Origin of the sequence: Hyphomonas sp. (genome assembly GCF_016125515.1) — a bacterium.
GTDB lineage: Bacteria > Pseudomonadota > Alphaproteobacteria > Caulobacterales > Hyphomonadaceae > Hyphomonas.
Genome location: NZ_WGLO01000006.1, coordinates 1 through 55763, shown reverse-complemented (window position 1 = coordinate 55763; position 55763 = coordinate 1). Strand labels below are relative to the sequence as shown.

Genomic DNA, 55763 nt, shown 5'->3' with positions numbered 1-55763 from the left:
ACAGTGTTGGCTTCGTACAGGCCGTGAACGAGCAGTTTGTCGCCGTCAATCTCAACCGTCACCGTGCCGGGCGTCAGGGTGATCGAGTTGGCAAAGGTGACTTTTGCGAGGTCCGTCTTGCAGGTGGTCTTCACCTTCACGAGCGCGGGATTGATATCGAGATCGGCGCGCAGGCAGGCCTTGATGACCACCACGTTCGATTTGACGATCTCCCAGAACAGCCAGGGATAATAAGTGGCAAAACCTACAAAGCGCACATAGGGCGCGCCTTCGCGGTCGATGATCTTGAGGCGCGCACTCAGCAGCAGCGTCAGCCCCACCGACAGCGCCGCAAAGCCGAGCATCAACGGCTTGTAATGGCCGGAGTTACCCATCCAGAAAGCGACGATCGCCACGAATATACCGAGTAAATACGCCACTGCGCCCCTCTGTTCAGGAACCGACCCCGATGGTGAACGCCCCACCTAAAGGGCTGTGCTGGGAATGTGAAGCCAGTTTTGGCGTGGCACGCCTAATTTCCAAAGACCAGCCGCGCTGTGCGTTGCGAGGTGGAGTATTCGGCCTCTTCATTGGCCGGAACGCCGATTTCCTGCGTCCGCCGCATGGCGCCCGGCGAGTAGGCCGAGGACAGGGACCAGTTCCAGTAGCGCAAGGTGGTCTGGGCCTTGGCCACCGAGAGGACTTCATAAGTCTCGGCGACGTGCTGGAAGGCGGCGGCGGGCTCTCCGGCTGGCCCCTCCAGCGGGCGGCGCAGGGCCGTCCAGAGCAGTCTCAGGTACTCACGCTTGAGGCCCGTAGACTTGCACAGCACGGCCAGTCCCTCCCCGCCCAGGTCCGACAGGATCTTGGCGGCGGTGACCGGTTTGACGCCGGCCAGATACCCGATTTCCTGCACCAGTTCGGCGTCGATACCGCGCGAGGCAGCCGCCGCAATGGCGCCTTCCAGGCTGTCATAAGGGCTGCGTTCTATCGCCGCACGGTTGCGCTGGCGGCGTTCGATCAATTGTAAAGCCTTGCGCGTGACATCGTCCTGCCAGCCCTCGGCCGCAGCCATTTCGAACACATCGCGGCAAAGCGAAATCATTTCGGACCGGTCGGCGGCCTGACGGGTCAGGATCTTGCGCCGGGTCGAGGCATCCGACCACCAGAACATCGCCATGGCGTGCGAGGCGCGCAGCTCGACCCGCTCGGCCAGGATGGAACAATAGGACGGCTCGTCCCGCGACAGGGCAATCAGCCGGTCCATTGTCGCTTCGGCGAAGGGGGCGTTCCGGTTGGACAGGAGTTCGCGCACCACCTGAGGCTCACCCACCTTGGCGAGGCAGTCGGTCACCGTAACGCAAAGATTGCGACGCCGGGCGATCAGCAGCCGGTGTTCGACCGAGGAATTCTGTATAATTTCAACGAGATCGCAGGCGTCGAACGCGTCGCTCTCCTCCAGCAGCGGCTTGGCCACCGCGAACGAGCATTGCGCGAGATAACGCAGGACCCGCCGCGGGGCATCGCGGCAGACAGCCAGACGCGACGCACACAGGGCCCGTTCCCGGTCCGTGGAGTGCAGCAGCATGTCGAGCAGGATGTCGCCCGCCATCGAGCGGTCCTGCGGAGGAACGCGCGAGCCCGGCAGGGCTACAACGTCAATCAGCCGCCGGACCAGCGCATCGCGCGCGGCGCCGGGCGGCTTGAACGAAGGTGCCTCGGACGTGTCAGTCATTCAGTAACGGCCTGCCATGAACCCCGGAATCTGGCAGCGGAACGTTAACGAGACGTGGATCAGCCTTAATTTTTGGAGACTTTCGCCGGGCGGGCGAGCCGCTCAATACCGGCTGCGCTCGGTCGGGTGCACAACCAGCAGCAGCAGGGCCAGCGCCAGGAAAATGACGTAGATCAGAAAGTGCGTGCCGCCATCCGTTCCGCCTTCCGGCAGGGCGATCTCGCGGCCGAGCCAAGACGACAGGTGCAGCGCAACGCCGGCGCCAAGGCAAAGGACGGAAATGGCCGCTCCGATCCGGCGGCTGATCGGCAACAGCAACAGGAGCGCCGCGATCAGTTCGATGATGCCGGACACGAACCGGCCGGCCGGCTCGAACAGGCTGATGCCGGAGCGTTCGGCCAGCGCCGAGAACAAGAGATTCTCGCCCGGCGCATCGTAGAACTTGATATAGCCCGCCACCGGGTTCGGCCACGGATGCAGCGTCACATGAAGGAAGAAGGCGATCAGCGCGAGGGCCAGCAACCAGCTGGCCAATAGGCGGAATGCGCTCATGGGAGGGGCCTCCGGGACGCCTGATCTGGAAAGGGCAGATTAGCGGCGCGTCCAACCCAAGGCAACCGACGAGGCTCAGCGCAGTCACTGCGCGTCACCGGGCCACGGCCCTTCCCTTGGCCGGACCGTCTACCTATTGTCCGGGCGCAATGGGTTGGAGCACCACCGAATGGACGGCGACATCGAGAAGATCGTCGACGAAATGGCCGAGGAAGCCGCTGACACCGTGGTCTCCCCGGTCAGCGGCATCGACGGTGCATTCGGCGCCGGCGCCAGCCTTCTGGTCAGCGCCACGCATTGGCGGGCCCAGCGCCTGCGGCGCGGCGTGAAGATCGAGCTGCCCGCCTACCTTGCCGTCCAGTGCAGCTGGTTTGTCGCCTTCGGCCTGCAACTGGTTCTGTTTCCTTACCTGATCACGGGCCGCGATCACCTCCACCTCGACGGGCTGGCCCTCGGTCTGGCCAACATGGCGCTGTCCCTGCCCTCGGTGATCTTCCTGCTGCTGGGCGGTGTGGTGGCCGAGCGCGCCGACGGTCGGCGCCTGCTGATCCTGCTGCACCTTCTGGCTGCCGTGCCGGCCCTGTTCCTCGGCCTGACACTGGCGCGCGATGCGCTGAGCTATCCGGCAATGATCGTTTACGCGTTCACCATCGGCACCATCGGCGCCTTCATGATGCCGGCGCGGGATTCGATCGTGAATGAGGTCGTCGACCGCCGGATGCGGGTCGGCTCCGGCGTGACATTGCAGCTCGGCGTGACACTGGCGACCATGGCGCAGTTCCTGGCGCAGATCGTCGGCCTGATCCTTGCCGGATATGCCGACAAAGCGACCAGGATGCCACCCTGGCTGGGCGGGTTCAGCATCGGACCGATCTCGGCCGAGGCGCTGCTGATCACACAGGCCATCGCGCTCGCCAGCGGCGCCGGATTTGCCCTGTTCCTTGCGCGTGGACGCCAGGTCCGTACCGGCCGCAGCGGCCTCGGCTCAACCCTCGGCGATATCATGGACGGCGTGCATGCGGTGCGCGCCGACCCCAAGCTCTGGGCCATGACCAGCCTGATGTTCGGCGTCGGAGTGTTCGTCATCGGCTCCTTCCTCGTGGTGCTGCCGATCATCAACCGCGACGTGTACCATTTCGGCTCGTCCGGCATCCGGGACATGTTCGTGACCTTCTGGATGGGGGCCTTTGTCTCCTCGGCCGTGCTGGCAGTGTTCAGGCGGATCAAGCGGCAGGGCCGCCTTCTGCTTATTGCGCAGCTGATCGCGTCGGTCTCGATTCTTGCCATGATGGGCACGATCCCGCACTGGATGTTCCTGGGCATCGTGTTCGTCTGGGGCCTTGCCGCCGGCATCTCGATCGCCATGAGCCGTTCGATCGTCCAGGATTCCGCGCCCAAGGCGAAGCTCGCCCGGGTCCTGTCCATCTACCAGCTGGGTTTCATGGCGGGCGCACCGTTCGGCGCCGCCCTGATGGGCGCCCTGGTGGACGTGTTCGGCCCGCAGAAGATCGCCGTCGTGCCGGCCGGCGGCATGATCCTGTTGATCGCCTGGATGGTGTTCTTCACGCCCGTCTGGAATCTGAAAGGCACCGCCTGGCTCGCCCATCACGGACAGCAGAAATAGCCGGGATGACATCCGCCGGAATCTCGCTTAGCGCTTGATCGCATGAGCCTCCTGCCCCGCGCGACCGTGCTGACGTCCAACATTGTGGACAACTGGCGCACCCTGGATGCCCTGCATCCGGGCGCGACCACGGCGGCCGTGGTGAAGGCCGACGCCTACGGCCTCGGCGCCACCAAGATCGGCCGCGCGCTGAAAGTGGCAGGCTGTTCCACCTTTTTCGTCGCCTATCTCGATGAAGGCCTGACCCTGCGAAAGGCGGTGGGTCGGGGCCCGCGAATCTTCGTGCTGAACGGGCCGATGCGGGGCGAGCTCGCCGCCTATCGCGATGCGGAGCTGACCGCCGTGTTGTCGAGCGAGCTGCACCTGAAGCTCTGGTCGACGGCCGCGCGCGGCACCTGCGCAATCCATGTTGATACCGGCATGAACCGGCTTGGCCTGCCGATAGCCCTGGTGGACACCGAAACGACGGCCCTGCGGCGCCTCGCGCCGGTTCTTGTGATGAGCCACCTGGCGTGCGCGGACGAGCCGAAGCACCCGATGAACCTGCGCCAGCGCCGGGCCTTCGAGGAGGTTGCCGACGCCTTCCCGGACACACCGGCCAGCCTGGCGAACTCCGCCGGCTGCTTCCTCGGCAAAGGCTTCGGCTTTGACCTCACCCGTCCGGGTCTCGCGCTATATGGGGGGTCAACGCCGCCCGCCGGGGTGGAATTGAAGCCCGGCGTCGTGCTGGAAGCGACCGTGCTGAGCCTGTTCACGGGCCAGAAAGGCACCAGCGTGGGCTACGGCGCGACCCATGCGCTGACCGAGGATCGGCTGCTGGCCACCTGCGCCATTGGCTATGCCGACGGCCTGCCGCGCGCCGGCTCCGGCAAGCTGAAGGGCTGGATCGACGGCGTCGCTTGCCCGGTTGCCGGGCGGATTTCCATGGATCTGGTCACTCTGGATGTCACCGACGGGCCCAAATCCGTCAAACCGGGCTCGCGCGTTGAATTTCTGGGTGAGCACGCCAAGTTGGAGGCGCAGGCGGCAGCATGCGGCACACTCGGCTATGAGCTGCTGACCGGGCTTGGCCCTCGCGTGCAACGCAACTATCGCTGAGGCCGCATGACCAACCCTCTCCAAATCATCGGCCGCGTGACGCTGGGTCTGTTCTCCGAAATCGGCCGGCTCGCGGTCTTCGCGGGCCGCGTGAAGATGGCAGCGTTCACACCGCGCTGGTATGGCGGCGAGATCCTGCGCCAGATGGTGCGCATCGGTTTCTACTCCCTGCCCGTGGTCGGCCTGTCGGCCGTGTTCATCGGCGCGGCGCTCGCGCTCAACATCTATGAAGGTGGCAGCCGCTACGGCGCGGAACAGTTCGTGCCGAACATCGTGGTGCTGGGTATCTCGCGCGAGCTGGGCGCGGTGATCACCGGCCTGATGCTGGCGGGCCGGGTGTCGGCCGGTATTGCCGCCGAGATCGGCGCCATGCGCGTGACCGAACAGATCGACGCGCTCGAAACCCTGTCGGCTTCGCCCTACCGCTACCTCTATGCGCCGCGCTTCATCGCGGCTCTCCTGACCCTGCCTGCATTGGTCATCGTCGCCGACATCATCGGCGTCATGGGTGGCTGGCTGGTCAGCGTGCACGGCCTCGGTTTCGACTCAACGGTCTACCTGCGCAACACAGTCGATTTCATCACCCGCAACGACATCATCGTCGGCGTGATCAAGGCGGTCGTGTTCGGCGGCGTGATCGCGGTGATGGGGTGCTACCAGGGCGACCGCAGCCAGGCCGGCGCGACCGGCGTCGGCCGCGCGGCGACACTGTCTATGGTCGGCGCGGCCGTTCTGGTGCTGGCAACCAACTACGTCATGTCGACCCTGTTCGTGGAGATTGGCCTGTGAGCGGATCGCTGCTGAAACTTGAAGGGGTGACGAAGTCCTTCGGCAACAAAGAGGTTCTGCGCGGCGTCGATATCGATGTGGCGCCGGGCCAGAGCCTCGTCGTCATCGGCGGGTCAGGCTCCGGCAAATCGGTGATGCTGAAAAATGCCCTCGGCCTGATGACGCCGGACAAGGGCAAGATCTTTTTCGACGGCGAAGACGTGACCAACGCGACCGGCAAGACGCGCGAGAAGATGCGCGCCCGCGTGGGCATGCTGTTCCAATCCGGCGCGCTGTTCGACTCGCTGACGGTCTGGGAAAACGTCGCCTTCCGCCTGATCAATACCGAGGGCACCAAGCGCAAAGATGCGAAAGAGCGCGCCATCGAGACCCTGAAGAAGGTTCGTCTGGGGGCGGACGTTGCAGGGCTTTACCCGGCCGAGATTTCCGGCGGCATGCAGAAGCGCGTCTCACTCGCCCGCTCGATCATTTCCGAGCCGGACCTGATCTTCTTCGACGAACCGACGACCGGGCTTGATCCGATCACGGCGGATGCGATCAACGACCTGATCCTCGAAATGGTGCGCGGCCTCGGCGCCGCTGCCGTCACGATCACGCACGACATGGCCAGCGCCCGCAAAGTCGCCGACGAGATCGCCATGCTCTTCGAAGGCCGGATCATCTGGCGCGGTCCGGCGGGCGACGTTTACCAGAGCGAAAATGACTACGTCGACCAGTTCGTCAACGGACGCGCCGAAGGCCCGATCCAGCCGGCGATTTAGAACTGTCCGGTTGCACGCTTAGTGGTTCCCATCCTCGCTCATCGGGGTTACCCTCCCGGCCTGTGTGAGGGGACACGCCATGCTGGAATTCATCAAATACGCTTCCGTAGCCTTCACGGCCGTCTCGGTCGCCTTCACGGGGTGGCTGCAATACGAGAAGTTTCGGCTCGACGGCGAATGGCAGATCGACACCTGCACCGAAGCCGCCGACCTCACGCGCTATGAAGGCCTGCACCTCGCCTGGCGGGTGTTCCTGTCGGATGATCCGCTCTCGGCGCCGGTCGTCGGCGATGGCGAGAAGACCGAGGAAGCCTTCGCGGCCATTCCGCCCTCGGCGCGCTTCCCGGTGCGCCTGGTCGGCACGAAGGAGATCAATTCCGTCAGTCTCACCGGCCGTTTCGAAGGCGCAAAGCGCGCCTCCACCGGCCGGTTTGAATTCAAGCCGACGATCTCCAAACGGCTCTTCTCGGGCTACATCCCGTTCTACCAGCGCAATGTGGATGTGCTGCAGGGCACCTTCGCCTTCACTGCGGGCAATGCGCGCGGCACGGCCCGCGCGGTGCGTCTCACCAATGGTCAGATGCCGGACGGTGTGGCGCCCTTCGCATGCAAGGGCCTGACAGCAGCCGACGTGCTCGCCGCCGCCGAAGCGGTCGAAGCCGCCACGCCGATTGTCGAAGAATTGGAAGCCGAATTTGCGGCGGAAACACCAGACTAGCGCGCTGCCGCCCGTCCCGCGACGCGCCCGGTCGCAAGGCTCGCAGTCAGAAGGTAGCCGCCGGTGGGCGCGTCCCAAGCGATCATCTCGCCGGCGCACCAGACGCCCGGCAAGGCCTTCAGCTGAAGGCCGTCATCCAGCGCCGACCAGGGCACGCCTCCGGCGGTGGAGATGGCGGTATCCATCGGCGCGGTGCCAGCCAGAACCAAAGGCAGCGCCTTGATGAGGCGCGCCAAGGCCTCGGGTTCTTTCGGCAGCTGGCCCCGGGTTACTTCATTAAGGAGGCCGATCTTCGCCGCGTCCAGCCGCGCGGCCTTGCGCAGGCGGTTTGAAATCGAGTCCTTGGGATGGGCTGCGGCAAGGCGCACAATGAGCGCTGCTTCGTCCGTTCCCGGAAGAAGGTCGATCGTCAGCACGGCCCGGCCATCCGCCGCGATGTCACGCCGCAAGGCGGCGGCCAGCGGGTAGACCGCGCCGTTCTCGATGCCGGACCGTGTGATCACAAAATCGCCGCGCACAGTTTGTCCGTGAGCGGACAAAGAAATATTTTTCACCGGCGCGCCCGCCAGCGGCGGCATTTTGGCAGACCAGTCTGCCGTGAAGCCGCAATTGGATGGCGAGAATTCTTCCAGCGCCACGCCCTTCGAGGCGAGGATCTTCGCCCATTCCCCATCCGAGCCCAGCCGGCGCCAGCTCGCCCCGCCCAGCGCAAGGACAACGCCATCGGTCTGGACGCTCACCTGTCCCGTCATCGTTTCAAAGACCAGCGCGCCCTCGCTGTCCCAGCCGGTCCAGCGATGACGGGTGCGCAGCGTTGCCCCCGCCGCACCCAGCCGCGCCAGCCAGCGGCGCAGCAGCGGCGAGGCTTTCATGCCCACCGGAAATACCCGGCCCGACGAGCCGACATGCGCCTCGATGCCGAGGCCCGCCATCCATTTCACGATGTCCGACGGCCCGAACGCCTCCACCATTTTTGCCAGCCGTGCGTCCGGCGCGTCGTAGCGGGTGCGGAACACCGCCTCGTCTTCGGAGTGCGTGATGTTGAGGCCGCTCTTGCCGGCCATCAGGAACTTGCGGCCCGCGCTGGGCATCGCGTCATAGATATCGACCCGCGCGCCGGCTTCCAGCGCCACCTCGGCCGCCATGAGCCCGGCCGGTCCTGCGCCGATGATCGCGATGTGTTTCATGGGCACGGTCTAACCGGAACGCCGGTCAGTGGCCAGCGTTCCGGCTTTTCCGCGCGGCAAAAGCGCTCTACCAGACGCCATGGACCCTGCTGGCGCCTTGACCCTTGCTGATGTTCTGATCCGGTATCCCGCGATCGGCATGCTGGTATTGATCGGCCTCCTGGGTCTGCGCGACGGGCGCGGCTCCCGCACCGTGCTGCTGGCTTCGGTCACCTGTCTCAGTTGCGCCGCTGTCCTGCTCAGCAGCGCGCCGGCCGGTCTCCTCCTGCCCTTTCCCGTGCATGTGGTGCTGCGCCTGATCGACACGACCGCGATCCCGCTGGCCTGGTGGCTGGGCCTCGCCTTGTTCGACGACGATTTCCGGCCCGGCCCGATCGAATGGGGCGGCATGGTCCTGCTCGTCCTCCTGCTGGCTGTGTGGCGGCTGGCAACCCTCGGCTTGACGACCTTCGCGCCTGCCGCGCTGGACCCCGTGATCGATCTGATCAGTCTTTCCATGATTGTTCATGTCGTCTGGAAAGCCTTTGCCGGCCGGGCGGAAGACCTGGTCGAACGCCGGCGCAAGGTGCGCTTCTGGTTTGCGCTTTCCATCGCCTGCGGCACGCTGATGACTGTGCTGGCGGACAACCTGTTCCGGGGGCCGGATTCGGAGATCGCGAATTTCGTGCTCGCCATCGTCGTGGGCGGCCTCGCGCTGTGGGGCGGCATGTGGCTGCTGCGGCTGGAGCCTCTGCACCTGCGGTTCGAACAACCCGCCGAACGGGCGCCTACGGAGCCAGCGGTCGATCCGCGCGACGCCGCCACGTACAAACGGCTGTTGCACCTGATGGAAACCGAGCGCGCTTATCTCGAACCCGGTCTCACGATCGGCGCCCTTTCCGCCCGCGTCGGTGTGCCGGAACACCAATTGCGGGCCCTGATCAATGGGGCGCTGGGGCATCGCAACTTCTCCGGCTTCCTCAATGGCTACCGCCTTGCCCACGCCAAAGCCGTGCTTTCAGACCCCGAACAGGCCCGCTTGCCCATCCTGACCATCGCGCTCGATTCGGGCTACGCGTCCCTGGCGCCGTTCAACCGCGCCTTTCGCGCGGCTGAGGGTGTCACGCCCAGCGAATTCAGGGCCGCGCGCCTCACCGAAACCTGATCACTTCCAGAAAAACAGCTTCAGTTTCGAAATCGCGGCGTCTTTTCCGACTGCGATGAGACCGCAGCGCCGCATTCTGGAATGCCTGGCGTCCAGCCCCGGAGCGTCCCGCCCGGCGCATGAACGGAGAGACAGATGGACCCCTTCCTGGAATTTCTTGCACACCTGCCGGCCCGCTTCCTGAACGGTATCAGCTTTGAGGCCATGCGATACGCCATGGGCACGCTATCCGTGTTCGGGCTGGTCTGGGTTCTGTTTGCCCCCATGCTGAAGTCCCGGAAGATCCGCACCACCCCGCACCGGATGAAACAGGTCCGCGACGAGCTCCGCAACTCCTTCATCACCATCCTCGTGTTCGTCACTCTGGATGTGGTGATCTTCGATCTGGGCGCGCGCGGTGTTTTCCGCCTGTATGAGGATATCGGCCTTTACGGATGGGTCTGGTTCTTGGTGTCGATCCCCGTTGCGATCGTTCTGCATGATGCCTGGTTCTACTGGACCCACCGGCTGATGCACCTGCGCCGGCTGTACCGCACCTTCCACATGACGCATCACCGCTCGCACAACCCAACGCCCTTCACGGCCTATTCCTTTGCGCCCGGCGAAGCGGTCGTGAACTACATGTTCATACCGGTGCTGCTGCTGATCCTGCCGATCCATAGCCTGGCGCTCTATACGGTGATGACGGTCATGATCTTCAAGAACGCCACCGCGCATTGCGGCTACGAACTATTTCCCCGCACCTGGGTCTTCCACCCGGTGCTCGGCTGCCTGACTACGGTCACGCACCACGACATGCACCACGCGCGTGCCGACGGAAATTACGGTTTCTATTTCACCTGGTGCGACCGCTGGATGGGCACCGAGCACGCGGACTATCTCGACCGGATCGGCCTGCAGCTTGCGGCCGACATTGAACGGCGCGCAGCCAGGACGGCCGGCAAACCGGTCGCGGCTGACCCTCAAGATGTGCCGGCCTGATCCCGGCGAACGCGGCAGCAACCGCGTGCCATGGAGGGGTTCCCATCGATCAATGGAAGGTATTCAGCCTTGAATCATCTACTGAATTTGAGACTGTATCGGCGCTGCAAACACGGGTATCGCATCCCCCATGGCCAAAGCTCCGACCTCTGCCTTCGTCTGCCAGTCCTGCGGCGCTGTACATGCCAAATGGGCCGGGCGCTGTGAGGCCTGCGGCGAGTGGAACACGCTGGTGGAAGAAGCCGTCAGCGCGCCTCCCGGCGCGCTGAAAGCCGAAAAGACTCCAACGGCGAAGCGCGGGCCCAAGACCGAATTCATCGCCCTGAATGCCGAAACCGACACACCGCCGCGCGTGGTCATCGGTGTGGACGAGCTCGACCGCGTGTTCGGCGGGGGCCTTGTGCCCTCCTCGGCCACGCTGATCGGGGGCGACCCCGGCATCGGCAAGTCGACCCTGCTGCTGCAGGCTGCGGCGCGGCTGGCGCGCAACGGCGTGAAGACCGTCTACGTCTCCGGCGAGGAAGCCGCAGCGCAGATCCAGGAACGCGCAAAGCGGCTCAAGGTCGCCAATTCGCCGGTGCAGCTGGCGACCGAAACGGACCTGCGCCGCATCCTTACGGCCCTCAAGGACGCCAATCCCGGCTTCGTGGTGATCGACTCGATCCAGACGCTCTGGTCCGACGCGCTGGAGGCCGCGCCCGGTTCAGTGGCGCAGGTCCGCGCCTGCGCACAGGAACTCGTGCGCTGGGCCAAGAAGTCCGGCGCCGCGCTGGTGCTCGTCGGCCACGTCACCAAGGAAGGCACGATAGCCGGCCCCCGCGTGGTCGAGCACATGGTGGACGCCGTGTTCTACTTCGAGGGCGAGCGGGGCCACCAGTTCCGCATCCTGCGGGCGGTGAAGAACCGGTTCGGACCAACCGACGAGATTGGCATTTTCGAGATGCACGCCCTTGGCCTGACGCCCGCCAAGGAGCCCTCCGCGCTGTTCCTTTCCGCCGAGGCCGAGCCCGGCGGCGGCACGGCAGTTTTCGCGGCGATGGAAGGTTCGCGTCCGGTGCTGGCCGAAGTGCAGGCCCTGGTCGCCAAAAGCCCGTTCGGAACGCCCCGGCGCAGCGTGATCGGCTTCGATGCCGGGCGCCTCGCGATGATCATGGCGGTGCTGGAAGCGCGCTGCGGCCTGAATTTCGCGGGCATGGACGTCTATCTCTCGGTCGCCGGCGGCTACCGGATCTCCGAACCTGCGGGCGATCTGGCAGCGGCAGCGGCCCTGCTCTCGTCCCTGGCCGGCAATGCGGTGCCCTCGCGCAGCGTGTTCTTCGGCGAAATCGCGCTCTCCGGTGCCGTACGCGCCGCGCCCCGGATGGACCAGCGCCTGAAGGAAGCCGCCCGCCTCGGGTTCCAGCGCGCCTATGGCCCGGATAGCAGCCCTGCGGCAGAGGGCGCCTTGACGGTCACGCCGATTGCACGGCTAATCGCGCTCGTCGACCTCCTCGCCCCGGACGCAGCAAATGCTTGAAAACATTTCCGCTTTTGACGGCATCGCGCTGGGTGTCATCATCGTTTCGGCGATCATGGCCTTTGCGCGCGGCTTCCTGCGCGAACTGGCGACACTGGGCGCGTTCATCGGGGCCCTGGCCGCAGCCTATTATGCGCGGAAATTCCTGCATGGCACCGTCGCCGAGCTGCTGCCCCCCGGCAGCCACCCGCTGGCGCCGGACATCATCCTCGTCGTGAGCGCGTTCCTGATCGTCTACGTGATCGTGGCCGCGCTGGGGCAGAGCCTGTCGAAATCGATCATGTCGAACGGCGAGATCGGCCTGTTCGACCATATCGCCGGTCTCGTCTTCGGAATCATCCGCGGCGGCGTGGCGCTTGTGTTCTTCGCGGTGCTGCTCACCGTCGGCTTCGAAGATGAGCGCGTGCCACCCTTCATCCATGACAGTTTTAGCTATCCGATCCTCGCCTCGGCCGCCAAGGCGGTCACCGGCGAGGCGCGAGAGGCCAGCGAGAGCGCGAGGGCGCATACACCCGCGTCAGGCGACTGAACTTGAAGCCTTGGCGGCGCGGGTTACTCTCGCAGCCGCTCCCATTTGAGGTGAGGACGAACTTGCCAGATCGCCACGCCCTGCTCTCCCGCCGCAATTTCCTGCTGGCGACCGCCTCTGCCGGTCTGCTGGCGGCGTGCGCGACGCCGGTGCCGGTGGAGCCTGTGGAAACCGTGCGCGGGCCGACGATGGCGAGCCTTCTGGCGGCGCAGGCCGTGCCCATCCGTCATCTCGTGCCGGACGATCCCGGCATCACCGCCTTCGCCCGCCGCCTGGCCGAGGCGAAGATCGTCGGCCTCGGCGAAGCCACGCACGGTTCGCACCAGGACGCGCTGCTGAAATCGCTGCTGGTGCAGGACATGGTCGAAAACCACGGCCTGCGCCTTATCCTGGTGGAAGCCAACCGCACCGGCACGGACCAGCTGAACATCTACGCCTCTGCCCTGCCGACCGGCCTGCTGGCGGCCGAAGCGGTGAAGCAGGCGCCGATCTTCAACGTGCTGAAGACCGAAGTGATGGCCGACCTTCTGGCCTGGCTGCGCGGCTGGAACGCGGTGAACGCTGACCAGCCCGTGCGCCTTGTCGGCATCGACTGCCAGGCGAGCAGCATTGATGCGGCGGACGCGCTTGCCGCGCTCGCCACGGTCGATTCCGGTGCGGCCGATGCGATTTCGGTCGCCCTGGCACCGATCCTGACCGATGAGGCCAAAGCCGCGCGCCACGACCTGATGCTGAAAACGATCAGCTCCGCCCAGCGCTTCGAAGCCGAAGCAGCCTGCCGGATGCTCGAGGCCGAGCTCCAGCGCGTGGGGCTAGACAATGCCGCCTTCACGGCGCGCCGCGCCTGGCAGGGCCTGAATGCCTTCGAATACGAAACCTCGGACGGCGACATGTCCCGCGCGAACCTCGAATACTGGAGCCGGCGCGACGTGTTCATGGCGCAGAACGTGCTCAGCCTCGCCGGACCGGACAAGGCTGCGCTCTGGGGGCACAACATCCATGTTCAAGGCGGCCGACCCGCCGGTCAGGGCGCCGGATACATTCCATCGGGCGCCGTGCTGCGCGAGGCGCTGGGCAAAGGCTACGCCGCCCTGATCCAGGAATTCACCGAAGCCACCTTCCTCGCCGTTCCGCCGGACGCCGCACCCGACGCCGCGCCGATCACCCTGAAGCGCACCGCCCGCCCGGATACGTTGAATGCCTTGCTGACCGAAGCGAGCGGCCAGCTTGCGTGGTTCGACCTGGCAACCCTGCCGGACAATTCGATGGTGACCGACTGGCGCGAGACGCCGATCGGCATGGAATGGTACGGCGCAAAGGCTCATCCCGAGCCGCAAGCGAGCGAAGTTCCACGGGTGCCGCCCGACTCGCTGTTCGATGTGCTCGTGATCCATCCGGAACTGACGCCGTCGCGGATGCTCTGAGCGGACTTTCTGCACGTCAGGGCAAATCCGTCACATCTCTACCCTTTCGCCCCGGGGAAAACCGAACTATATCCCGACCGGGCAGCGGCGCCCCAAAGCGAGTCGGAACTTCCGATGGCCTATTTCGACAATGATGACGACAAGCCACGCGAAGAGTGCGGCGTTTTCGGCGTGTTCGGAAACAAGGAAGCGAGCCTGCTCACTGCGCTCGGCCTGCACGCCCTGCAGCACAGGGGCCAGGAAGCCTGCGGCATCGTCAGTTTCGACGGTAAGCGCTTCAACTCAGAACGCCACATGGGCCTCGTCGGCGAACATTTCGGCGGTGACCTGCGTCAGCGCCTGCCTGGTCACGCCGCCATCGGCCACAACCGCTATTCCACGCAGGGCCGCCCGATCCTGCGCAACATCCAGCCCATCTTTGCCGATCTGGCGCTCGGCGGCTTCGCCGTCGCCCATAACGGCAACCTCACGAACGCGCGCCACCTGCGCCAGCAGCTCGTCAAGGACGGTGCTATCTTCCAGTCCACCATGGACACCGAAGTCATCCTCCATCTCGTGGCCCGCAGCCCGAAGAAGCGCTTCGTCGAGCGTCTCATCGATGCGATGCACCAGATCGAAGGCGGCTATGCCCTCGTCGGCATCACCGGCAAGAAACTGATTGGCGCGCGCGATCCCATCGGCCTGCGTCCGCTCGTGCTCGGCCGTCTCGGTGCTGGCTATGTGCTCGCCTCGGAAACCTGTGCGCTCGACATCATCGGCGCCGAATTCGTGCGCGAGATCGAGAATGGCGAAGTCGTCGTCATCTCCGAAGAAGGCCTCGAGAGTTTCCGCGCCTTCGCGCCCCGCCCGCCAAGCCCCTGCGCCTTCGAGTATGTCTACTTTGCCCGTCCGGACAGCTTCATCCAGGGACGCTCCGTGTACGAAGTACGCCGCCGGATGGGACACCAACTCGCCCTTGAGACGCCGGCCGATGCCGATGTGATCGTGCCGGTGCCGGATTCCGGCGTGCCTGCCGCGCTCGGCTTTTCCGAAGAGTCCGGCATCCCGTTCCAGATGGGCATCATCCGCAATCACTATGTGGGCCGAACCTTCATCCAGCCGACACAGACCGGCCGCCAGACCGCCATCTCCAAGAAGCACAGCCCGAACCGCGCGGTGCTTGAAGGAAAGCGCGTGATCCTGGTCGACGACTCCATTGTGCGCGGCAACACGTCGAAGAAGATCGTCCAGATGGTGCGCGAAGCCGGCGCCCGTGAGATCCACTTCCGTTCGGCCAGCCCGCCAATCGTCAACCCGGACTTCTACGGCATCGACATGGCCGCCAAGTCCGAACTGTTCGCTGCCATCCACTCCCATGAGGAGATGGTAGAGGAGCTGCAGGTCGAAAGCCTCGGCTTCCTGTCCGTGCCCGGCCTCTACAAGGCCATCGGCGAGCCGCTGCGCAACAACATGATCCCGCAATTCTCGGATCACTGCTTCACCGGCGAATACCCGACCCCGCTGGTCGACTACCAGCAGGACCAGGCCGACAAGGAGCGCCAGCTCTCCTTGCTGGACGACGTCTGAGCGGCGCGCTACACGCCGCGCCATGACCCAGACCAAACGCCTCATTCTCGTCACCGGCGCCTCGCGCGGCATCGGCCGTGCTGCTGCGCTGGAGCTTGCCCGCCAGGGCGATCTCGTGATTGCGCTCGCGCGCTCCAAGGCGGCGCTCGAAAAGCTCGATGACGAGATCCGCGCGCTCGGCTCCGAGGCCCTGCTCGTCCCGATGGATCTTAAGGACACCAAAGGCATCGAAACGCTGGGCAAGGTGCTCGGCGAGAAGTTCGGCCGCCTCGACGGCTTCATCGCCAATGCCGGCTTGCTTGGAACCCTCGGGCCGCTGGAGACGTGCGGGCCGCGCAGTTTCGAGGAAACCATCCAGGTGAACCTCACCGCCAACGCCCACCTGATCCGCGCCATCGGTCCGCTGCTGCACCGGTCGGACGCGCCGCGGGCGGTGTTCGTCACGTCCGGCGTCGTGCCGCGTCCACGCGCCTTCTGGGGCCCCTACCAGGCGTCCAAGGCCGGGCTTGAATCTCTGGTCAAGGCATGGGCCGACGAGCACGAGAACATGGCCCTTCGCGTCAACCTGTTTGACCCCGGCGCAGTCCGCACCGGCATGCGCGCCGAAGCGATGCCGGGCGAAGACCCGATGACGCTGCCCACGCCCGAGGCGGTGGCGAAGGAACTGGTGAAACTCGTCTCACCGTCCGAGACGCGCACAGGCCAACGCGCCGTCTACCGCGAGATCGTCGGCACCTGACTTCAGGCCGAAGCCTAATCCACACCCGCGAGCACAGCGGCCTCTGCAGCCTCTGCCATCATCACGGCGGCGACCGTTCCGTGCGCCGGCACCGGGCTGCGCGCAAGGCCAAGGCAAGCGGCGTAGAAACCTTCATCGGCGGCGCCGAGCGGATCGGGCAAGTCGGCGGCAATATCGACGCGCACTTCGTAGGGCGTCGTGTTCTTGAGCTTGCGGGTGAGGAAGTCGATGTCGATTTCGCCGGACGGATAGACCACACGCATCGTCCGTTCACGGATATCTGCCGCGCGGCTTGCACGCAACTTTGCCTTGCCGCCGCTGGCATAGTCGAACTCGGCTTCGGCCTCGTCGATATGGGGCGAGTGCACACGCCGGCCGGTTGCTTCCACATGCGTGAACTCGCGGCCGAGCAGCATGGCGGCGAGGTCGAGGTCGTGGATCATCAGGTCCCAGATCACCGACACGTCGCCGGCCCGCCCGCCCGGCGCCGGCGGGCCGGAGCGCACGGACTCCACCAGCAGCGGCGTTTCCGGAATGGCCAGCACCCCCATCGCCTTGGCGACGAAACGTTCCTGATGGCCGACCTGCAGGATCCGTCCGCGCGCCGCGGCCTCGTCGGCAAGGTCGCGCGCCGCAAGGCCGGACAACGCGAGCGGCTTTTCGACCAGCACATGGCAATGCGCATCGATCGCCTGACGCGCGAGTTGTTCGTGCCATGTAGCTGGCACGGCGATGACGACCGCGTCGCAGACTTTCAGGAATTCCGCATAATCACTGTAGCCTTTGGTGCCGAAAGCATCGGCCAGCCGCATGGCACGCTCGAGGTCGACATCGAAGATGCCCATCAGGTCGGCATGCGGTGAGGCGGCCGCCTTCTGGGCGTGGTAGTTTCCAAAAACACCGGCGCCCGCGACACCTACTTTCAACTTCGTCATGCCCGTCCTATCCCTTTTGCCTTCCGCAATGACACCCTAAGCGCAGGCCCGCAAGACCCGCCTTCAGGCCGGATTCTTCGCGGCCACCCCTTCACACGCAGCAGATGGCAGTCCATGTGGACGGACAACTAGAGACCAATAAGGAGACGGATATGGCCAAGCTTACTTCGAACGAATGGGCCCTCGCGCAGCGACCGGTCGGCATGCCGAAGACGGCGGACTTCCAGATGAAAACCGTCGATGTGCCGGAACCGGCCGAGGGTGAAATCCAGGTCATGAATACCTGGATGTCCGTCGACCCCTACATGCGCGGCCGCATGTATGACCGCGAAAGCTATGTGCCGCCCTTCCAGATCGGCGAAACCCTGCAGGGCGGCGCGGTCGGACGCGTCTCGGCCTCGACCCATCCGGACTACAAGGTCGGCGATCTCGTCTCTTCCTTCTTCGGCTGGCGCACGGCCTGGACCGCAAAGCCGGAAGCCGCTGCCGTGCAGAAACTGCCGGCGACCGGCCTGCCGGAAAGCGCTTTCCTCGGCGTCGCCGGCATGCCCGGCCTGACAGCCTATGCCGGCCTGCTGCGCGTGGCGGAACTGAAAGCCGGCGACACCGTGTTCGTATCCGGCGCTGCCGGCGCGGTCGGCTCGACCGTCGTGCAGATCGCCAAGATCAAGGGCGCCACTGTCATCGGCTCGGCCGGCGGCGCGGACAAGTGCGCGCTGGTCAAGTCGCTCGGCGCCGATCATGTGATCGACTACAAGCAGGCCAAGGGCTTTGACGGCCTTGTCGCCGCCCTGCGCGCGGCCGCACCCAAAGGTATCGACGTGTACTTCGACAATGTCGGCGGCGATCACCTGACAGCCGCTATCGAATGCGCCCGTCCGCTCGCGCGGTTCGCCCTCTGCGGAATGATCGCCCAGTACAACGAGACCGGCAAACCGGAAGGCCCGCACAACATCATCCAGGCCGTCGGCAAACAGCTGAAGGTGCAAGGCTTCATCGTGTCGACCCATGCCGACATGCAACCCGCCTTCATCGCCGACATGGCGAAGTGGATTGCCAGCGGCCAGATGAAGTTCGAAGAGACCGTTATGAACGGTATCGAAAAAGCGCCTGAGGCCTTCCTGGGCCTCTTCACGGGCGCCAACACCGGCAAGATGCTGGTCAAACTCGCCTGAGACACCATGGCCCTGTTCGACGCATACATCATGGTGGACTGGAGCGCGGCTGCGAAACCTGCGCTCGGTCCGAACTCGATCTGGATCGGCATGCTGATCAAGGACGCGCGCCTGAAGCTGCAGTTCAAGGCGGTGAACATCGACACGCGCCTGAAGGCACGCGCGTTCCTTGAGGACATGGTCGCCAAGCTCGTCAAGCGCGGCGACAAGGTGCTGCTCGGCTTCGACTTCTCGCTCGGCTATCCGGCCGGCACGGCAAAGGCGCTCGGCCTTGATACGTCGAAACAGGCGCCCTGGGCGGCGATGTATGCGCATCTCGCCACACGCTACAAGGACAAGCCGGACAACAACTCGCGTCCGCGCTTCGCCATTGCCGCGGGCCTGAACTACACGATCTCTAAAGGGCCATTCCCTTTCTGGGGGACCCCGCCGGCCGACAAGGCCACCACCCTGTCGACCTCGCGGCCAGAGTTCACGGATGACAAGCCGGTCGCCGAATTCCGCCTGGCCGAACAGCATCTGCGCTCAATTCCCGGCGCATCACCCAAGTCCTGCTGGCAACTTTACGGTGCAGGATCGGTCGGCAGCCAAAGCCTGACCGGCATTCCGCATGTTCATGCCCTGCGGCAGGCCTGGCCGAGCGCCCGTATCTGGCCGTTCGAACTGGGCGAAGGCGGCCCGCTGACGGCAGGAGAGCTCGACGGAATCGATGTCGTGATCGCGGAAATCTACCCCTCCTTGGTCAAGCCGAAGCCCGAAAAAGGCGAGGTGGCCGACGAGGCCCAGGTCCGCCAGATTGCCCGTCATTACGCGGATCTGGACGAGAAAAGCGCCCTCGGCGCCGCGTTTTCCACAGGCAAATCGCTGTCCGGGGACCAGATCTGCCTGATTACCGGCGAAGAGGGCTGGATTCTCGGCGTTTAGCCCGTGTCTACTGGGATTCCGGCGTATCCACACGAGTCGAATCGTGGGTAAGTCGCGGCTATGGCGTTCAAGCGTCATTTTAATCTAGAGGAGAACCCCTATGAACAAGGGTGAACTGACCAAAGCGGTGGCACAGGAATGTGGCATGTCCCAGAGCGACGCCGGCAAGGCCGTTGACGCTGTTTTCGACACCATCGCAGGCGCCGTGAAGAGTCGCCAACAAGTTGCAATCGCTGGTTTCGGCACGTTTGTCGCGAAGACGCGCAACGCCCGTGAAGGCCGCAACCCGGCCACCAAAGAAGTGATCAAGATCCCCGAGAAAACCTCGGCGGCGTTCAAGCCGGCTTCGGTCCTGAAGGACATCTAAGCCGCTCTGCCCCCTAGTGGGGCACGAAGACGGTTCCGGCGGCGCGTTCCTTCACGGGGCGCGCCGCTTTCCATTCCAGCAAGGCCACCTGCAGCACGCCGGCAAACAGCACGCCGAAGAATGCGCCTTCGAGCACGCCTTGCGGACCGCGCTGCGCCACGATGCCGAGTCCGAACGCGGCCGGCAGCATCACGACAAAGAACGATCCCATGTGGATCGCGCTCGGCAGCCACACCATGCCCTGCGCGCGCAGCGCGAACGAGGCCGTCGCCTGAAGCCCGTCGAAGATCGTCGCCGCCGCCGCCAGCCAGAGAAGGCCCGCAATCGCCGGCGCAATCGCGACGCCGCCGATGATCGCATCCTCCTTCACCAGCAGGCCTGAGATCGGCCCGGCGAAGACGATCAGGATCAGGCCGAGGATCAGGCCCATGGCAATCGTCGCCACCACGCCGAGGCGTCCGGCATTCTTCACGTCCTGCGCGCTGCCGCGCCCTGCCGCTTCCGCCACGCGCACCGACGTCGCCGAGGCGATGCCGAGATAGAACATGAAGCAGAGGCCCATCACCTGCACCGAATAGCCATAGATTGCGTTGGCGGCGATCGAGATCCAGGTCGCGATGATGAAGGTAATATTGAAACCGCCCCATTCGGCGACGTTGGAGATGGCCGTGCCGGTGCCGACATCGAACTGGCGGCGCGCTTCACCAGCCGGCGCCGGCGGCGAGGCCCGGAAGCCCGGCGTGAAGGCGGCGACCAATCCCAGGAACACGATCACCAGCAGCCAGCGCGTGCCAGTCGTAGCCCAAGCAACGCCCTCCGCGCCCATTTGCGGCATGCCCCAGTACCCGCCGACCAAAGCGAGGTCGATGATCAGGTTCACGAGCACCCCGCCATACATGGCGAGTGTCACCATCAGCGGACGGCGCAGCGCTTCCAGATAATAGCTGCAGGCTTGAGTGATCATGTGGCCGATCAGGCCCAGCGCCAGAATGCGCGTCACTTTCGCGGTCTCCTGCGCCACCTGCTCCGGGGTGGCTTCGCGCAGCGCCTCGCTCGGCGGGGCAATGGTGACGAACACCCAATGGAAGAAGGCACCGATGGTCGGCAACAGCAGAGCCGTCAGCGCCGCACCAAGCAGCAGCGCCCAGACCAGGCCGCGCCGGAAGATGCGGCCCGATCCGGCCTCGCGCCCGACGCCGAGCAGTTCGGACGTCAGCACCTGCACACCCAGAAGGATGCCGATGCCGAGCCCCAGCGACACGCCGATCGGCAGCCAGGAGGAGAGGACATAGGCCAGCTCCTCCGGCGCGAACTGGCCGAGCACGATGGCATCCGTCAGGCCCATCAGCATCATCGCCATGCGGCTCACCGCAATCGGCACCGACAGGCGCAGAAGGTCTGCAATATCCGAAGGCTTCGCCCAGACGGGCAGTCGCGACGTCGTCATCCCTGCCCTCCCTTGCGTTATCCCGAGCCGGAAACCGGCTGGTTTTTGAGCAGCCGGTCCGAATGCCGTAAACGGATCAAAAGGGCAAGACGGAATCAGGCTTTTGTCATCGTTTTGTGTTCATACGTCATAACCGCACCGGCGCCGGCCTTCGACACGACAGCTTGAGACCTGAACGGTGCTTGTTGGCTCTATCGAGCCAATCGACTTCCCGACGCTCTGCTAAGCTCTTCGTTTTGCGGACTATCTCGCACCCATATTGTAAGATAGTAGACAATATTATATTTTACTTATACACCTGACCTAATGAAAATCGTAAAGAATGCCGCCTTGCGCAGGATACTCACCGAACTCGATGAACTGACGTTCCGGTTCGAGGACATTCCTCGGATGCTCCGGCGCGCCATCGACGAGATCCTTGTCGATAGCGGCCTCAGCAGGACACAGTGGCGCCTGATGGGTTATGTCTTGCGTGAAAGCGGTCTGACCCAGACAGAATTGGCAAGGCTGCTTGAACTGGAACGCGCCAGCGTCGGCAGCGCGATCGACAGCCTTAGCGCACGCGGCCTGGTCGTGCGGGAACCGGTGCCTGAAGATCGGCGCGCCTGGGCGATTTCAGCGACACCCGAGGCTGAGGCGCTGCTCGCGAGCCTGCGCGAGGCCATCTCGGAGATCTATGCCCAAACCTTCCGGGGACTGACAGCGCAGGAATTGCAGCTCCTTCGCCGGATGCTCGACCAGATCACAACGAATCTCAGCCGGGGCTGAGTCCCATCAGGAGACACTATGCACATGGACGATGACGTCATCTCGGCTCTCGAAGCCATCGACCCCAGCCGTGCCGACAGGTTCGCGGATGGGAGCATTCATCCCCTGATGAAGAGGCTCCGCCAGGAAGCACCTGTGCACTATTGTGCCAGCAGCGAACACGGTCCGTTCTGGTCCATCACCCGGCATGCCGACATAAGGGAAATTGAACTGCAGCCGGAACGGTTTTCCTCGTCCTACCAGCGGGGCGGAGTATCCTTGATCCAGCCTCCCGGCGTGGAGAGTCTCGTGACCTTTATCCAGATGGACCCGCCCGACCATGGGCCGCGGCGCCAAGCGCTTGTGCCTGCCTTCTCAGCCCAGGAAATGACGCGCCTCTCGGAAAACATCCGGAACCGGACGTCTGATCTTCTGGACCAACTTCCAAGGGGTAAGACGTTTGACTGGGTCTCGGACGTGTCCGTCCGTTTGACGACCGATATGCTTGCCACCTTGTTCGATTTTCCATGGGAAGATCGACACCTCCTGCCGGAATGGACAGACTGGATCGTGTCCTTGGAGCGCATCCAGAAGGAGCCACAGGGCCGAATGGAAAAAATGGGTGAAATGGCGGCCTATTTCCTGCGCCTCTGGCAGGAGCGTGCCTCCACCCCGGAGGCACCTGATCTGTTGTCCCGGATGATCCATTCCGGCGCGCTCGGCCATATGGATGCGCCTGAATTCCTTGGAAACATGGCGACCCTGGTTGTTGGCGGCAACGATACGACCCGCAACACCATGTCAGGCCTTGCTATCGCCTTTGATCAGTGGCCGGAGGAGCGCGAAAAGCTCTACGCCGACACGGGCCTCATCATCACGGCAGTTCCGGAGGCCATCCGCTGGCAATCACCTGCAGCACACATGCGGCGCACGGTCACCGAGGATACAGAGTTTCGAGGTAAGACCTTCAAGGCAGGGGACTCTGTCGTCATGTGGTACATTTCAGGCAACCGCGATGAGGCCGTTTTCGAGAACCCGGACCGTTTCATCGCGGACCGCAAGAACGCTCGGGATCATATCGCATTCGGCTATGGCATTCACCGTTGTCTGGGCGCGCGTCTCGCCGAGCTACAGCTGCGCATCCTTCTGGAAGAGATGGCGTCCCGGAAAGTCATTGTCCGGCGTGTTGGCCCGGTCGTGCGCGAAGCGCACCCTTTTCTCACGAACGTTTTGAGCGTTCCGGTTGAGTTGCATTGAGCTTGGTCAGGAGCGCGGCGGGGTCAGGCCGGCATTGAAAGCAATGACGCCTATCGGCGAACTCCGGTCGGTAAGAACGGACCCGTCGGTGAGCAGGTTTCGTCTGGAGACCGGTTACCCAAATTCGAACAACGGTGGCTCTCTCCGGAAGGCGCTTTAGCCCGCCTTGCGCGTGTCGGTGCTCTTGGTCTCGACCTGCTGCAGCTTCTCCGCCACGAGGAACGCGAGTTCCAGCGCCTGCTCGCCGTTGAGGCGCGGGTCGCAGTGCGTGTGGTAGCGGCTGGAGAGATCTTCCTCCGAGATCGCCTGCGCGCCGCCGATGCATTCGGTGACGTTCTGGCCCGTCATCTCGAAGTGGACACCGCCCGGATAGCAGCCTTCGGCGGGAAGGATGTCGATGAACTGGCGCACTTCCGAAAGGATGCGGTCCACTGGACGGGTCTTGAACCCGGTGCCGGTTTTCAGCGTGTTGCCGTGCATCGGATCGCACGACCAGACGACCGTGCGGCCGGACTTCTTCACTGCGCGTGCGAGCGGCGGCAGGCCCTTCGCCACGCCTTCGGAGCCAAAGCGCGAGATCAGCGTAATGCGGCCCGGCTCGTCGCTCGGGTTCAACGTCTCGATCAGACGCAGCAACTCGTCGGTCTCCATGCCGGGACCACACTTGATGCCGATCGGGTTCTTGATGCCCTTGCAGAAGTTCACGTGCGCGTGGTCCACCTGGCGCGTGCGGTGACCGATCCACAGCATGTGGGCCGAGGTGTCGTACCAATCGCCGGACGTGGAATCGATGCGCGTCATCGCTTCTTCATAGCCGAGCAGCAGCGCTTCATGGCTGGTGTAGAACTCCACCTGCGCCATCTGCGGCACCGTCTCGGCATTGAGCCCCACTGCCTGCATGAAGCGCAGGGAGGCCGAAATCTGGTCCGCCAGTTTCTGGTAGCGCTCGCCCTGCGGGCTGCGGTCCACGAAGCCCAGCATCCAGCGCTGGACGTTGGCGAGGCTGGCATAACCACCCTGGCTGAAAGCGCGCAGCAGGTTCAGCGTCGCGGCCGATTGCGAATAGGCCTGCACCAGGCGCTCCGGATCCGGAATGCGGCTCTCGGGCGTGAAATCCATGCCGTTGATGTTGTCGCCCCGATAGGAGGGCAGCGTCACGCCATCGATGGTTTCAATCGGCTCGGACCGCGGCTTGCCGAACTGGCCGGCGATACGGCCCACTTTCACGACCGGCTTGGCCGCCGCAAAGGTCAGCACGACGGCCATCTGCAGGATCACGCGGAACGTGTCGCGGATATTGTCCGGGTGGAACTCCTTGAAGCTCTCGGCACAGTCTCCGCCCTGCAGCAGGAAGGCATTTCCGGCCGCAACCTCGGCCAGACGGGTCTTCAGCCGGCGCGCTTCGCCCGCAAAAACCAGTGGCGGATAGCTCCTGAGGCGGTTTTCGACAGCCACCAGCGCGCCCGTGTCAGGATAGTCCTGCGGGATGTGCTGGGCAGGCAATTTGCGCCAGTCAGAGGGGGTCCAGGCCATAATGCGTAAGCTCCTAATGTGCGGCGCATAAATCACATGGCAGGCGCATGCTCAAGTTTCACCATAATTTCACAGCACAAAGCTGGCTGATTCGGGGCTTCAGCGGCTAAAAGGTCGTGGGGTTTCAAGGGTTCAACACGGGGACTGATGCGCCATGCCGCACGTCTATATCAGCCATTCGGGCGCCGATCCGGATGCGCTGCTGCAACTCCATGAGGCCCTGCGCGCCGCAGGGATCGCAGATCGCTACACGACCGGTGAGCCCGAACGCATGGGCGCAGACACCGAAATCAGCGCCGCCTTTGCGGTCATCGTGCTCGTTTCAGCCGCCGCCGTGCGCTCGCGCGCGGTGCGCCAGGATGTCGAGACCGCCAAGGCCCTCGGCGTGCCGATCATCCCCTACCAGATCGACAAGGCGCGCCTGAACGGCTTCTTCAAGACCGAGGTCCAGCCCCTGCTGCGCCTGTCATCGTCGATGGAAGACGGCCTCGAACAGCTCATCGCAGAGACCCAGGGCGCCTATCGCCGCAAATGCCCCGTCGTCGCCGTGATGAACCTGAAAGGCGGCGTCGGCAAAACCACCGTTTCGGCCCAGCTCTCGGGCGCCTGGCAGGAGGTCAATGGCGGGCGCGTGCTGCTGATCGACCTCGATCCGCAATACAACCTCACCCAAACCTTCTACTCGATGGAGGCCGCCGACGCCTCGTCGGGCGTCGACCGTTCGGTCATCTCGCTGTTCGAACGCTCGCGCCTGCACGCCAAGGACGCCGCCTCGCCGGCAGAGAACTGGCTGAGCCTCACCATCGCACCCTTCACGCCGGCGCCGCGCGACAGCTTCGTCCACCAGATTCTCGGTGAGGACGGTCCGCCCGGACGGCTCGATCTCGTCTCCGGCCAGTTCGAGATCTCGAAATACGCCTTTGCGAATGACCGCGACGCGCTTGCTGCCATCAAGCAGCACTTCCTGCGCACCATCGATCACTATCGCAGCGAATACGATCTAATCGTCTTCGACACCAACCCCAACGCCACCTTCCTCACGCGCTGCGCGCTGGAAGCGGCCGACCGTGTCATCGCGCCGATGCATGCGGACATCTACTCCCTGCGCGGCGTGCGCCTCCTGAACCTCGTCATCCGTGACCAGGTCGAGGAAGCCAAACGTCCGGCACTGTCCGTGCTGTTCAATGCCGTGAACCGCAACGAGCAGTCGACCTTCGAAGGCGACGCGCGCAACGGCGTCTACGACCAGATCGCCGGCTTCCCCCTATCAAAGTCGCTGATGACCGCCGCCCTGCCGCGCTCGGCCCACTTCGCCGTGAAAGCCCCCGTCGATGGCCAACCGCCCTGGCGCCAGCTCCTCGTCCACGCCGGCCGGGGCGGCGGCCTCAAAGCCATTCGCGACAGCCTGAAACAGGTTGCGTTGGAATTGAAGAATCTGAGTGAGGGTGGCGGCTCAGGGCACTAACCTTCCTGTGTTCATATGCGCTTGTCACCCCGGCGAAAGACGGGCCCCAGACTTGCCCCAAGTGCCGACCCATCAAAGCTGATCCTTAGCGAATTCGAAGGATAGCGGGCTCAAACGGCCGCTCCCGCACGCTCGAGCTTCGACTTCGCTCAGCATGAGCTCGATGACGTTTGACCGTGCTTCTTTGGGTCCCGCCTTTCGCCGGGATGGCAGGATGGCAGCGTATTTCAAATCCGCCCCGCTCACACTGCCGGCGCGACCCACTTCGTCCGTAGCGTGACGATCTCCTCGGCCGCCGAGGGATGCAGCGCACAGGTCCGGTCGAAGTCCGGCTTCGTCGCGCCCATCTTCACCGCGATGCCCACCATCTGGATCATCTCGGCGGCGTCTTCGCCCACGATGTGAATGCCCAGTACGCGCTGGTCCGACGCCCGCACCACCAGCTTCATCATCACACGCGTCGCGCTGCCACTCAGCGCGTGTTTCATCGACTTGAAGCTCGTCTTGTAGATGTCGATCTCGCCGAACTGTTCGCGCGCCATCGTCTCGGTCAGACCCACCGTGCCGACTTCAGGCTGCGTGAACACCGCTGTCGGAATATCCGAATGGTCCATATGCCAGGGATGGCCGCCGAACTCCGTATCGGCAAAGGCATGGCCCTCCCGGATCGCCACCGGCGTCAGGTTCACCCGGTCGGTCACATCGCCCACGGCCCAGATGTTGTCGACATTCGTGCGCGACCATTGATCGACGATCACGGCACCGTTCTGGTCCAGCGCCAGGCCCAGCTTGTCGCAGCCGAGCGTGTCTGTGTTCGCCACACGGCCCACCGCCATCAGCACCGTCTCCGCCCGCAGCGTCTCGCCCGTCTTCAGAGTCACGCGGCGCACACCGTCCGCCTCCAGATCAATCCGCTCGAACACCGTGCCGGTCACCAGCTTGATACCGGCCTGCGTCAGGCCCTCGGTCACGGCGTCGCGCACATCCTCGTCGAAGCTGCGCAGCACCTTGTCGCCGCGATAGACGACCGTGACATCCACGCCGAGCCCGGCAAACACATGCGCAAATTCCAGCGCGATATAGCCGCCGCCGGCGACAATCATCCGCTTCGGCAGAGGATCGAGGAAGAACACCTCGTTCGAGGAAATCGTGTGTTCCACACCTGGCAGCTCTTCCGGCGTTGGACGCCAGACGCGCCCGCCAGTCGCAATCAGGATCTTCTTAGCCGTCACGGTGCGGCCCGATGTCATCAGGCGCAGCGTGTGCCGGTCCACGAACTCCGCGCGCTCGGCAAAGATTTCGGCGCCCGCGCCTTTCAGGCTACGGTCATAGATGGTCGACAGCCGGTCCACTTCGGCATGCATCGCCTTGAGGAAGGCCGAATGGTCATAGGACACGCCGCTGACCGACCATCCGTATCCGGCCGATTGCCTGATCTTCTTCGCATAGTCACTGGCATAGACCATGAACTTCTTCGGCACACAGCCGCGCACCACGCAGGTACCGCCCATGCGGTATTCCTCGGCGAGCGCCACCTTGGCGCCGGCCTGCGCCGCGATGCGCGCCGCGCGCACCCCGCCGGAGCCGCCTCCGATCACGAACAGGTCATAGTCGTAGGTCGTATCGGTCATGGGGTCGTGTCCCTGAAGGAGTGTCGAGCGCCCTCATGTGAGGCGCGCAGGCCTAGTATTCAATGATGTTGGCGCCGGTTTCCGTGCCGATGATTACCGTACGGGCAAGCCCGATGAACAGGCCATGTTCCACCACGCCGGGCACGCCCGACAGGTAGGCCGCCGTTCGCGCGGGGTCCGGGATCTTGCCGCAATGGCAATCTAGGATGTGGTTGCCGCCATCGGTCACCAGCAATTCAGGGCTCTGAGGCGCCTTGCGCAGCTCGATGCGCGGGCGCTCGATCCCGGAGGCTACCAGCGCGTCATGCACCTTCTTCGCCGTGATCGTGTAGCCAAACGGCGTCACTTCCACCGGCAGCGGAAACGCGCCCAGCATAGCAACGTCCTTGGACGGATCGGCGATCACGACCATGTGATCGGAGGCGTTGGCGATAATCTTCTCGCGCAGCAGCGCCGCGCCGCCGCCCTTGATCAGCACACCGCCGGGGCCGACCTCGTCGGCGCCGTCCACGGTCAGATGGATGCGGTCCACCTGCTCGAACGGGATCAGCGGCACACCCAGGCTGCGCGCCAGTGCGCGCGTCTGCTCGCTCGTCTCGATACAGCGCACCAGCAGGCCGTCGGCAATCTCGTCGGCCAGCATCTCGACGAAGAATTTCGCCGTCGAGCCCGTGCCGAGACCGATCGTCATGCCCTCCTCGACAAATTCCATCGCCGCAGCGGCCGCGTTCTGCTTCTCGGTCTCGTAGGCCATAGCTGGCTAGCTACCCTTCTTGCCCTTGGCGGCCTTCTCGGCGGCCTTCTTTGTACGGAACGTCTTCGCCCAGCCCTCGCGGGTCATCTGTTGGGCGCGGGCGACCGCCAAAGCATCGGCGGGCACATCCTTGGTGATGATGCTGCCCGAGCCGACATAGGCCCCGTCGCCGATCCGCACCGGAGCCACGAGCGCCGAGTTGGACCCGATGAAGGCGCCCTCGCCCACATCGGTCTGGTGTTTGAGATAGCCATCATAGTTGCAGAAGATGGTGCCCGCGCCGATATTCGCGCCGGCCCCGATGGCTCCGTCGCCCAGATAGGCCAGATGGTTCGCCTTGGCGCCCTCGCCCATCGCCGTGTTCTTGGTCTCCACGAAATTGCCAACGCGCACCTTCGCGCCGAGCACCGTGCCCGGCCGCAGCCGCGCGAACGGGCCAACCTCGCAGCCCGCACCGACCCGGGCGCCTTCCAGATGCGAGAACGCCTTGATCCGCGCACCCGCCGCGACCGTCACAGCGGGCCCGAACACCACGTTCGGCTCCACTATCACATCGGCCTCGATGGCAGTGTCAAAGGACACGAACACAGTCTCCGGCGCGACAAGGGTAACCCCCGCCTCCATCAGCGCCATCCGGCGCCGCGCCTGGAAGATGCGCTCGGCCTCGGCGAGGTCGGCCTTCGAATCGCAGCCGATCAGGTCGTCCTCACTAGCGGTGACCAGAGCGCAGCGCCCCCCTTCGGACCGGGCCAGGCCCACCAGGTCGGTCAGGTAATACTCGCCCTTTGCATTGGTGTTTGTAATTTTTTGCAAGAGCCGGAACATAGCCTTTGCGCGACCCGCTATCACGCCTGAGTTGCAGATCCGGACCTTGAGCTGATCCGGAGTCGCCTCACGCGCCTCGACAATCGCCTCAAGATCGCCTGCCGCGTTGGTGATCAGCCGACCGTAAAGGCCGGGCTCGGCCGCCTCGAAGCCGAGCACGCCGAGCGCGGCGCCGCCGGAGACACCGTCGAACAGCGCCTCGATCACGCCCGCCGGCACGAGCGGACTGTCGCCGTAAAGCACCGCCAGCTCGCCCTCGAACCCCTGCAGCGCCGCTTCGGCGCAGCGCACCGCATGGCCCGTCCCCTGCGGCGGATCCTGGAAGGCGATCGCCACGTCGGGATGGGCCGCCTTCAGGTGCGCGATCAGCACGTCCTGTGAGGGGTGCACCACCGCCACGATCCGCGCGCAGCCGGTCTCCTGGGCCAACGCGACCGACCAGTCCATCATCGGACGGCCGCCCACAGCGTGCATCACCTTGGGCAGGGCAGACTTCATCCGCGTGCCCTTTCCGGCCGCGAGGATGATAGCGGCGCGCTGTTTGTGCGCTTGGGTCAAATGCGGGCTCCCTCTCGCTTTCGTTCGCCCCATCGCCTAGACGAAACCCCGCAGTTTGGCGAGGGCGAACCCGGTATGGACTCCGTGCAAATCCGTGGCTTTGAGGGCTGGACCATCCTGTTCGATCTGGACGGAACACTGGTCGATACTGCGCCGGACCTGCTCGGCGCCCTGAACCATGTGCTGACAGACATGGCCCTCGCACCCGTCAGCCTGGACGCCGTCGCCGAAATGATCGGGCACGGCGCGCGGGCGATGATCGAGACGGGTCTTAACACGCAGGGCGCTGTACTCTCCGCAACAGAAATGGACGCGGCCTTCGAGCGGTTCATCGCCTATTATGTGGACCATATCGCGGACCACTCGCGACCCTTTGAAGGCGCCGTCGACGCCCTGGCGGCCCTACGCGAAGCCGGCGCCAAGCTGACCGTGTGCACCAACAAGCGCCAGGATCTCAGCGAGCGCCTGATCGGCGCGCTGGGCCTCAGCCACCAGTTCGACGTGATTTTCGGCGCGGACCGCGCCACCCACCGCAAGCCCCATGCCGACCATGTCTTCGAGACGCTGGCGGCGGCCGGCGGCGATCCGGCCCGAGCCTTGTTCGTGGGCGACAGCCGGACAGACGAAAGGGCAGCCCGGAATGCCGGACTGCCCTTCGTGTTCGTGACCTTCGGTTACGAGGCGGAAACGGTGGAGGATATTGCCGCTGATGTTGCCATCAGCCACTACACCCAACTTGTTTCAGCTTTGTCGGACCTGAGGGATCAGGCCGTGGCTTCGCCGCGCGGACGATAGGTCGGGCGGGCGGATCCGCCTTCGCCAAGGGCGCGCCGGCGAGGCATGCCGTTGACCATATTGGAACGCACGTCAGTCCGTGCACTCCGCATTGCAGGAACGAACCCGGCTTCCACGAGGTCGACATCGACTTCGTAGCCACGCTCGGCCCAGTACGCATTGATTTTTTCGCGAAGGCGCTTTGCGCCGTCTTCGTCACACCAGTCTTTCACTTTTGCTCTCTCCAGGCTTGTTATCACTCTGGCGACTTACGCCGCCGTGCCTGTCCTTCTTCAGTTCATACTGCGGACCTTGGTTGACCCGTCTTGTATGGCGGGTAGATGACAACGTTTGCAGGATTTCTCAAGGGCAAATTAGGGTGACGGTTTCGTAAGTTATTACGATGAACAAATATTCATCATGAACAGTTGTTCATGTGGATGCCAAAAATCGGCGCAGCGCCCGAAAATCGCCGGTGCGCCAACCCCCAAGCAGAAAGCGTCCCTTGCGACGCTCTGTCACGAATTGGCAGGAAAACGTCAAGACTTCCGCAAGCCATTCGCACTCGCAATGCATAAACGCATATCTCTCGGCAGAAGCCATGACATAAATTCCAATCCCTCCCCCGCCGCCGCCTGGCCATCGCTGGACAAAATCACGGCTGCAAAGCCTTCACATACCCGCTTGACCTCTCAGTCCGGCCCGACTACGCCACGCCCTCGCGGCGGGCGATTAGCTCAGTGGTAGAGCACTGCCTTCACACGGCAGGGGTCGCAGGTTCGAACCCTGCATCGCCCACCATCCGCCACCCGCTGTCCTGCCGGTTCCAATGGCTTAGTAACCGAAGCACAGTATAAGCCACCCCATGAAATCGCTGCTCCGTTCGCCCTTTATTGCTGCCATCCTCGGCTATGTCCTGTGGGCCTGGATGGCGCTGGTGGCGCACACGATCCGCTGGCGGGTCGAGGGTCTGGACGAGGCCCGCGCCTTGCTGGGCGCGCGGGAGCCGGGCCTGATCCTGGCCTGCTGGCACGAGACCATCCTGCTGATGCCCTCCGGCTGGCTGCGCCACATCCGCCACTGGCCGGAACGGCGCGGCCGCGTGGCGATGATGGTCTCCATGTCGCCCGACGGCGCGTCGGTGACCCAAGCGGTCTGCCGTCTGGATATCGATGTCGTGCGCGGCTCGGCCTCAAACAAGAAAAAGGCGAACAAGGACAAGGGCGGCGTGCGCGCGATCGCAGAAGCCAGCAAGCGCCTGCGCGAGGGCGGCCTTATCTGCATGACCCCCGATGGCCCACGCGGCCCCCGGCGCACCGCCAGCGCCGGCGCAGTGACCATGGCCCAGCGATCCGGCGCGGCCATCGTGCCCTACGCCATCAGTGCCCGGCCCATCGGCCGTTTCGGCAGCTGGGACAGGTTGATCTTCCCCCTGCCCTTCGCACGCGGCGGTATCGTGCTCGGCGCGCCGATCGATTGCCCGCGTGACGGCGACACCGAAGCCCTCCGGCAGGCGTTGCAAATCGGGATGGACACGGCTACGCGCCGGGCCGAAGAACTGGCCGGTTACCCTGCCGAGCCGAGCCCAACCGGAGCTGCCGTCTGAATGGCGCCTGCCTTGTTTCTCTACCGACTGGTCACGCGCCTCCTGGCGCCGCTGGCCCGCCTTGTCCTCAGCGACCGGGCCCGCAAGGGCAAGGAAGACTATCTCCGTCTCAATGAGCGCCTGGCCCGCAACCTGCCCCCGCGCCGGCCCGGCCCGCTGGTCTGGCTGCACGGGGCAAGCGTCGGCGAAAGCCGTGTGCTGCTGGAACTCGGCCGCCGATTGATCGCCCAGCGCCCGGGCGTGATGCTGGTCTTCACCAGCCAGACGCTGACCTCGGCCCGCCTGATGGGCAAGGAGATTCCCGAAAGCGCCATCCATGCGATGGCCCCCATCGACACGCCGATGGCAGCGCGCCGTTTCATCCAGCACTGGCGGCCGGACCTCTGCGTCTTTGCCGAGGGCGAGATCTGGCCGAACCTGATCCATGAAGCCGGCAAGGCAGGCGCCCGCCGCGCGCTGGTCAATGCCCGCATGACCGACGCCTCGGCCAAGGGCTGGGCCCGCGCGCGCGGCATGTTCCGTGCCCTGACGGGCCGGTTCGATGTGATTCTCGCGGCCGACGCCGATACCGCCGCGCGCCTTGAAGGCCTGATCGGCCGGCATGTGCGTGTGCCGGGCAATCTCAAATCCGCCCAGTCGCCGCCGGATGCCAACCCGGCAGACCTGGCGCGCCTGACGACCAGTTTCGTCGCCGGCCGGCGCTGTTTCGTCGCCGCCTCAACCCATCCGGGTGAGGAGGAAATGTTCCTCGACGCCATCGACCGGATGACCGATGCGGCGCTGATCATCGTGCCCCGCCATCCGGAACGGGGCGACGAGATTGCAGCGCTGCTGAAAGCCCGCCGCCTGCCATTTGCCCGCCGCTCGAAGGGCGACGCGCCGTCGCCGCGCGACCGCGTGATCCTGGCCGACACGATGGGCGAGATGGGCCTCTGGCTGCGCCTCGCCTCGGTCGTCTACCTCGGAGGCGGCAACACGCCGGATGTGGGCGGCCATAATCCGCTGGAGCCCGTGCGCCTGCGCAAGCCGGTGCTGACCGGTCCGTCCGTGTTCAACTTCGCGTCCATGATGGACGACCTGATCGCGCGCGGACTCGTCCGTACTGTGAAGGATTCCGGCGACCTCGCCGCCGGCCTTGCTGCCCCTCCGGTGGTCGACGAGGCGGCTGTTGCCGCGCTGGAGGCCGATGCCGACGCGCCGATGATCGCCACGCTGGACGCCCTCTTGCCGCTGATCCCCAAGCCGCTGTTCGAAGCCGCAGGGACGGACCGGTGAAGGCGCCCCACTTCTGGTCGGCGGGGCTTGACCCGAAGTCCCGCGAAGCCGCCCCCCTCACCCGCGCGCTACTGACCCCGCTCGCCTGGCTTTATCTCTGGGGACTCAACCGCAAGCTGGTCTCTGCCGTTCCGGAGACCGCGCCCGTGCCGGTGATCTGTATCGGCAACCTGACGACCGGCGGCGCTGGCAAGACCCCTGTGGCTGAAGCCATACGTCGCCGGATCAGCGCGCTGGGCCTGCGCGCTGCCACCCTGTCGCGCGGACATGGCGGGCGCGAGTCCGGACCGCTGAAGGTGAACCCGGAAGCGCACACCTTCCGCGAGGTCGGAGACGAGCCGCTTCTGCTCGCAGCGAGCGGCGAAGCCTGGATCGGGCGCGACCGCCCGGCCGCCGCACGCGCCATGGCAGATGCCGGCGTGCAGGCGGTGCTGATGGATGACGGCCACCAGAACCCTTCCTTGAAGAAGGACTTCACCTTCGTGGTAATCGATGCCGGCGCGCCGTTCGGCAATGGCCATGTGCTGCCCAAGGGGCCGCTGCGTGAACCCGTCGTCGCCGGACTTGCCCGCGCCGAAGCGGTGATCCTGATAGGCGACGGCCCGGTGCCGGCGGCCGTGACCCGCAGCGGCAAGCCAGTGCTGCGGGCCCGGCTGAAAGCGGCTGCGCCGGTGCCCACCGGACCGCTGGTGGCCTTTGCCGGGATCGGGCGGCCGGAGAAATTCTTCGACAGCCTGAAAGTGGCCGGCGCCGACCTGCGCGACGCCATCCCCTATGCCGACCACCACCCCTATTCCGCTGGCGACCTCGATTTCCTGCGCGCCCTTGCCCGCCGCGAGGGCGCGGCGCTGGTGACGACGTCCAAGGACCATGTGCGCCTGCCACCAGACCTGCGCGCCGAAACCCGGATGTTTCCGGTCGCGGCAGTGTTTGAGGACCCGGAGGCGCTTGACGCGATGCTCGCAGCGATCTTCAAACGGTCGCAGCCATGACCGACCACACGCCGCCCGACTATGTCCGCCCGAAGGATATCGATAACCGCGCCACCTTCTGGCAGCGCGTGCAATGGCGCCTGGAAACCATTGCCTGGGATATCATCTACTGGGGCCCGATGAAGGCGCTGGGGCCGGACCGGGCGTCGAACTTTGCGGGCTGGCTGCTGACGAAGATCGGGCCGCGACTGTCGCAGCACAAGACGATGCGCCGCAACCTGCGCCTTGCCTTCCCGGACTGGGATGCGGTGAAGATCGAAGACGTTGCCCGCGCCGCCTGGGAGAGCGCGGGCCGCACCGCCGGCGAGATGCCGCACCTGCCGGCGATTGATCCGTACACGAGCGGGCGAGTCGAGGTGATCGGCGCTGACGTGCTCGACCGGATCGAGGCCAGCGGCAAAGGCGCCGTCTTCGTGTCCGGCCACTTCGCCAATTGGGAAATCATGCCGGCTGCCATTACCAAGCGCATCCCGCGTGCGGTGATGACGTACCGTGCCCTGAACAATCCGCACATCGACAAGCGCGTCGCCGATCTCCGCGCGGCCTATGGCACGCAGGTGAATGCGCCCAAAGGGATCGGCACACGCGAACTGATGCGGGCCCTCTCCAAAGGCGCGCCGGTGGCGCTGATGAACGACCAGAAGTTCAATGAGGGCATCCCGGTCGCCTTCTTCGGCCATGAGGCCATGACCGCGCCGGGGCCGACGCGGATGGCTTTGAAATACAAGGTGCCGATCGTGCCGGTCTCGACCGTGCGCACGGGCCCGGCCCGCTTCCGCGTGGAGTTCCACGAACCCTTTGTGCCGGAAGATACCGGCAACGCCGAAGCCGACATTCGCCGGTCGGTCGAGCGGATCACGGCCTTCATCGAGGCGCAGATTCGGGCCCATCCGGGCCAGTGGTTCTGGCAACACCGGCGCTGGCCGAAAGAAGCCTGGAAGGCCGCCGGCGTTTCCTGAAAAAAGAAGGGCAGCTCCCTGAAGCTGCCCCTGAAGACTTCGCGAGAGAGCGAAACGGTTTAGCGCGCGTCGCGGCGCCGCTGGCGTTCGCGGCGGCGGACGATCAGCGACGTGCGGGCGCCATTCTGGTCGTTGTCCGCGGCGCGGGGCAGCGCGACAGCGAAGATGCGGTCCAGCACCGGCGACGAGGCCGGCGGTTCGGTGGGGCGAGAAAGGGGCAGCGTGTTCATGTCAGGTATCCTTGGGGTCCGGGCGGCCGGAACATTCCGGCCTTTGTGGGTTAGATGCAGCGAGCGCCGCATCTGGATGCAGAGCCCCTGAAATTTTTCCGCTTAGGGCTGGGCCGGCCAGGCCTCGGGCGGCTGCGGCACGAACCAGATGAAGGGCGTGCGCGGACCGGACCCGTCGGTGACCGCCATCGGCACGGGCTCGCCCGCCGGGCCGAGCGAAGTGATATAGGCGTGCAGCGCCATCAGGTCTTCCCGGCTCATCCGGTTGACCGTCGGCCAGGGCATCGGCGGCAGGCCGTTGCGGTCCTTCATCATGTCGGCCCAGGCGCCGGCGTCGAGTTGGCCCGCTGTGAGGCGCAGGTTGCCCGGATAGGACGTGCCCCACGGGCCGGAGAAGCCGACATCGGTGCCGACCAGCAACTGGTCTTCGGGCACATTGCCGCCGGTCTGCGCCCAGCCGGGCGTGTGGCAATCATGGCAGCCGCCGAGATCGGCTAGGTAGGCGCCGATCTCGATCTGCGAGGCACCCGTAACGTGTACGGACGATACAGACGGCGCGGGCAAAGACGCGGGTGCAGGAGCGGGCTCGGCGACGGGCATGGCCGCTTCCGGATTCTGGGTGCAAGCGGTCATAAGCAGGCACAGGCCTGCCGCAAGGGTCTGGAGTTTCATCGGGGTGTTCCTGTGGGGTTTGGGATGTCCGGACTAGGCAGCCCGGCAGGTGTTGAGCGTAGCGAGCGCTTCCAGCCGGCCGGCAGCACAGCGGGCTTCGGCTTCCTCCCGGATGCGCGTGCCGAGGGCGACGGCCTGCGCGGTGAAGCCCGGCTCCTCCAGCAGCCGCTGGATGGCCGCACGCAGCGCCGCGGTGTCCGCCGACGGATCAAGCGTCAGGCCGGCGCCGCGATGCGTGACCCGCACGGCATTGTCGAACTGGTCCCGGCCATGCGGGATGACCAGCTGCGGCAAGCCGCGAAGCAGCGCCTTGGTGACGGTGCCATGACCGCCATGCGTGATCACGAGGGCCGCCTCGCGCATCACCACATTGTGCGGTGCGCTATCGACCACCGAAGTGTTCGCTGCGGCGCGGACCTCGTCCGGGCGGATCGACCCGCCAAGCGTGACGACCGCCCGGACCGGCAGCTCCGACAGGGCATCGACCGTACGCTGAAGGATGCTGGCATGGTTCTGGAAGGTCGTGGAAAAGCCGACCAGTACGAGCGGGCGCGTATCGTCCGACGCGAAGGGCGAGACCCAGGGCTGCGACCACAGATTATCATCCATCTGCGGGCCCAGGTATTCGATAAAGTCCGGCAGCGTGTCCGGCGTGAAATCGAACGCCTGCGTGGTGAGCAGGAGGAATTTCTGCGCAGCCCGGACCTGGTCGACCAGGTGTTCGAGCGGCGCGAGGCCAAACCGGGCGCGGAGGGCATTATAGCGCTCCAGCTGGGCATCGAACGTGGCCATCGTCCCGGCACGAACCTCTGCGTGGAGCGCCTCATCTTCCGGAGTGACCGCCGGCGTCAGGCCCGGGCCCATCGGCGGGATGCCCGGCACGATGGGATACGGCATTACGTTGCAGGCGACCGCCACGAAGGGCTGGCGAACCGATTCGCAGCCGAGCATGACACCCAGCAGCATGTCATTGGCGACAACGAGATCCGCAGGTTTGCGGGCGAGCTCCATGCGGACATCGGCAGCATAATCGGCCGCGCGACCCACCAGCATCCGGTCAAGCATCAGGCAGAAGCCGTCGAAAGCGGTCGGCATGTTCCAATCGTCCACGAACTCGTGCTCGCGGCCCCGCGCCGGGCGGCTGGGCGCTGCGGACCAGGCCACGAATTCCGCGCCGGCGGCTTCGACTTCCGTGCGGTTGCAGGCATCGCTCATGATACGTACGGCATGTCCGCGCGCCAACAGCTTGCGGGCCAGGGTTATCTTGGGGGCAACGGATCCACCGCCCTCGAACGTCGCGAGCAGGTATGACCCAGGTATTGAGCCAGTCATTTCAGTCTCCAGAAAACATCGGGCGTTACCGCCCTTCGAGGATGCCTCTCACAAGGTTTCGCATGTGTCGCGCAACCTCGGCCGGGGTGCGCCCCCGGTCGATGCGCAGCACTTTCCACACGTAAATATCAAGCGCGGCGATGAGCCCGTCGAGCGTCCACTCGCGCCCAGCCGGCTTCAGGCCTTCAAGCTGCGGCGCGAAGGCTAATTCAACCCATTCGCGATGCTGCTTCCGTCCGTAGTCGGTCAATTCCTTCAGGACCGAGAGCCGGTCTTCCTGCGCCAGGATGCGCAGCATGATGCCGGCGGCGGCCTCATAATCGTTGACGATGGCATCGACGGCCGCCGTTACATCGCCCGGCTTAACGGTGCGGCGGGCTTCCACCTCGCGCTCCATCTTTTCTTTTGTGGCCTCGAGCAACCCCTCCTTGCTTCCGAAACGGCGCAGCACGGTCGGCACGGTGACGCCCGCCGCCTTGGCGACCTTTTCCAGACTGACATTGTCGTACCAGTCGTCGGTCATGAAGCCGTAGAAGACCTCGACGATGCGCTCAGCCGTGGCCTCGGCGGCCTCAGCACGCGCGGTCTGGTTATAGGTCCGCTTGGGCGGTGGGGAGGTTTTTGCTCTATTCATGTTAGTGTCTATAACATGAATTTTCGACCGCGCAAGCATTCATTTTAGTATGACTAACATGAATTCTGGCGGGCGAGGATGTGCGTGCGGCCGGACGCAGCTTCGGGGCTGGCCGGTTTGGGGGGATCTGGGTTTTCAGGTTCGCTTATGTTGCGCCGAGTGCGACTTGCTCGATCCCGGCGCAAGTTTCGCCGGGATGAGCTGCAGAGGTGAGACTTAGACGCCCTTCTGGAGGCGGGCCTCGATTTCGTCGAGGAGGTTGCGGACGCGCTTCGCGTTGGCACCGAGGTCGGAGAGGCCGACGCGGCTGGTGGAGCGCACGTCGAGGCGCATGCCTTCGCCCTCGCTGCGGATACGGATCATGATGTCATCCTTGAAGCCGAACCAGTAGCTGGTCTGGGTGGCCTCGATACGGCCCTCTTCCGGCTCGGCGAGGACGATCGTCCAGCCCTTGGCTTCGACCGCGGCGAGCGCAGCGGCATAGCCCTGCTCCACCGTGTTCGATGTGATCAGCGGCGCGAGCAGTGGATAGGGTGTCTCTTTCGGTGACTCGTGGGTCGCCGTGTCGAACTCGGCGGCTTCCTGCACTTCGGCGACGCGCTTGCCGCCCATGCCGGGCCAGCGGGCGTTGGCGCCCTCGATGATGACGGGGTCATCCTCGATGGGGTTCAGCGCCCCGGTCGCCTCGCGCTGGGTGAGCAGTGCATCGGAGGGCTGGATCGGATCGGACCAGTCGGTCTGGATGTCGTGCAGCGGCGGCAGGCCGGCCGCCTGCGCACCGAACGCGGCGACGCGCCCGAAGGCGAGACCAGAGATCAGCAACGCCCCCAGCGCCAGCATCAGCGGCTGTTTGCGCGGCGCCTTGATCAGGGCAACAATGACCGCAATGACCGACAGGCCGAGCGCGCCCATCAGGATCATTGGGCCCCAGCCGATGGTCATCTTGCCAAGGCCGAACTGCCAGCCCCAGAAGCCAAGCTTGGTGCCCACCGCCGCAGCGGCGAACCAGAGGATGGAGAGCACCGACACCGCGAGCGCCGCGCCCGCAAACTTGCCGCGCCAGCCTGCATCCTGCGCAGGTGTATTGGAGACGTCCGTCATGTGCCTTGATCCTTTCAGGCGGTCGGGAGCTTGTAGTCCTTGAACGTTTCGCGAAGGGCGAGCTTGTTGATCTTGCCGGTCGCGCCGAGCGGGATGGACTCGACAAACTGCACGTCGTCCGGCGTCCACCATTTGGCGATCTTGCCTTCGAGGCTGGCGAGGATCTCTTCCTTGGTCGGATTTTCACCCGGCTTCGGCTGGACGATCAGCAGCGGGCGCTCGTCCCACTTGGGATGGTAGATGCCGATGGCAGCGGCGTTGGCGACCTTGGGATGGCCAACGGCGATGTTCTCGATGTCGATCGAGGAGATCCACTCGCCGCCGGACTTGATGACGTCCTTGGCGCGGTCGGTGATGGTCATCGTGCCATACTCGTCGATCGTGGCGACGTCGCCTGTATCGAAATAGCCTTCGGCGTCGAGCACGTTGCCGCCGGCGCCTTTGAAGTAGCCGCCGGCAATGGCGGCGCCGCGCACGAGGAGGCGGCCGGAGGTATGGCCGTCGCGCGGCAGGACCTTGCCGTCATCATCGACGATGCGCAGTTCAACGCCGAAGGGCGGGCGGCCCTGCTTCAGCTTCTGTTTCATGCGGGTGTCGACATCGGCATCGATCAGGTGCGGCGGCAGCGCGCCGAGCGTGCCGAGCGGCGAGGTTTCGGTCATGCCCCAAGCGTGGATGACATCGACTTCATAGTCCTGTTCGAAGGCACGCAGGATGCGTTCCGGAATGGCGGAGCCGCCGATGATGACCTTCTTCAGGTGCGGCAGCTTGAGATTGTTCTGCTGGAGGTGGGTGAGCAGCATCAGCCAGACGGTGGGCACGGCGGCGGTGATCGTGACCTTCTCTGTGTCGAGGAGTTCGTAGATCGAGGCGCCGTCCATCTGGGCCCCCGGCATCACCATGTTGGCGCCAGTGGCCGGGCACGACATGGCGAGGCCCCAGGCGTTGGCGTGGAACATCGGCACGACCGGCAGCACGACGTCCGACGCGCCCATGCCCATCGCGTCCTTGCCCATCGTGACAAGGGTGTGGAGCACGTTCGAGCGGTGGGAATAGAGCACGCCCTTGGGATTGCCGGTGGTGCCGGAGGTGTAGCAGAGGCCGCAGGCGGTATCTTCCGGGAAGTCGCCCCAGCGCACATTGGTCGACCGGCCGTCGATCCAGATGTCGAACGGGATGGCGCCGAGCTTGTTCTCGGGCATCGTGTCCGCGCCGGCATAGATGACGAAGGTCTTGATCGTCTGGAGCTGATCGCGGATGGCCTCGACGATCGGCAGGAAAGTCTTGTCGAAGACGAGGACCTTGTCTTCGGCATGGTTCGCGATCCAGGCGATCTGCTCCGGGTGGAGGCGCGGGTTGATGGTGTGCAGGATGGCGCCGATGCCCATCGCTCCGTACCAGGTGGCCATGTGGCGCTCGGAGTTCCAGCCGAGGGTGGCGACCCGGTCGCCGAGGCCGATGCCGGTATCCTTCAGGGCAGTGGAGACCTGCTTGGCCATGTCATACAGGTCAGCATAGGTGATGCGGGTGATGTGACCCTCCACGCGGCGGGTCACAATTTCGCGATTTGCGTGCTGCAGACGCGCATGTTCAAGGATCTTGTCCACGGTCAGTGGCCAGTCCTGCATGATGCCCTTCATTGAATTATCCTCCAGTGCGGCGCTGTACCCTTTCGGGTGCGCTTGTGATTTTTCGAAGCCCTGTCTATGCGGGCAGTGGCGCTGACGCAAGGAAAGGTCCGGGGTGATGAAGCGACTTCTCGTAGCAGTTTTGACCCTTGCCTTGCTGAGCGGTTGTACAGAGCCCGAGGCGGAGACCGCGGCGGCGGAGACTGATGCAGCGGCCGTTGTGCCCGCCGAAGAGGCGGCGCCGGCCCGCGCGGTGGCCCTGCCCGAGCTGTTTGACTGCCTGCGCAAGTCCGGCGGCGCGCTGGTGGCGGCCCACCGGGGCGGCCCGGTGGAGGGCTATCCGGAAAACGCTCTGGAGACGCTGAAACACGGGTTCAACCAGGGCATCCGGGTGTTCGAGATCGACGTGGCGATGAGCCGCGACGGCGTGCTTTACCTTCACCATGACGACAAGTTCGGGCGCACCTCGCGGGCCGACGGCTATGTGTCGGATACCGACTGGGCAGACGCTGCGCGGATCTTCCTGCGCGACAATGACGGCCGGACGACCGAATTCCATCCGCCGAAGCTGAGCGAAGTGCTGGTCTGGGCGAAACTTTCGGGCGCGATCGTGGAACTGGACCGGAAGAAGACGACCGGCTTCCGCAACATCCTCGAAGAGGTGAAGGCAGCAGGCGCCGGGCAGAACGTGGTGATGATCACCTATAAGGACGAGGAAGCGGCCGAGGTCGCCCGACTCGATCCGGACATCATGATGACGGCCTCGGCACGCGGCGGGCGCGACATAGAATCGCTGGAAGCGCTGGGCGTGAACCGCACCCGGCTGGTGGCCTGGACCGGAACGGATGAGCCCGATCCGCCAGCTTTCGAACGGCTGGTGAAGGAAGGCGTGGAGCCGGCCTTCGGCACGCTCGGCCGCCCGGGCGAACGCCTAGACGACCAGTATTGGGAAGACGGCGACGGCAGCGAGTACCAGCGCCTGGTCGATGACGGCGTGGTGCTGATCGCGACCGACGAGCCGTACCGCGTGGCGGACTGGCTGGACGCGGACGACAGCGGCTGGGCAGCCTGCGCGGTGCGCTGAGGCGGGGCCGGCCGGCTGATTGACCCCGTTCCGCATACGGCGTATGAGGTGCGCGGGCTTGGGACGCCCGCCGCTCGCAGGGCTTTGGCCTGAAGGTAAAGATCCCCCGGCGCCGCAAGCGCCGCGTCCTGACACGGAACCCGGTCCTTTCCGGTCGTCCCGCGGCAAAGCGAGCCCCGCTAAAACGTGACGGCCGTGAAACTGGATTGAGACGATGTCATCCCTGATTACCAACCGCGAGCAGGCGAAAGCCCGGGCCCGCGAACTCCGTGCCGAGCGCGCCGCGCGCGGCAATCCGATTTCCCATTCCGAGTCGCTGGAACTGGTGGCGGCCGAATTGGGTTACCGCGACTGGAACACCGCGTCCGCGCGGTTGTCGAACGAACCGGAAGTGCCGCTGCAGGTCGGCGACGAAGTGGCAGGGCGCTATCTCAAACAGCCGTTCAAGGGCCGCGTTCTGAGCGTGCGCGAGGTCGGCGGCGGCGCAGCGTTCGAGGTGACGATCCGCTTTGACGCGCCGGTCGATGTGGTGGAGTTCGACAGTTTCTCGAACCTGCGCACGCAGGTGAACGTGACCGTGTCCGCCGGCGGCGTGTCCACCTTCAGGACCAGCGACGGCGTACCGCACATGGTGGTGGAGCGGACCAGCACCGGGATTGTGTGACAAACCTTCCGTACACATCCTGCCGCTGCGCGCGCGGCTGAAGAGATCACGTGACAAGACCGGGTCCCGGACAAACGCTGTGCGTTTTCCGGGATGACGACACGCGGGCCTCGCAGAAGGCCTACGGATAAAGCCGCAGGCTGACCCAGCCGTCGCCTTTGCGGTAGAGCTTCAGTCGGTCGTGCATGCGGAAGTTCTGGTCCTGCCAGAACTCGATTTCGGTTGGCGCGAGGCGGTAGCCGCCCCAGAACGGCGGACGCGGAATGTCCGCGCTGTCGCCATAGATGCTGGAAATTTCGGCAACGCGCTGTTCGAAGACGGCGCGGTTGGCGAGCGGGCGGGACTGGTCCGAGGCGGCGGCGCTGATGCGGCTCTGTGCGGCGCGGGAGGCAAAGTAGGTGTCGGCCTCGGCGTCGGAAACGCGCGTGACGCTGCCCCGTATGCGAACCTGGCGGCGAAGGGATTTCCAGTGGAAGCCGAGCGCCGCATTCGGCCGGGCGGCGAGCTGGACGCCTTTGGCGCTTTCAAGGTTCGTGAAGAAGGTGAACCCGTCCGCATCGACGCCCTTCAGCAGGACGATGCGGACATCCGGATTGCCGTCCGCATCGACCGTGGCCAGTGACATGGCGTTGGAATCATTGGGCTCGGCGACCCGCGCGTCCGCTATCCAGGCCTGGAAGAGACCGATGGGATCGGTGGTTTCCGGAATCAGCGGCCGGTCGCCACTGTTGGCATAGTCGGCAGCGCTGGGTGTGGGCGGGATCAGGGAGGAAGACATGCGGACATCCATTTTCGCGGTTTGTCAGTCTGGCGATTTCATATAGGACGCGGGGCACAACTGCGAGGGTCAGGCTGTCACATGTCGCACAACACTTTCGGCCATCTTTTCCGCGTGACGACCTGGGGCGAGAGCCATGGGCCGGCGCTGGGCTGCGTGGTGGACGGGTGTCCGCCGGGCCTGGCGCTGGACGAGGCATTCATCCAGGGCTTTCTGGACAAGCGCAAACCCGGCACGTCGCGCTTTGTGACGCAGCGCCAGGAAGCCGACCTCGTGAAGATCCTGTCCGGCGTGTTCGAGGATGACCGCACGGGCGGCGCGGTGACGACCGGCACACCGATCAGCCTGATGATCGAAAATACCGACCAGCGCAGCAAGGATTACCGCGAGATCCGTGACCGCTACCGGCCCGGCCATGCGGACTATGCGTATGACGCGAAATACGGCGTGCGCGACTATCGCGGCGGCGGGCGCAGCTCGGCGCGCGAGACGGCGGCGCGGGTGGCAGCCGGCGCGGTGGCGCGGCGGGTGCTGGGCGACGGGATCGTGATCCGCGGCGCGGTGGTGCAGATCGGCCCGCACATGATCGACCCCGATGCCTGGGACTGGTCGGAAACGCAGAACAATCCCTTCTGGTGCCCGGACAAGGCGATGGCAACGAAATGGGAAGAGTTCCTCGACGCGACGCGCAAGGCGGGCAGCTCGGCCGGGGCCATCGTTCAGGTCGAGGCGAGCGGTGTACCGGCCGGCTGGGGCGCGCCGGTCTATGGCAAGCTCGACGCCGAACTCTCCGGCGCGATGATGGGCATAAATGCGGCCAAGGGCGTCGAGATCGGCGCAGGCTTTGCGGCAGCCTCGATGAGCGGCGAAGAGAATGCCGACGAGATGCGCGCAGGCAATGACGGCCCGACTTTCCTCGCCAACAACAATGGAGGCGTGGCGGGCGGCATCTCGACCGGACAGGATGTGGTGGTGCGGATTGCGATCAAGCCGACTTCCTCGATTCTCAACGATGTGAAGTCGGTGACGCGGGACGGCGAGGAAGTCGACGTGCGCACCATCGGGCGGCACGATCCCTGCGTCGGCATCCGTGCGGTGCCGGTGGCCGAGGCGATGCTCGCCTGCGTGCTCGCCGACGCGAAACTGCGCCACCGGGGCCAGACCGGGCGCTGAAACGGAAAGAGCCCCGGCGCGTTCTGCACCGGGGCCCCGTCATTAATCCGTAAACGGATGCTTAGAAGCGGACGACGCCGCCGATGGTGAAGACGTCAGCTTCGCTGTCGTCGCCTTCATAACGGCCGACATCGGCGCGGACGCCGAAGCGGTCGGTCAGGAAGAGCTTGCCGCCGACACCATAAGCGATGCCGTCAACGTCTGCCGACGCGCTGCCGAGGCCCGGCACGCTGGCATTGAATTCCGAAGCGGCGTAACCGACGCGGCCGAAGAGTTCGAGGCGTTCGGTCACCGGGGCACGCACGACGCCGAAGGCGCCCAGCGAGTTGTCGAGTTCAACCTTGCCTGGGCCGACCGACGCATCGTCAACACCGATCGAGACTTCGCCTTCAGCGCCGAGATAGCGGTTGAAGAAGTAAGTGCCGCGGCCGGTGATAGCGCCCAGGTCTGCGCCGTCGGCGTCGAACTGGGTGTAGCCGGCGCTGAGTTCGGCATTGCCTTGGGCAACAGCGATCGGGGCCGCGAGGATGGCGGCGAGTGAAGCGAGTGCAAGTTTCATGTTTTTTCTCCGTACTCTGCGCAACTGCGCGCCGCTGAGGTAGCAACGGATTTGGCGGGCGCCAGCTTGCCATGCAGTAATCTGGATGTTTGGACGACCGCCTGTGGCTCGCGGAGCACAGATTATGAAAGCGATTTAATCTTGAATCGCGCAACCGGCTACATCATGGCGAGGACGGCGCCAAACTGTGACTTTTGTAAGGAAGGCGAGCGTCTCGCGCTCCTTAACAAACCCTTGTGTTTCAAGCGCTTGTGACAAGCCCCAACTCAGATAGCCCTTGTAGTATGGCTCGTGGAAACCATGCGGGAAATACTCCAGCAGGCCGTCGAGCGTGGGATAATCGCCGAACTGGACACTGTCGGCCAGGATGAAAGCGCCGCCGGGCTTCAGCACACGGAATATCTCTGCAAGGACTTTCCCGCGTACCTTCTCGGGGAGTTCGTGGAACAGGAAGATCGAGACAACGATGTCTTGCGCCGAATCCTCCAGCGGCATGGCTTCCGCGGCGTCGTGGATGAGTTCGGCATTCGGCCAGCGCGCAAGCCGCGTGCGGGCCGCTTCCGTGTACGAAGGCGAAAGGTCGAGCCCTGTCACGCGCAACCGGGGATAGACCCGCAGCACGCTCTCGAGGAAACGGCCATTGCCGCCGGCAACATCGAGGAGGCGCTGCGCGCGCTGGTCGCGCCCCTTCAATTCGCGCGAGATTTCGGCAAGAGCCGCGCGGCGCATGGCGTCGGCCGTGCCGGAGAACAGGGCCTCGACCTGAGTGTCGTAGAGTTCGGCGCTGTCTTCAGTGAACCAGCCGCCGGACTGGTAGTGGAAGTTCTGCAGGTAATAGGCGGGGTAGCGGTTGGTGCCTTCGGGAACCTGGGCGCGCACTTCGGTGCCGTCCCGGGCAAGGCGGCGGCGGTTGACCTCGGCGGCGTCCCGCAGGAAGGCGCGGGCGGATTTCAGCGCGGACGGCAGCGCCCTGAGATTGAGGTCGTGCGGCGCCGGATAGAGCCCGGCTTCCACATTGGCGCGGTCCTGCAGGAAGAGGCGGAAATAGGCCTTGCGCAGGGCGGCGAGGTCCGGCCGACCCCGGGAAGGGCTGAAATCGGGCTCGCCGGGGCGGTCAAACCCGCCGGACTGGCGGCGCACGGCCTGCATCTGGGCGGCATACCAGGCCGAACGCAGGCCCTGCCCGGCCGCGTATCGCGCCCGGCCGGCAGTCCTTGCGGCGCGGTCCAGAAGTCCCATTCCCAGAATATGGGGGGCGCCCGAAGGTGCGTCTAGCCTTCACGCTCCGTTCAGGTTGGCCCGGGCAGATTGCTGGCCGATAGTGGCGCAGCCTGTCCATGACGCCGAAGGAGATGTGGTGATGTTGAAGCTCTCGATTGCGGCCGGCAGCCTTGGCCTGATGGCTCTTGCCTTGCCGATGCAGGCCCAGGCCCAATATGGCGGCTACCCCTATTATGATCCCGGCGTGCGCAATGTTCAGTGCGAACGCCAGAAATCCAGCGACTCGGCCGCCGGCACGATTGTCGGTGCGCTGGCCGGCGCGCTGATCGGCGGCGCCATCGGCAACGAAATCGCCGACGATGACGATCACGGCTATCGCCATCGCGGATACGGACGCGGCCATGGGCGCTACTATGGCGGCCATCGCGGACGCGACGACAATGATGGCGAAGTGATCGCCGGCGCGTTGATCGGTGCCTTCGCGGGTGGCGCCTTGGGCAATTCGATTGCCAAGGATACCAGCCCGGACTGCCAGGTGGCCTATGCGCCGCAAAGCTATTCTTCGGTGCCGCAGGGATCGATCCCGCGCTCGACGCAGGGCCTGTATGGCGGACCGGAAGTGATGGGTACGCAAAGCCGCTATCCGGCGGCCTACCCGTCTGCCCCCAGCTATCCAGCCTATCCGGAAGAACCGCGGTATCAGGAACCAGTCCGCGATTGCCGGGTGATCCAACGCGAGACGCGCCTGCCCGACGGCGACACGATCCGTGATCCGGTGACGGCCTGCTATGACGAACGCACGCGCGAGTGGCGCATCCAGGACGGCTATTCCGACGACAATTTCGGCTACTGACGCCGTGCCATGACCAGCCATTCCCGGTTTCCATCGCCGCCGCGAATGGGGCTTGGCTGAGGCGTTTCCGGCGTCCAGCCTTGCCCGGCCAGCCAGGCGAGGAAACCCTGAAGGGCTGTTTCGGTGGCGGCGGCGTCGGTGACGAGCCCACCCTTTCCGACATTTGACGGGCCGACTTCGAACTGCGGCTTGAAGAGCGCGATCAGGACGGCCTTTGGCGCGGCCAGCGACAAGGGCATGGCCAGCACCTTTTCCAGCGAAACAAAGCTCAGATCACAGACGATCAGCTGCGGCGGCGCTGTCAGGTGAACGGCCGTGAGATCGCGGGCATTCAGGCGCTCTAACGAGGCAACGCGGGGATCGTACGCGATCTTTTCATGTAGCTGGCCGTGGCCAACATCGACGCAGGTGACTTGCGCTGCGCCCGCCCGCAGCAACACATCGGTGAAACCGCCGGTTGAGGCGCCGAGATCGAGGCAGGCCATGCCGGACGGATCAACACCAAACACATCCAGCCCGCGGACGAGTTTCAACCCGCCGCGCGAGACGTAAGGGTGAGCCGCTTCGGACTGGATGGCGGCGTCGCGCGACAGCGTCTCGGACGCTTTGGCGACCCGTTTCCCATCGGCAAAGACAAGGCCGGCGGAGATGGCATCCTGGGCGGCGGCGCGGCTGCCGAAATGGCCGAGGGCGACGAGCATGCGGTCGGCGCGGTCGGAAGTAGGAAGGTTTAGGTCTGACATGCGGGCCTTTTGCCCTATACTGGTATCCAAATCGATAGGAGACCTCCATGCTCATCCGTTTCACGCTTGCCACTTCGATCTTCGCACTGGGCGCCTGTGCCTCGGCGCCGCCACACCGGCACGAGCATATGGAAGGTCCGGAGATGCATATGATGGCGACGGCCACGCCGCCTGCCCCGGCAAGTGCGCGCGGCACTGTGCTCGGCGCCGCGGGGACAGCTGTGGGCACGGTGACAGCCGTCCAGGGCATCAAAGGCGTTCTGATCAAGGTCAATGTCGAAGAAGGCGGGCTGACGCCCGGCTGGCATGGCATCCACCTGCATTCGGTCGGCGATTGCTCGGATGTCGGAACGTACAAGAAGTCCGCCGGACACCAGGGAATGACGGAAGGCGGGCACGGCCTCTTGAATCCGCAAGGCCCCGAGGAAGGTGACCTGCCGAATATCTGGGCCGGCGCAGATGGGTCGGCCAAGTATGAAGCCTACTCGGGCCTGTTCGAGCTCGCACCCGCACTGGATGCGGACGGACTGGCACTGGTGATCCACGAATCCGTCGATGATCATATGTCCCAGCCGATTGGCGGGGCCGGCGCACGCGTGGCCTGCGCGGTGATCGAAGAAGGCGGCAGCTAAGCTTTCGGCCTGCGGCCCCAAGGACCGTTTAGACAGACTTGCGCCCGCCGGGGCTGCGCGTCACCATACGCGCAGTCGAATCCGGGGAGGATCAACCATGCTGAAACTGTCCCGCCGCGCCATGTTGGCCGGCAGCGCCGCCACCGCCGCTCTCGTCGCCTGCTCCAGGAACGGCAAGTCGCCTGCCGAGCCCGTCAAGCCTGTCTACGCGGACGGGACGGCGATGGCCGCTGCGATTGCGGCCGGAGAGACCACGGCGCTGCAACAGGTGGAGGAAGCGATCACCCGGGCCAAGGCGGTGGAGCCGCAGATCAACGGCATCGTGACCGAGACCTTTGAAGTGGCGCGCTCCGACGCGGCGGGCCTGCTGTCTGGCGCGTTTGCTGGCGTGCCGAGCTTCATCAAGGACCTGATCGACTGGAAAGGCGCACCGACCCAGGAAGGCTGCCGCGGGCTCGCCGGCCATATCGCCACGGCGGACAATGTGTTTGCCAGCAAATGGCGCGGCGCGGGTATCGTATCGCTGGGCAAGTCAGCCACGCCGGAAGCCGGGCTCATCTCGTCGACCGAGCCGCTCGCCAATGGACCGACACGCAACCCTTGGGACCTGTCGCGCATTCCGGGCGGCTCGTCCGGCGGCGCAGCGGCACTGGTGGCCGCGCGGGTGGTTCCGTTTGCGCATGCGAGCGATGGCGGCGGTTCGATCCGGATCCCGGCCTCGACGTGCGGCGTATTCGGCCTGAAGCCCTCGCGCGACCGCCTGCCTTACAGTGACGGCGATGCCCCGCCGCTGCAGATTTCGGTGAACCATGCCGTCACGCTGAGCGTGCGAGACTCCATCGGGCTGTTCAAGGCGGCGGAGGCCAACTCGGGCGCGTATCCGCCGCTGGGCGATATCCAGCCGCTGAAACGCCGACTGCGCATCGGCTTTGCGCCGGAACCCATCGGCGGCACAGCGCTGCACCCCGACACACGCGCGGCACTTGAAGACGTGGCGCAGCTCTGCCGCGACCTTGGACATGAGGTGATGGATTACACGATCCCGATGGACGGGCCCAAATTCACGGACGCGTTCATCCTCTACTGGGCAACCGGCGCGGCGCAGTTTGCGCAGAAGGTGTCGGCCTATTCGGGAAAGCCAATCGGGCCGGACATCCTGGAGCCCTGGACGCTGGGTCTTGCCAAGATGGCGCTGGGCCGGATGACGGAAATTCCGGGCACGATCGGATACCTGCAGAATTTTGAAGCGCAATATGACAGCTTCTTCCAGTCGATGGACGTGATCCTGTCGCCCGTGACCGGCAGCCCGGCCGTGCCGATCGGCGAGCAGGCGCCGGATGGCGACTTCGATACGGTCATGGACAACGTGCTCAAATTCGTGGCCTTCACCTCGCCGATGAACGTGGCGGGCGCGGCCTCGATGAGCGTGCCGCTCGCCTGGTCGCCTTCGGGGCTGCCCATCGGCGCGATGTTCTCGGGCCGCAAGGGCGACGATGCCCTGCTGTTCGAACTGGCCCTGGAACTGGAAGCGGCGCGCCCCTGGGCGGACCGCAAACCATCGGTTTCAGCCCTCTGACGCTACGTCGGGGCCTGTTCCTGAAGGCCTTCCCGAGCTAAATTAACCAAGATCAGCGCGTTGTTTGCCGGGCGGAAACACGCTGTGCGTTAAGTTTTTGAGGCGCGAAAGATGACTCTCGCGTCACTTCGACCTATTTAAGTGCCTATCCCTCCCAGGAAAGCCCACGCCCGTGAACAGATCGCTCGTCATCGCAGCCTCCATTCTGGGGCTCATTCTCGCCTATTTTGGCGTTCGCAGTCTGATGCGCGGAAGCCTCAGCTCCGAGACGCCGCCCATCGAGGCGGCGGGCCCTGCCCCCGTTGCCGACGCCGTCGTGATTACGGCTTCGAGCGAGGCACATGAACTCAACGTCAACGCCAAGGGCCGCACAGCGCCCGACAAGGTGGTGACCGTGAAATCCGGCACGGCAGGCACGGTGATCTCGACGCCGGTGCGCGAAGGTACCTTCGTCAAGCAAGGCACGCTGCTCTGTGCGCTGGACGTGGAAGCCCGCAGCGCCCGCGTGAAGGAAGCCGAAGCCAACCGCAATGCGGCGAAGGTGGACTACGAAGCCGCCGCGTCATTGGCGGCCAAGGGCCTCTCGCCCGCAAACCGCGAAGCGGCGGCGAAAGCGACGCTGGACGCTGCCGAAGCGGCGGTGAATTCTGCAAAAGTCGAGCTGGGCCGCACGCAGATCCGTGCGCCGTTCGACGGTGTATTTGAACAACGCCTCGCCGAAGCGGGCGACTATCTGGCGCCGGGCTCGCCCTGCGGCCTGCTGGTCGATCTCGATCCGGTGATCATGGCGGCCGAGGTGAGCGAGGCGGAAGCCGGCCTGCTGAAGCCCGGCATGACGGGCACGGTGCAGCTGGCCGACGGCCGTAGCTTTCCGGCAACACTGCGCTATGTGGCACGCACCGCGAGCCAGCAGACGCGCACGTTCCCGATCGAAGCGGAACTCGACTCGGGCGATGCCCGCGTGCCCGCCGGTGTGACGGCAACGCTGCAGGTGCCGGCCGGGGAAGTTTCGGCGACGCTCATCACCCGTTCGCTGCTGACCTTGTCCGACTCCGGACAATTGGGCGTGCGTCAGGTTCTGGCGGACAATACGGTTGCGTTCGCGCCGATCCAGGTGATCGACGAGACGGTGAACGGCGCCTGGGTCACCGGCCTGCCGGAGAAGACCACGCTGGTCGCAATCGGTCAGGACTATCTCAATGACGGCGTGAAAGTCCGCCCTGTTGCGCAGGGTGGAGCCACGCCATGAACGGGCTGATCGATGGCGCCATCGGCCGCGCACGGATGGTCATCGCCATCCTGATCTGCGCGGTGCTCGCGGGCACGTTGACATATATCAAGCTTCCCAAGGAAGCGGACCCTGACATTCCGATCCCGGTGGTGGCGATCACCATTCCGTTGGCCGGCGTGACGCCGGAGGATTCCGAACGCCTGCTGGTGCGTCCGGTGGAAGAGGAAATCCAGGCGCTGGAAGGCCTCAAGACTTTCAAGTCCTACGCGTCTGAAGGCGCCGCGACGCTGGTTCTGGAATTCGAGATCGACGTGGACGTCGATCAGGCGGTTCTCGACGTCAAGGACAAGGTGGACATGGCGAAACGCTATTTCCCCGCCGATGCCCGTGAACCCATCGTTTCCGAATTCAACGCGGCCCAGTTCCCGATGCTGGTCGTCAACATTTATGGCGACGCGCCGGAGCGCGGCCTCGGCCGCATCGCAGAAGACTTGCGCGAACGCCTCGAGGCGGATCCGGGCATCCTCGAAGCGCGCATCAGCGGCAAGCGCGAAGACCTGCTCGAGATCGTCATCGATCCGGTGAAACTCGAAGCCTACAACATCTCCTATCAGGAGATCGCGGCGATCGTGAATTCCAACAACCAGCTGATCCCAGCCGGCGTGATCGACACCGGACAGGGCAGTTTCGCGGTCAAGGTGCCGGGCATCATCCGCACCGGGGCGGACGCGCTGAACCTGCCGATCAAGCGGACCGAGAACGCCGTCGTGACACTCGGCGACGTGGCCGACGTGCGACGCACGTTCAAGGACGCAACCGGCGCGGCAACGTTCAACGGCGAACAAGGCCTGCTGATCGAAGTCGTCAAGCGCACGGGTGCCAACATTCTGGACACTGCCAACAATGTCCGCGCGATCCTGGCCGACGAAAGCCAAAAATGGCCGTCCACGGTGCGGGCCGAGATCACCTCGGATGCGTCCGAACTGATCGGCTCGCAGCTCGGCCAGCTGGAAAGCTCGATCATGACCGCCATTGTGCTGGTGATGATCATCGTCGTGGCCGCGCTCGGCCTGCGCTCGGCCACACTGGTCGGCATCGCGATCCCGTCCTCCTTCGTGATCGCGTTCCTGTTCCTGGGCGCGTTCGGCTACACCGTGAACATGATGGTCATGTTCGGCATGGTCATCGCGGTCGGCATCCTGGTCGATGGCGCGATTGTCGTGACCGAATATGCGGACCGGAAACTCGCCGAAGGTCTGGACCGGAAAGAAGCCTATGCGCTCGCCGGCAAGCGGATGTTCTGGCCGGTGGTCTCGTCCACACTGACAACGCTCGCGGCGTTCGTGCCGTTCCTGTTCTGGAACTCGATGCCCGGCAAGTTCATGGCCTATCTGCCGTTGACGCTGATTTTCGTGCTCACAGCCTCGCTGGTCGTGGCGCTGATCTTCCTGCCGGTTCTGGGCACGGTGATCGGCGGCCGCGCGAGCGGCACCGATGAAAACCTCGCCGCACTCGCGGCCGACGGGGACCCGCGCAAGGCCAAAGGTTGGATCGGCGGCTATGTGAAGATCGTGACCGAAACCGTGCGCCGTCCGCTGATCACCACAGGCGTGGTCTTGGCGTCCGTGATCGCCATTTTTGTTTGGTTCGGCTCCGAGAACCACAAATCCGAATTCTTCCTCGATATCGAGCCGGAACAGGCCTACGTGTTCGTTCAGGCACAGGGCGCGCTGTCGGCGAAGGAACAGGCCGAACTGGTCAGCCGTGCTGAAGCGGCGATTTCGGATATTGACGGCATTACCGCCATCTCCACACGATCCGGCAAATCGTCCGCTGGCGGATCGCGCTTTGACGGCGTGGACGGCGTTCCGCTCGACACGATCGGCCAGATCCTGCTGGACATGAAGACGACGTCGGACGGCCCTTACAATGCGCGCCTGACGCTGGAAGAGGTACGCTCGCGCCTCGCCGCGATCCCGGCGCTACGCTTCGAGATCAAGGCGCGCGAACAAGGCCCGCCCGGCGGCAAGGATGTGCAGGTCGCCCTCCTTGGCCAGGACAAGGCGGCGCTCGACCAGACTGCCACGATGATCCGCAGCTGGCTGGAAGCGCGCGACGATGTGATCGAGATCGACGACTCGCGGCCCCTGCCCGGCGTCGAGTATCAGCTGACCGTGGACCGCGCCGAAGCCGGCAAGTTCGGCGTCGATGCCGCACAGATCGGCGCGGCCGTGCAGCTCGTGACCAATGGTGTGCTGGTTGGCCGTTACCGGCCGGACGATGCGAACGAGGAAGTCGATATCCGCGTCCGTTTCCCGGAACAAGACCGGTCCGCCTCCGCCATCGATGCGCTGAAGATCGCCACCCCGCAAGGCAACGTGCCGCTGTCCCTGTTCGTCACCCGCGAGGCGGCGCCACGCGTCAGCCAGATTGAACGCCGGGACGGCAAGCGCGTGATCGACGTGCGCGGGAACGCGAAAGAGCAAGGCACCGGCGGCGCCATCGTCGCCGAACTGAAGGACTTCCTGGCGACGCAGTCGCTGCCGCCCGGCGTGGAAGTGCGCTTTGAAGGCGCCGACGAAGACACCGCCGAAGCCGGCGCATTCTTCGCCGGGGCTGCCATGGCTGCCCTCTTCATGATGGCCGTGATCCTGCTCTGGCAGTTCAACAATTTCTGGCAAGTCGCGTTGACGCTCTCCGCCGTTATCCTGTCTACGGCCGGCGTTCTGGTGGGCGTGAACCTGCTGCTGCCCTATGTCAGTATCCTGATGATCGGCACCGGTATCGTGGCCCTCGCAGGTATCGTTGTGAACAACAACATCATCATGATCGATACGTTTAACCGCCTGCGGGAAGACGGCCGGTCGCCGGAAGACGCGGCGATTGCGACGGCCGCGCAGCGGATCCGCCCGATCCTGCTCACCACGGGCACGACCATGTTCGGCCTTTTTCCGATGATCGTGCAGATGAACGTGAGCTTCCGCGAAGGCGCGATCAATTTCGGCGGCGCTGCCTCGGAATGGTGGGTGCAGCTGGCGACAGCGGTCGTGTTCGGCCTCGGCTTCTCGACCACAATGATCCTGCTCGTTACCCCCGCGTGGCTGATTGCACCTTACCGCATCGCCCGTTGGAGCCGGCGGATGTGGGCACGCATCACCGGACGCAATGCCGTGGTCGAAGGCGATGCCCCGCGGGCCGCCAATGACGCGGCGGAGCGCAAGGATGTTCTGCCGGCGGCGGAGTGATCCGGCCTACCAGGGCAGCGTCCTGCCTTCCCAGTCGAAGAAGCGAAGCTCCTTCGAGGCGCCGGAGCCGGTGATCACCTTGTAGAGTCCGGCCGCGCTGTCGGCGGGCAGTACCGGTGCAGCCTCTCCGCCCATATCGGTCTTTACCCAGCCCGGATGCAGCGCAAGTAATGTGATGCCCTTGGCTGCGAGTGTATGCGCCGCCGTGCGCAGACCCATGTTCAGGCCCGCTTTCGAAACGCGGTAAGCCAGACCGAAACCCATGTTGGTGTTCTCGATCGAGCCGAGCTGGCTGGAAAGGAATGCGGCCACTTTCGCTTCGCCCGCCGCCAGGTTCGGCGTCAGCGCATCCAGCACCCGGATCGGGGCTATGGTGTTGACCCGCAACAATTCCTGGAAACGGTCATAGTCGAGACTTGGCATGTCCGCGCGGTCGCCGAGGCCGGCATTGTTGATCAGGTAGTCGATGGGGCGGCCGCCGAGCGCTGCGGCGAGCGCCTTGATCGATGCGGGGTCGGACACATCGAGCGCATGGAGTTGGGCGCCGGTTGCCTTGAGGTCTGCCGCCTTTGACAGGTCGCGTGCAGTTGCGACGACCGTGTGGCCGTTTGACTGGAATTCGCGGACGAGTGCGAGGCCGATGCCGCGATTGGCACCCGTGATCAGTGTGGTGGGCATGGCAGGACTCCGGACAAAGTGCCTAGGGTCCGGACTCATTACAGCCACCAGATGACGGCTGCTGCAAGGGTGATCGCCGCCATGAAGTTGGTGATGTTTCGGTCAAACCGCGTTGCGATGCGCCGCCAGTCCTTCAGCCTGCAGAACATGCGCTCGATGACGT

The 55763-nt window shown here is 65.0% G+C and carries 53 protein-coding genes, 1 tRNA gene and 1 pseudogene (1 of these 55 running past the window's edge); 32 read left to right on the top strand and 23 right to left on the bottom strand.

All coding sequences use genetic code 11. The features are described from left to right. The 3 genes from GC148_RS05615 to GC148_RS05605 all read right to left on the bottom strand — a co-directional run. Window positions 1-419, bottom strand: the 5' portion of a protein-coding gene (locus GC148_RS05615; protein WP_291069461.1) for a Na+/H+ antiporter subunit E. The gene continues 70 nt to the left of window position 1, outside the view; the window shows 419 of its 489 coding nt (coding positions 1-419); its start codon is at window positions 417-419; the stop codon falls past the left edge of the window. A gap of 92 nt (window positions 420-511) precedes the next feature. After that, complete coding sequence (locus GC148_RS05610; RefSeq protein WP_291069459.1) at window positions 512-1714, bottom strand: DUF2336 domain-containing protein; 1203 nt, start codon at window positions 1712-1714, stop codon at window positions 512-514. A 102-nt stretch (window positions 1715-1816) separates the two neighbouring features. Next, entirely contained in the window at window positions 1817-2266 is a 450-nt protein-coding gene (locus tag GC148_RS05605) for a hypothetical protein (RefSeq protein WP_291069457.1), read from the bottom strand. Between the two features lie 169 nt (window positions 2267-2435). Here GC148_RS05605 and GC148_RS05600 point away from each other — a divergent pair, with 169 nt between their 5' ends. The 5 genes from GC148_RS05600 to GC148_RS05580 all read left to right on the top strand — a co-directional run bounded on the left by GC148_RS05600 (window position 2436) and on the right by GC148_RS05580 (window position 7256). Further along, window positions 2436-3890 (top strand): MFS transporter, encoded by a 1455-nt coding sequence (locus GC148_RS05600; protein ID WP_291069456.1) that lies wholly within the window; start codon window positions 2436-2438, stop codon window positions 3888-3890. Between the two features lie 42 nt (window positions 3891-3932). Further along, window positions 3933-4988, top strand: a complete 1056-nt coding sequence (alr, locus tag GC148_RS05595) for an alanine racemase (RefSeq protein WP_291069455.1) — start codon at window positions 3933-3935, stop codon at window positions 4986-4988. Between the two features lie 6 nt (window positions 4989-4994). Then, a complete protein-coding gene (locus GC148_RS05590) occupies window positions 4995-5777 on the top strand; it encodes an ABC transporter permease (RefSeq protein WP_291069453.1) in 783 nt (260 codons plus the stop codon). Further along, a complete protein-coding gene (locus GC148_RS05585; protein ID WP_291069452.1) occupies window positions 5774-6538 on the top strand; it encodes an ATP-binding cassette domain-containing protein in 765 nt (254 codons plus the stop codon). The genes GC148_RS05590 and GC148_RS05585 overlap by 4 nt, the downstream gene beginning before the upstream one ends. 79 nt (window positions 6539-6617) lie before the next feature. Continuing rightward, entirely contained in the window at window positions 6618-7256 is a 639-nt protein-coding gene (locus tag GC148_RS05580; protein ID WP_291069450.1) for a hypothetical protein, read from the top strand. Here GC148_RS05580 and GC148_RS05575 read toward each other — a convergent pair. Further along, window positions 7253-8443: a TIGR03862 family flavoprotein gene (locus tag GC148_RS05575; protein WP_291069448.1), complete on the bottom strand. Its 1191-nt coding sequence runs from the start codon at window positions 8441-8443 to the stop codon at window positions 7253-7255. The two genes, GC148_RS05580 and GC148_RS05575, sit on opposite strands and share 4 nt — an antisense overlap. A gap of 79 nt (window positions 8444-8522) precedes the next feature. On the opposite strand from GC148_RS05575, the gene GC148_RS05570 reads away from it, so the two are divergent. From GC148_RS05570 to GC148_RS05540, 7 genes are all read left to right on the top strand, one after another. Next, window positions 8523-9587, top strand: coding sequence for an AraC family transcriptional regulator (locus tag GC148_RS05570; protein WP_291069446.1), 1065 nt, complete (start codon window positions 8523-8525; stop codon window positions 9585-9587). Window positions 9588-9722: 135 nt separating this feature from the next. Continuing rightward, window positions 9723-10568 (top strand): sterol desaturase family protein, encoded by an 846-nt coding sequence (locus GC148_RS05565; RefSeq protein ID WP_291069444.1) that lies wholly within the window; start codon window positions 9723-9725, stop codon window positions 10566-10568. A gap of 130 nt (window positions 10569-10698) precedes the next feature. Continuing rightward, complete coding sequence (gene radA, locus GC148_RS05560) at window positions 10699-12084, top strand: DNA repair protein RadA (RefSeq protein WP_291069442.1); 1386 nt, start codon at window positions 10699-10701, stop codon at window positions 12082-12084. Further along, complete coding sequence (locus tag GC148_RS05555; protein WP_291069440.1) at window positions 12077-12613, top strand: CvpA family protein; 537 nt, start codon at window positions 12077-12079, stop codon at window positions 12611-12613. Before radA ends, GC148_RS05555 begins: the two co-directional genes overlap by 8 nt. 62 nt (window positions 12614-12675) lie before the next feature. Continuing rightward, entirely contained in the window at window positions 12676-14037 is a 1362-nt protein-coding gene (locus tag GC148_RS05550) for an erythromycin esterase family protein (RefSeq protein ID WP_291069438.1), read from the top strand. 114 nt (window positions 14038-14151) lie between these two features. Next, entirely contained in the window at window positions 14152-15603 is a 1452-nt protein-coding gene (gene purF, locus GC148_RS05545; protein ID WP_291069436.1) for an amidophosphoribosyltransferase, read from the top strand. Between the two features lie 22 nt (window positions 15604-15625). After that, on the top strand, window positions 15626-16342 hold the full coding sequence (locus GC148_RS05540; protein ID WP_291069434.1) for an SDR family NAD(P)-dependent oxidoreductase: 717 nt from the start codon (window positions 15626-15628) through the stop codon (window positions 16340-16342). 14 nt (window positions 16343-16356) lie between these two features. Here the strand turns inward: GC148_RS05540 and GC148_RS05535 are convergent, their stop codons facing one another. After that, a complete protein-coding gene (locus GC148_RS05535; protein WP_291069432.1) occupies window positions 16357-17277 on the bottom strand; it encodes a Gfo/Idh/MocA family oxidoreductase in 921 nt (306 codons plus the stop codon). A 152-nt stretch (window positions 17278-17429) separates the two neighbouring features. On the opposite strand from GC148_RS05535, the gene GC148_RS05530 reads away from it, so the two are divergent. The 3 genes from GC148_RS05530 to GC148_RS05520 all read left to right on the top strand — a co-directional run bounded on the left by GC148_RS05530 (window position 17430) and on the right by GC148_RS05520 (window position 19743). Further along, a complete protein-coding gene (locus tag GC148_RS05530) occupies window positions 17430-18452 on the top strand; it encodes an NADP-dependent oxidoreductase (RefSeq protein ID WP_291069430.1) in 1023 nt (340 codons plus the stop codon). Window positions 18453-18458: 6 nt separating this feature from the next. Next, window positions 18459-19376, top strand: coding sequence for a hypothetical protein (locus GC148_RS05525; RefSeq protein ID WP_291069428.1), 918 nt, complete (start codon window positions 18459-18461; stop codon window positions 19374-19376). A gap of 100 nt (window positions 19377-19476) precedes the next feature. Continuing rightward, window positions 19477-19743, top strand: coding sequence for an HU family DNA-binding protein (locus GC148_RS05520; RefSeq protein WP_291059146.1), 267 nt, complete (start codon window positions 19477-19479; stop codon window positions 19741-19743). A 13-nt stretch (window positions 19744-19756) separates the two neighbouring features. On the opposite strand, the gene GC148_RS05515 is transcribed toward GC148_RS05520, so the two are convergent. Beyond that, window positions 19757-21190, bottom strand: coding sequence for an MATE family efflux transporter (locus GC148_RS05515; RefSeq protein WP_291069426.1), 1434 nt, complete (start codon window positions 21188-21190; stop codon window positions 19757-19759). A gap of 306 nt (window positions 21191-21496) precedes the next feature. On the opposite strand from GC148_RS05515, the gene GC148_RS05510 reads away from it, so the two are divergent. Both GC148_RS05510 and GC148_RS05505 read left to right on the top strand, forming a co-directional pair. Further along, a complete protein-coding gene (locus GC148_RS05510) occupies window positions 21497-21958 on the top strand; it encodes a MarR family transcriptional regulator (protein WP_291069424.1) in 462 nt (153 codons plus the stop codon). A 24-nt stretch (window positions 21959-21982) separates the two neighbouring features. Beyond that, window positions 21983-23194 (top strand): cytochrome P450, encoded by a 1212-nt coding sequence (locus GC148_RS05505; RefSeq protein WP_291069422.1) that lies wholly within the window; start codon window positions 21983-21985, stop codon window positions 23192-23194. A 156-nt stretch (window positions 23195-23350) separates the two neighbouring features. On the opposite strand, the gene GC148_RS05500 is transcribed toward GC148_RS05505, so the two are convergent. Further along, window positions 23351-24727, bottom strand: a complete 1377-nt coding sequence (locus GC148_RS05500) for a class II 3-deoxy-7-phosphoheptulonate synthase (protein ID WP_291069420.1) — start codon at window positions 24725-24727, stop codon at window positions 23351-23353. A 154-nt stretch (window positions 24728-24881) separates the two neighbouring features. Between GC148_RS05500 and GC148_RS05495 the strand changes: the two genes are divergently transcribed. Continuing rightward, window positions 24882-26192, top strand: a complete 1311-nt coding sequence (locus GC148_RS05495; RefSeq protein WP_291069418.1) for an AAA family ATPase — start codon at window positions 24882-24884, stop codon at window positions 26190-26192. A 242-nt stretch (window positions 26193-26434) separates the two neighbouring features. Here the strand turns inward: GC148_RS05495 and gor are convergent, their stop codons facing one another. The 3 genes from gor to glmU are packed head-to-tail and all read right to left on the bottom strand — an operon-like array spanning window position 26435 to window position 29960. After that, the gene (gene gor / locus GC148_RS05490) at window positions 26435-27823 is read right to left on the bottom strand and encodes a glutathione-disulfide reductase (RefSeq protein ID WP_291069417.1); all 1389 of its coding nucleotides are present in this window, start codon (window positions 27821-27823) and stop codon (window positions 26435-26437) included. Between the two features lie 52 nt (window positions 27824-27875). Next, window positions 27876-28577, bottom strand: coding sequence for a ribose-5-phosphate isomerase RpiA (gene rpiA, locus GC148_RS05485; protein WP_291069416.1), 702 nt, complete (start codon window positions 28575-28577; stop codon window positions 27876-27878). A gap of 6 nt (window positions 28578-28583) precedes the next feature. Beyond that, window positions 28584-29960 (bottom strand): bifunctional UDP-N-acetylglucosamine diphosphorylase/glucosamine-1-phosphate N-acetyltransferase GlmU, encoded by a 1377-nt coding sequence (gene glmU, locus GC148_RS05480; protein WP_291069414.1) that lies wholly within the window; start codon window positions 29958-29960, stop codon window positions 28584-28586. A 75-nt stretch (window positions 29961-30035) separates the two neighbouring features. On the opposite strand from glmU, the gene GC148_RS05475 reads away from it, so the two are divergent. After that, on the top strand, window positions 30036-30755 hold the full coding sequence (locus GC148_RS05475; RefSeq protein ID WP_291069413.1) for an HAD-IA family hydrolase: 720 nt from the start codon (window positions 30036-30038) through the stop codon (window positions 30753-30755). On the opposite strand, the gene GC148_RS05470 is transcribed toward GC148_RS05475, so the two are convergent. Beyond that, the gene (locus tag GC148_RS05470; RefSeq protein ID WP_291059130.1) at window positions 30725-30967 is read right to left on the bottom strand and encodes a hypothetical protein; all 243 of its coding nucleotides are present in this window, start codon (window positions 30965-30967) and stop codon (window positions 30725-30727) included. The two genes, GC148_RS05475 and GC148_RS05470, sit on opposite strands and share 31 nt — an antisense overlap. Before the next feature lie 493 nt (window positions 30968-31460). On the opposite strand from GC148_RS05470, the gene GC148_RS05465 reads away from it, so the two are divergent. From GC148_RS05465 to GC148_RS05445, 5 genes are all read left to right on the top strand, one after another. Then, window positions 31461-31535: transfer RNA gene (locus tag GC148_RS05465), tRNA-Val, on the top strand. Window positions 31536-31599: 64 nt separating this feature from the next. Beyond that, window positions 31600-32340: a lysophospholipid acyltransferase family protein gene (locus tag GC148_RS05460; protein ID WP_291069412.1), complete on the top strand. Its 741-nt coding sequence runs from the start codon at window positions 31600-31602 to the stop codon at window positions 32338-32340. Continuing rightward, the gene (locus tag GC148_RS05455; protein ID WP_291069411.1) at window positions 32341-33615 is read left to right on the top strand and encodes a 3-deoxy-D-manno-octulosonic acid transferase; all 1275 of its coding nucleotides are present in this window, start codon (window positions 32341-32343) and stop codon (window positions 33613-33615) included. Next, window positions 33612-34607 (top strand): tetraacyldisaccharide 4'-kinase, encoded by a 996-nt coding sequence (gene lpxK / locus GC148_RS05450; RefSeq protein ID WP_291069409.1) that lies wholly within the window; start codon window positions 33612-33614, stop codon window positions 34605-34607. Before GC148_RS05455 ends, lpxK begins: the two co-directional genes overlap by 4 nt. Further along, window positions 34604-35566, top strand: a complete 963-nt coding sequence (locus tag GC148_RS05445; RefSeq protein ID WP_291069407.1) for a lysophospholipid acyltransferase family protein — start codon at window positions 34604-34606, stop codon at window positions 35564-35566. The genes lpxK and GC148_RS05445 overlap by 4 nt, the downstream gene beginning before the upstream one ends. A 59-nt stretch (window positions 35567-35625) precedes the next feature. Here GC148_RS05445 and GC148_RS05440 read toward each other — a convergent pair whose 3' ends face one another. The 6 genes from GC148_RS05440 to GC148_RS05415 form a co-directional block, all read right to left on the bottom strand. After that, entirely contained in the window at window positions 35626-35796 is a 171-nt protein-coding gene (locus GC148_RS05440) for a hypothetical protein (protein WP_291069405.1), read from the bottom strand. A 102-nt stretch (window positions 35797-35898) separates the two neighbouring features. After that, on the bottom strand, window positions 35899-36468 hold the full coding sequence (locus tag GC148_RS05435) for a hypothetical protein (RefSeq protein ID WP_291069403.1): 570 nt from the start codon (window positions 36466-36468) through the stop codon (window positions 35899-35901). 33 nt (window positions 36469-36501) lie between these two features. Further along, the gene (locus tag GC148_RS05430; RefSeq protein WP_291069402.1) at window positions 36502-37800 is read right to left on the bottom strand and encodes a nucleotide disphospho-sugar-binding domain-containing protein; all 1299 of its coding nucleotides are present in this window, start codon (window positions 37798-37800) and stop codon (window positions 36502-36504) included. Window positions 37801-37825: 25 nt separating this feature from the next. Beyond that, window positions 37826-38434 (bottom strand): TetR/AcrR family transcriptional regulator, encoded by a 609-nt coding sequence (locus GC148_RS05425; RefSeq protein WP_291069401.1) that lies wholly within the window; start codon window positions 38432-38434, stop codon window positions 37826-37828. 216 nt (window positions 38435-38650) lie between these two features. Further along, complete coding sequence (locus tag GC148_RS05420; RefSeq protein ID WP_291069399.1) at window positions 38651-39535, bottom strand: DUF1499 domain-containing protein; 885 nt, start codon at window positions 39533-39535, stop codon at window positions 38651-38653. A 14-nt stretch (window positions 39536-39549) separates the two neighbouring features. After that, a complete protein-coding gene (locus GC148_RS05415) occupies window positions 39550-41175 on the bottom strand; it encodes a long-chain-fatty-acid--CoA ligase (protein WP_291069397.1) in 1626 nt (541 codons plus the stop codon). 106 nt (window positions 41176-41281) lie between these two features. Between GC148_RS05415 and GC148_RS05410 the strand changes: the two genes are divergently transcribed. Together GC148_RS05410 and GC148_RS05405 are read left to right on the top strand one after the other, a co-directional pair. Further along, the gene (locus GC148_RS05410; protein ID WP_291069395.1) at window positions 41282-42247 is read left to right on the top strand and encodes a glycerophosphodiester phosphodiesterase family protein; all 966 of its coding nucleotides are present in this window, start codon (window positions 41282-41284) and stop codon (window positions 42245-42247) included. Between the two features lie 214 nt (window positions 42248-42461). Next, entirely contained in the window at window positions 42462-42911 is a 450-nt protein-coding gene (locus GC148_RS05405; protein WP_291069394.1) for a glyoxalase superfamily protein, read from the top strand. 121 nt (window positions 42912-43032) lie between these two features. Here the strand turns inward: GC148_RS05405 and pdxH are convergent, their stop codons facing one another. Then, on the bottom strand, window positions 43033-43689 hold the full coding sequence (gene pdxH, locus GC148_RS05400; protein WP_291069392.1) for a pyridoxamine 5'-phosphate oxidase: 657 nt from the start codon (window positions 43687-43689) through the stop codon (window positions 43033-43035). An 81-nt stretch (window positions 43690-43770) separates the two neighbouring features. Here pdxH and aroC point away from each other — a divergent pair, with 81 nt between their 5' ends. Then, window positions 43771-44862 (top strand): chorismate synthase, encoded by a 1092-nt coding sequence (gene aroC, locus GC148_RS05395; protein WP_291069391.1) that lies wholly within the window; start codon window positions 43771-43773, stop codon window positions 44860-44862. 61 nt (window positions 44863-44923) lie between these two features. Here aroC and GC148_RS05390 read toward each other — a convergent pair whose 3' ends face one another. Continuing rightward, window positions 44924-45421: an outer membrane beta-barrel protein gene (locus GC148_RS05390; protein ID WP_291069390.1), complete on the bottom strand. Its 498-nt coding sequence runs from the start codon at window positions 45419-45421 to the stop codon at window positions 44924-44926. 135 nt (window positions 45422-45556) lie between these two features. Next, window positions 45557-46660: a class I SAM-dependent methyltransferase gene (locus tag GC148_RS05385; protein WP_291069389.1), complete on the bottom strand. Its 1104-nt coding sequence runs from the start codon at window positions 46658-46660 to the stop codon at window positions 45557-45559. Between the two features lie 121 nt (window positions 46661-46781). Between GC148_RS05385 and GC148_RS05380 the strand changes: the two genes are divergently transcribed. After that, window positions 46782-47495, top strand: a complete 714-nt coding sequence (locus tag GC148_RS05380) for a hypothetical protein (protein WP_291069388.1) — start codon at window positions 46782-46784, stop codon at window positions 47493-47495. Here GC148_RS05380 and GC148_RS05375 read toward each other — a convergent pair. After that, window positions 47489-48238: a TlyA family RNA methyltransferase gene (locus GC148_RS05375; protein ID WP_291069386.1), complete on the bottom strand. Its 750-nt coding sequence runs from the start codon at window positions 48236-48238 to the stop codon at window positions 47489-47491. The two genes, GC148_RS05380 and GC148_RS05375, sit on opposite strands and share 7 nt — an antisense overlap. 47 nt (window positions 48239-48285) lie before the next feature. Between GC148_RS05375 and GC148_RS05370 the strand changes: the two genes are divergently transcribed. The 4 genes from GC148_RS05370 (at window position 48286) to GC148_RS05355 (ending at window position 54922) form a co-directional block, all read left to right on the top strand. Next, the gene (locus GC148_RS05370; protein ID WP_291069384.1) at window positions 48286-48870 is read left to right on the top strand and encodes a superoxide dismutase family protein; all 585 of its coding nucleotides are present in this window, start codon (window positions 48286-48288) and stop codon (window positions 48868-48870) included. A 97-nt stretch (window positions 48871-48967) separates the two neighbouring features. Next, complete coding sequence (locus tag GC148_RS05365; protein ID WP_291069382.1) at window positions 48968-50446, top strand: amidase; 1479 nt, start codon at window positions 48968-48970, stop codon at window positions 50444-50446. 172 nt (window positions 50447-50618) lie between these two features. Then, on the top strand, window positions 50619-51695 hold the full coding sequence (locus GC148_RS05360) for an efflux RND transporter periplasmic adaptor subunit (protein ID WP_291069381.1): 1077 nt from the start codon (window positions 50619-50621) through the stop codon (window positions 51693-51695). Beyond that, the gene (locus GC148_RS05355; protein ID WP_291069379.1) at window positions 51692-54922 is read left to right on the top strand and encodes an efflux RND transporter permease subunit; all 3231 of its coding nucleotides are present in this window, start codon (window positions 51692-51694) and stop codon (window positions 54920-54922) included. Before GC148_RS05360 ends, GC148_RS05355 begins: the two co-directional genes overlap by 4 nt. A 6-nt stretch (window positions 54923-54928) precedes the next feature. On the opposite strand, the gene GC148_RS05350 is transcribed toward GC148_RS05355, so the two are convergent. Both GC148_RS05350 and GC148_RS05345 read right to left on the bottom strand, forming a co-directional pair. Further along, window positions 54929-55600 carry an SDR family oxidoreductase gene (locus GC148_RS05350; RefSeq protein WP_291069377.1) on the bottom strand — a complete coding sequence of 224 codons (672 nt, stop codon included), beginning with the start codon at window positions 55598-55600 and terminating at the stop codon, window positions 54929-54931. Window positions 55601-55638: 38 nt separating this feature from the next. Next, window positions 55639-55763, bottom strand: a pseudogene (locus GC148_RS05345) (IS5/IS1182 family transposase); the annotation flags it as partial.

Excerpts from the sequence above, each read along its gene's own strand:
- gor (WP_291069417.1), bottom strand. The coding sequence starts at position 27,823 with ATGACCGATACGACCTACGACTATGACCTGTTCGTGATCGGAGGCGGC.
- GC148_RS05440 (WP_291069405.1), bottom strand. The coding sequence starts at position 35,796 with ATGAACACGCTGCCCCTTTCTCGCCCCACCGAACCGCCGGCCTCGTCG.
- GC148_RS05420 (WP_291069399.1), bottom strand. The coding sequence starts at position 39,535 with ATGACGGACGTCTCCAATACACCTGCGCAGGATGCAGGCTGGCGCGGC.
- GC148_RS05415 (WP_291069397.1), bottom strand. The coding sequence starts at position 41,175 with ATGAAGGGCATCATGCAGGACTGGCCACTGACCGTGGACAAGATCCTT.
- GC148_RS05460 (WP_291069412.1), top strand. The coding sequence starts at position 31,600 with ATGAAATCGCTGCTCCGTTCGCCCTTTATTGCTGCCATCCTCGGCTAT.
- GC148_RS05350 (WP_291069377.1), bottom strand. The coding sequence starts at position 55,600 with ATGCCCACCACACTGATCACGGGTGCCAATCGCGGCATCGGCCTCGCA.
- GC148_RS05495 (WP_291069418.1), top strand. The coding sequence starts at position 24,882 with ATGCCGCACGTCTATATCAGCCATTCGGGCGCCGATCCGGATGCGCTG.
- GC148_RS05515 (WP_291069426.1), bottom strand. The coding sequence starts at position 21,190 with ATGACGACGTCGCGACTGCCCGTCTGGGCGAAGCCTTCGGATATTGCA.
- radA (WP_291069442.1), top strand. The coding sequence starts at position 10,699 with ATGGCCAAAGCTCCGACCTCTGCCTTCGTCTGCCAGTCCTGCGGCGCT.
- GC148_RS05365 (WP_291069382.1), top strand. The coding sequence starts at position 48,968 with ATGCTGAAACTGTCCCGCCGCGCCATGTTGGCCGGCAGCGCCGCCACC.
- aroC (WP_291069391.1), top strand. The coding sequence starts at position 43,771 with ATGTCGCACAACACTTTCGGCCATCTTTTCCGCGTGACGACCTGGGGC.
- GC148_RS05600 (WP_291069456.1), top strand. The coding sequence starts at position 2,436 with ATGGACGGCGACATCGAGAAGATCGTCGACGAAATGGCCGAGGAAGCC.
- purF (WP_291069436.1), top strand. The coding sequence starts at position 14,152 with ATGGCCTATTTCGACAATGATGACGACAAGCCACGCGAAGAGTGCGGC.
- GC148_RS05540 (WP_291069434.1), top strand. The coding sequence starts at position 15,626 with ATGACCCAGACCAAACGCCTCATTCTCGTCACCGGCGCCTCGCGCGGC.
- GC148_RS05505 (WP_291069422.1), top strand. The coding sequence starts at position 21,983 with ATGGACGATGACGTCATCTCGGCTCTCGAAGCCATCGACCCCAGCCGT.
- GC148_RS05565 (WP_291069444.1), top strand. The coding sequence starts at position 9,723 with ATGGACCCCTTCCTGGAATTTCTTGCACACCTGCCGGCCCGCTTCCTG.
- GC148_RS05555 (WP_291069440.1), top strand. The coding sequence starts at position 12,077 with ATGCTTGAAAACATTTCCGCTTTTGACGGCATCGCGCTGGGTGTCATC.
- GC148_RS05445 (WP_291069407.1), top strand. The coding sequence starts at position 34,604 with ATGACCGACCACACGCCGCCCGACTATGTCCGCCCGAAGGATATCGAT.
- GC148_RS05510 (WP_291069424.1), top strand. The coding sequence starts at position 21,497 with ATGAAAATCGTAAAGAATGCCGCCTTGCGCAGGATACTCACCGAACTC.
- pdxH (WP_291069392.1), bottom strand. The coding sequence starts at position 43,689 with ATGTCTTCCTCCCTGATCCCGCCCACACCCAGCGCTGCCGACTATGCC.
- GC148_RS05425 (WP_291069401.1), bottom strand. The coding sequence starts at position 38,434 with ATGAATAGAGCAAAAACCTCCCCACCGCCCAAGCGGACCTATAACCAG.
- GC148_RS05390 (WP_291069390.1), bottom strand. The coding sequence starts at position 45,421 with ATGAAACTTGCACTCGCTTCACTCGCCGCCATCCTCGCGGCCCCGATC.
- GC148_RS05435 (WP_291069403.1), bottom strand. The coding sequence starts at position 36,468 with ATGAAACTCCAGACCCTTGCGGCAGGCCTGTGCCTGCTTATGACCGCT.
- GC148_RS05385 (WP_291069389.1), bottom strand. The coding sequence starts at position 46,660 with ATGGGACTTCTGGACCGCGCCGCAAGGACTGCCGGCCGGGCGCGATAC.
- rpiA (WP_291069416.1), bottom strand. The coding sequence starts at position 28,577 with ATGGCCTACGAGACCGAGAAGCAGAACGCGGCCGCTGCGGCGATGGAA.
- GC148_RS05525 (WP_291069428.1), top strand. The coding sequence starts at position 18,459 with ATGGCCCTGTTCGACGCATACATCATGGTGGACTGGAGCGCGGCTGCG.
- alr (WP_291069455.1), top strand. The coding sequence starts at position 3,933 with ATGAGCCTCCTGCCCCGCGCGACCGTGCTGACGTCCAACATTGTGGAC.
- GC148_RS05590 (WP_291069453.1), top strand. The coding sequence starts at position 4,995 with ATGACCAACCCTCTCCAAATCATCGGCCGCGTGACGCTGGGTCTGTTC.
- GC148_RS05375 (WP_291069386.1), bottom strand. The coding sequence starts at position 48,238 with ATGTCAGACCTAAACCTTCCTACTTCCGACCGCGCCGACCGCATGCTC.
- GC148_RS05380 (WP_291069388.1), top strand. The coding sequence starts at position 46,782 with ATGTTGAAGCTCTCGATTGCGGCCGGCAGCCTTGGCCTGATGGCTCTT.
- GC148_RS05370 (WP_291069384.1), top strand. The coding sequence starts at position 48,286 with ATGCTCATCCGTTTCACGCTTGCCACTTCGATCTTCGCACTGGGCGCC.
- GC148_RS05455 (WP_291069411.1), top strand. The coding sequence starts at position 32,341 with ATGGCGCCTGCCTTGTTTCTCTACCGACTGGTCACGCGCCTCCTGGCG.
- GC148_RS05355 (WP_291069379.1), top strand. The coding sequence starts at position 51,692 with ATGAACGGGCTGATCGATGGCGCCATCGGCCGCGCACGGATGGTCATC.
- GC148_RS05575 (WP_291069448.1), bottom strand. The coding sequence starts at position 8,443 with ATGAAACACATCGCGATCATCGGCGCAGGACCGGCCGGGCTCATGGCG.
- GC148_RS05405 (WP_291069394.1), top strand. The coding sequence starts at position 42,462 with ATGTCATCCCTGATTACCAACCGCGAGCAGGCGAAAGCCCGGGCCCGC.
- GC148_RS05430 (WP_291069402.1), bottom strand. The coding sequence starts at position 37,800 with ATGACTGGCTCAATACCTGGGTCATACCTGCTCGCGACGTTCGAGGGC.
- GC148_RS05500 (WP_291069420.1), bottom strand. The coding sequence starts at position 24,727 with ATGGCCTGGACCCCCTCTGACTGGCGCAAATTGCCTGCCCAGCACATC.
- GC148_RS05475 (WP_291069413.1), top strand. The coding sequence starts at position 30,036 with ATGGACTCCGTGCAAATCCGTGGCTTTGAGGGCTGGACCATCCTGTTC.
- GC148_RS05535 (WP_291069432.1), bottom strand. The coding sequence starts at position 17,277 with ATGACGAAGTTGAAAGTAGGTGTCGCGGGCGCCGGTGTTTTTGGAAAC.
- GC148_RS05410 (WP_291069395.1), top strand. The coding sequence starts at position 41,282 with ATGAAGCGACTTCTCGTAGCAGTTTTGACCCTTGCCTTGCTGAGCGGT.
- GC148_RS05520 (WP_291059146.1), top strand. The coding sequence starts at position 19,477 with ATGAACAAGGGTGAACTGACCAAAGCGGTGGCACAGGAATGTGGCATG.
- GC148_RS05605 (WP_291069457.1), bottom strand. The coding sequence starts at position 2,266 with ATGAGCGCATTCCGCCTATTGGCCAGCTGGTTGCTGGCCCTCGCGCTG.
- GC148_RS05570 (WP_291069446.1), top strand. The coding sequence starts at position 8,523 with ATGGACCCTGCTGGCGCCTTGACCCTTGCTGATGTTCTGATCCGGTAT.
- GC148_RS05530 (WP_291069430.1), top strand. The coding sequence starts at position 17,430 with ATGGCCAAGCTTACTTCGAACGAATGGGCCCTCGCGCAGCGACCGGTC.
- GC148_RS05580 (WP_291069450.1), top strand. The coding sequence starts at position 6,618 with ATGCTGGAATTCATCAAATACGCTTCCGTAGCCTTCACGGCCGTCTCG.
- GC148_RS05610 (WP_291069459.1), bottom strand. The coding sequence starts at position 1,714 with ATGACTGACACGTCCGAGGCACCTTCGTTCAAGCCGCCCGGCGCCGCG.